At 66.3% G+C, this 56,391-nt stretch carries 52 protein-coding genes (1 of these 52 only partly in view); 26 read left to right on the top strand and 26 right to left on the bottom strand.

Features of this window, described 5'->3' with window-relative positions; all coding sequences use genetic code 11:
• From lnt to miaB, 5 genes are all read right to left on the bottom strand, one after another.
• Window positions 1-61, bottom strand: partial view of an apolipoprotein N-acyltransferase gene (gene lnt, locus J0A90_RS18150; protein ID WP_207034650.1) — the beginning only. 1,424 nt of this gene lie to the left of the window's left edge; 61 of the gene's 1,485 nt are visible here — the first part of the coding sequence; it begins with the start codon at window positions 59-61; its stop codon lies off the left edge, out of view.
• 73 nt (window positions 62-134) lie between these two features.
• Window positions 135-1,028 carry an HlyC/CorC family transporter gene (locus J0A90_RS18145; protein WP_207034649.1) on the bottom strand — a complete coding sequence of 298 codons (894 nt, stop codon included), beginning with the start codon at window positions 1,026-1,028 and terminating at the stop codon, window positions 135-137.
• A gap of 323 nt (window positions 1,029-1,351) precedes the next feature.
• Window positions 1,352-1,843 (bottom strand): rRNA maturation RNase YbeY, encoded by a 492-nt coding sequence (ybeY, locus tag J0A90_RS18140; RefSeq protein WP_207034647.1) that lies wholly within the window; start codon window positions 1,841-1,843, stop codon window positions 1,352-1,354.
• Window positions 1,840-2,844 carry a PhoH family protein gene (locus J0A90_RS18135; protein WP_164673466.1) on the bottom strand — a complete coding sequence of 335 codons (1,005 nt, stop codon included), beginning with the start codon at window positions 2,842-2,844 and terminating at the stop codon, window positions 1,840-1,842. Before J0A90_RS18135 ends, ybeY begins: the two co-directional genes overlap by 4 nt.
• Before the next feature lie 251 nt (window positions 2,845-3,095).
• Window positions 3,096-4,445 carry a tRNA (N6-isopentenyl adenosine(37)-C2)-methylthiotransferase MiaB gene (gene miaB / locus J0A90_RS18130; protein ID WP_035469691.1) on the bottom strand — a complete coding sequence of 450 codons (1,350 nt, stop codon included), beginning with the start codon at window positions 4,443-4,445 and terminating at the stop codon, window positions 3,096-3,098.
• Between the two features lie 250 nt (window positions 4,446-4,695).
• On the opposite strand from miaB, the gene J0A90_RS18125 reads away from it, so the two are divergent.
• The 3 genes from J0A90_RS18125 to J0A90_RS18115 all read left to right on the top strand — a co-directional run bounded on the left by J0A90_RS18125 (window position 4,696) and on the right by J0A90_RS18115 (window position 6,670).
• Entirely contained in the window at window positions 4,696-5,025 is a 330-nt protein-coding gene (locus J0A90_RS18125) for a DUF1820 family protein (RefSeq protein ID WP_035469689.1), read from the top strand.
• 300 nt (window positions 5,026-5,325) lie between these two features.
• Complete coding sequence (locus J0A90_RS18120; protein WP_207034645.1) at window positions 5,326-5,937, top strand: TIGR04211 family SH3 domain-containing protein; 612 nt, start codon at window positions 5,326-5,328, stop codon at window positions 5,935-5,937.
• A 97-nt stretch (window positions 5,938-6,034) separates the two neighbouring features.
• A complete protein-coding gene (locus J0A90_RS18115) occupies window positions 6,035-6,670 on the top strand; it encodes a thiopurine S-methyltransferase (RefSeq protein ID WP_207034643.1) in 636 nt (211 codons plus the stop codon).
• A 103-nt stretch (window positions 6,671-6,773) separates the two neighbouring features.
• Here J0A90_RS18115 and J0A90_RS18110 read toward each other — a convergent pair whose 3' ends face one another.
• From J0A90_RS18110 to ggt, 7 genes are all read right to left on the bottom strand, one after another.
• The gene (locus tag J0A90_RS18110; RefSeq protein WP_035469684.1) at window positions 6,774-7,367 is read right to left on the bottom strand and encodes a YajG family lipoprotein; all 594 of its coding nucleotides are present in this window, start codon (window positions 7,365-7,367) and stop codon (window positions 6,774-6,776) included.
• A gap of 70 nt (window positions 7,368-7,437) precedes the next feature.
• Window positions 7,438-8,520: a sulfate/molybdate ABC transporter ATP-binding protein gene (locus J0A90_RS18105; protein ID WP_207034641.1), complete on the bottom strand. Its 1,083-nt coding sequence runs from the start codon at window positions 8,518-8,520 to the stop codon at window positions 7,438-7,440.
• Window positions 8,517-9,344: a sulfate ABC transporter permease subunit CysW gene (cysW, locus tag J0A90_RS18100; protein ID WP_233076917.1), complete on the bottom strand. Its 828-nt coding sequence runs from the start codon at window positions 9,342-9,344 to the stop codon at window positions 8,517-8,519. Before cysW ends, J0A90_RS18105 begins: the two co-directional genes overlap by 4 nt.
• The gene (gene cysT, locus J0A90_RS18095; protein WP_207034639.1) at window positions 9,344-10,198 is read right to left on the bottom strand and encodes a sulfate/thiosulfate ABC transporter permease CysT; all 855 of its coding nucleotides are present in this window, start codon (window positions 10,196-10,198) and stop codon (window positions 9,344-9,346) included. Before cysT ends, cysW begins: the two co-directional genes overlap by 1 nt.
• Window positions 10,195-11,220 (bottom strand): thiosulfate ABC transporter substrate-binding protein CysP, encoded by a 1,026-nt coding sequence (cysP, locus tag J0A90_RS18090; protein ID WP_207034637.1) that lies wholly within the window; start codon window positions 11,218-11,220, stop codon window positions 10,195-10,197. The genes cysT and cysP overlap by 4 nt, the downstream gene beginning before the upstream one ends.
• A 255-nt stretch (window positions 11,221-11,475) precedes the next feature.
• Window positions 11,476-12,630 carry an MFS transporter gene (locus J0A90_RS18085; RefSeq protein ID WP_207034635.1) on the bottom strand — a complete coding sequence of 385 codons (1,155 nt, stop codon included), beginning with the start codon at window positions 12,628-12,630 and terminating at the stop codon, window positions 11,476-11,478.
• A 35-nt stretch (window positions 12,631-12,665) separates the two neighbouring features.
• On the bottom strand, window positions 12,666-14,408 hold the full coding sequence (ggt, locus tag J0A90_RS18080) for a gamma-glutamyltransferase (RefSeq protein ID WP_207034633.1): 1,743 nt from the start codon (window positions 14,406-14,408) through the stop codon (window positions 12,666-12,668).
• Window positions 14,409-14,635: 227 nt separating this feature from the next.
• On the opposite strand from ggt, the gene rpe reads away from it, so the two are divergent.
• From rpe to J0A90_RS18065, 3 genes are read left to right on the top strand one after another with little or no spacing between them, the layout of a single operon-like run.
• On the top strand, window positions 14,636-15,325 hold the full coding sequence (rpe, locus tag J0A90_RS18075; protein WP_035469669.1) for a ribulose-phosphate 3-epimerase: 690 nt from the start codon (window positions 14,636-14,638) through the stop codon (window positions 15,323-15,325).
• Between the two features lie 10 nt (window positions 15,326-15,335).
• Window positions 15,336-15,671 (top strand): GIY-YIG nuclease family protein, encoded by a 336-nt coding sequence (locus J0A90_RS18070; protein ID WP_233076916.1) that lies wholly within the window; start codon window positions 15,336-15,338, stop codon window positions 15,669-15,671.
• A 45-nt stretch (window positions 15,672-15,716) separates the two neighbouring features.
• A complete protein-coding gene (locus J0A90_RS18065; RefSeq protein WP_233076915.1) occupies window positions 15,717-16,454 on the top strand; it encodes a ParA family protein in 738 nt (245 codons plus the stop codon).
• Window positions 16,455-16,799: 345 nt separating this feature from the next.
• Here J0A90_RS18065 and J0A90_RS18060 read toward each other — a convergent pair whose 3' ends face one another.
• Window positions 16,800-18,443 carry a dihydroxyacetone kinase subunit DhaK gene (locus tag J0A90_RS18060; RefSeq protein ID WP_207034630.1) on the bottom strand — a complete coding sequence of 548 codons (1,644 nt, stop codon included), beginning with the start codon at window positions 18,441-18,443 and terminating at the stop codon, window positions 16,800-16,802.
• A 243-nt stretch (window positions 18,444-18,686) separates the two neighbouring features.
• Here J0A90_RS18060 and J0A90_RS18055 point away from each other — a divergent pair, with 243 nt between their 5' ends.
• Window positions 18,687-20,447: a VRR-NUC domain-containing protein gene (locus J0A90_RS18055; RefSeq protein WP_207034628.1), complete on the top strand. Its 1,761-nt coding sequence runs from the start codon at window positions 18,687-18,689 to the stop codon at window positions 20,445-20,447.
• A complete protein-coding gene (locus tag J0A90_RS18050; RefSeq protein WP_207034626.1) occupies window positions 20,444-22,801 on the top strand; it encodes an ATP-dependent DNA helicase in 2,358 nt (785 codons plus the stop codon). The genes J0A90_RS18055 and J0A90_RS18050 overlap by 4 nt, the downstream gene beginning before the upstream one ends.
• A 28-nt stretch (window positions 22,802-22,829) precedes the next feature.
• Here J0A90_RS18050 and J0A90_RS18045 read toward each other — a convergent pair whose 3' ends face one another.
• A complete protein-coding gene (locus J0A90_RS18045; RefSeq protein ID WP_207034624.1) occupies window positions 22,830-24,128 on the bottom strand; it encodes an NAD(P)/FAD-dependent oxidoreductase in 1,299 nt (432 codons plus the stop codon).
• 286 nt (window positions 24,129-24,414) lie between these two features.
• Between J0A90_RS18045 and J0A90_RS18040 the strand changes: the two genes are divergently transcribed.
• The 3 genes from J0A90_RS18040 to J0A90_RS18030 all read left to right on the top strand — a co-directional run bounded on the left by J0A90_RS18040 (window position 24,415) and on the right by J0A90_RS18030 (window position 27,642).
• A complete protein-coding gene (locus J0A90_RS18040; protein ID WP_207034622.1) occupies window positions 24,415-25,080 on the top strand; it encodes a phosphoglycolate phosphatase in 666 nt (221 codons plus the stop codon).
• 220 nt (window positions 25,081-25,300) lie between these two features.
• Window positions 25,301-26,797, top strand: a complete 1,497-nt coding sequence (gene trpE, locus J0A90_RS18035; RefSeq protein ID WP_207034703.1) for an anthranilate synthase component I — start codon at window positions 25,301-25,303, stop codon at window positions 26,795-26,797.
• Window positions 26,798-26,970: 173 nt separating this feature from the next.
• Entirely contained in the window at window positions 26,971-27,642 is a 672-nt protein-coding gene (locus tag J0A90_RS18030) for a VTT domain-containing protein (RefSeq protein WP_207034620.1), read from the top strand.
• 121 nt (window positions 27,643-27,763) lie between these two features.
• On the opposite strand, the gene argF is transcribed toward J0A90_RS18030, so the two are convergent.
• On the bottom strand, window positions 27,764-28,681 hold the full coding sequence (gene argF / locus J0A90_RS18025) for an ornithine carbamoyltransferase (protein ID WP_207034618.1): 918 nt from the start codon (window positions 28,679-28,681) through the stop codon (window positions 27,764-27,766).
• 434 nt (window positions 28,682-29,115) lie between these two features.
• Between argF and grxD the strand changes: the two genes are divergently transcribed.
• The gene (grxD, locus tag J0A90_RS18020) at window positions 29,116-29,460 is read left to right on the top strand and encodes a Grx4 family monothiol glutaredoxin (protein WP_035471998.1); all 345 of its coding nucleotides are present in this window, start codon (window positions 29,116-29,118) and stop codon (window positions 29,458-29,460) included.
• Between the two features lie 141 nt (window positions 29,461-29,601).
• Here grxD and rnt read toward each other — a convergent pair whose 3' ends face one another.
• A complete protein-coding gene (rnt, locus tag J0A90_RS18015) occupies window positions 29,602-30,267 on the bottom strand; it encodes a ribonuclease T (protein WP_207034616.1) in 666 nt (221 codons plus the stop codon).
• A gap of 317 nt (window positions 30,268-30,584) precedes the next feature.
• On the opposite strand from rnt, the gene J0A90_RS18010 reads away from it, so the two are divergent.
• From J0A90_RS18010 to J0A90_RS17990, 5 genes are all read left to right on the top strand, one after another.
• Window positions 30,585-31,805 carry an argininosuccinate synthase gene (locus J0A90_RS18010; RefSeq protein ID WP_207034614.1) on the top strand — a complete coding sequence of 407 codons (1,221 nt, stop codon included), beginning with the start codon at window positions 30,585-30,587 and terminating at the stop codon, window positions 31,803-31,805.
• A gap of 51 nt (window positions 31,806-31,856) precedes the next feature.
• Window positions 31,857-32,162 carry an HlyU family transcriptional regulator gene (locus J0A90_RS18005; protein ID WP_207034612.1) on the top strand — a complete coding sequence of 102 codons (306 nt, stop codon included), beginning with the start codon at window positions 31,857-31,859 and terminating at the stop codon, window positions 32,160-32,162.
• Between the two features lie 251 nt (window positions 32,163-32,413).
• Window positions 32,414-33,466, top strand: a complete 1,053-nt coding sequence (locus tag J0A90_RS18000) for a DUF3524 domain-containing protein (RefSeq protein WP_207034610.1) — start codon at window positions 32,414-32,416, stop codon at window positions 33,464-33,466.
• 93 nt (window positions 33,467-33,559) lie between these two features.
• Complete coding sequence (locus tag J0A90_RS17995) at window positions 33,560-34,222, top strand: glutathione S-transferase family protein (RefSeq protein WP_207034608.1); 663 nt, start codon at window positions 33,560-33,562, stop codon at window positions 34,220-34,222.
• A 103-nt stretch (window positions 34,223-34,325) separates the two neighbouring features.
• Window positions 34,326-34,985, top strand: a complete 660-nt coding sequence (locus tag J0A90_RS17990; protein ID WP_207034607.1) for a DUF1161 domain-containing protein — start codon at window positions 34,326-34,328, stop codon at window positions 34,983-34,985.
• Between the two features lie 33 nt (window positions 34,986-35,018).
• On the opposite strand, the gene nth is transcribed toward J0A90_RS17990, so the two are convergent.
• The 3 genes from nth to metG all read right to left on the bottom strand — a co-directional run bounded on the left by nth (window position 35,019) and on the right by metG (window position 38,905).
• Window positions 35,019-35,657 (bottom strand): endonuclease III, encoded by a 639-nt coding sequence (gene nth / locus J0A90_RS17985; RefSeq protein ID WP_207034605.1) that lies wholly within the window; start codon window positions 35,655-35,657, stop codon window positions 35,019-35,021.
• A gap of 47 nt (window positions 35,658-35,704) precedes the next feature.
• A complete protein-coding gene (locus J0A90_RS17980; RefSeq protein WP_207034603.1) occupies window positions 35,705-36,679 on the bottom strand; it encodes an RnfABCDGE type electron transport complex subunit B in 975 nt (324 codons plus the stop codon).
• A gap of 150 nt (window positions 36,680-36,829) precedes the next feature.
• A complete protein-coding gene (gene metG, locus J0A90_RS17975) occupies window positions 36,830-38,905 on the bottom strand; it encodes a methionine--tRNA ligase (protein ID WP_207034601.1) in 2,076 nt (691 codons plus the stop codon).
• A 215-nt stretch (window positions 38,906-39,120) separates the two neighbouring features.
• On the opposite strand from metG, the gene J0A90_RS17970 reads away from it, so the two are divergent.
• The 9 genes from J0A90_RS17970 to dcd all read left to right on the top strand — a co-directional run bounded on the left by J0A90_RS17970 (window position 39,121) and on the right by dcd (window position 47,614).
• Window positions 39,121-39,549 (top strand): DoxX family protein, encoded by a 429-nt coding sequence (locus tag J0A90_RS17970; RefSeq protein ID WP_233076914.1) that lies wholly within the window; start codon window positions 39,121-39,123, stop codon window positions 39,547-39,549.
• Between the two features lie 157 nt (window positions 39,550-39,706).
• Window positions 39,707-40,765, top strand: a complete 1,059-nt coding sequence (locus J0A90_RS17965; RefSeq protein WP_207034599.1) for a glycosyltransferase family 2 protein — start codon at window positions 39,707-39,709, stop codon at window positions 40,763-40,765.
• An 80-nt stretch (window positions 40,766-40,845) separates the two neighbouring features.
• Window positions 40,846-41,775, top strand: coding sequence for an AEC family transporter (locus J0A90_RS17960; protein WP_207034597.1), 930 nt, complete (start codon window positions 40,846-40,848; stop codon window positions 41,773-41,775).
• A gap of 13 nt (window positions 41,776-41,788) precedes the next feature.
• Entirely contained in the window at window positions 41,789-44,173 is a 2,385-nt protein-coding gene (locus J0A90_RS17955; RefSeq protein WP_207034595.1) for a DNA polymerase II, read from the top strand.
• 162 nt (window positions 44,174-44,335) lie between these two features.
• Window positions 44,336-44,605: a hypothetical protein gene (locus tag J0A90_RS17950; protein WP_207034593.1), complete on the top strand. Its 270-nt coding sequence runs from the start codon at window positions 44,336-44,338 to the stop codon at window positions 44,603-44,605.
• A 97-nt stretch (window positions 44,606-44,702) separates the two neighbouring features.
• Window positions 44,703-45,218 (top strand): S-ribosylhomocysteine lyase, encoded by a 516-nt coding sequence (gene luxS, locus J0A90_RS17945; RefSeq protein WP_035472035.1) that lies wholly within the window; start codon window positions 44,703-44,705, stop codon window positions 45,216-45,218.
• Between the two features lie 255 nt (window positions 45,219-45,473).
• The gene (locus J0A90_RS17940; RefSeq protein WP_207034591.1) at window positions 45,474-45,926 is read left to right on the top strand and encodes a TerB family tellurite resistance protein; all 453 of its coding nucleotides are present in this window, start codon (window positions 45,474-45,476) and stop codon (window positions 45,924-45,926) included.
• Between the two features lie 148 nt (window positions 45,927-46,074).
• Window positions 46,075-46,878 carry an iron-sulfur cluster carrier protein ApbC gene (gene apbC / locus J0A90_RS17935; protein ID WP_207034589.1) on the top strand — a complete coding sequence of 268 codons (804 nt, stop codon included), beginning with the start codon at window positions 46,075-46,077 and terminating at the stop codon, window positions 46,876-46,878.
• Window positions 46,879-47,047: 169 nt separating this feature from the next.
• Window positions 47,048-47,614, top strand: coding sequence for a dCTP deaminase (dcd, locus tag J0A90_RS17930; RefSeq protein WP_207034587.1), 567 nt, complete (start codon window positions 47,048-47,050; stop codon window positions 47,612-47,614).
• Window positions 47,615-47,874: 260 nt separating this feature from the next.
• Here dcd and J0A90_RS17925 read toward each other — a convergent pair whose 3' ends face one another.
• The 7 genes from J0A90_RS17925 to J0A90_RS17895 all read right to left on the bottom strand — a co-directional run.
• Window positions 47,875-48,450: a TetR/AcrR family transcriptional regulator gene (locus tag J0A90_RS17925; protein WP_233076913.1), complete on the bottom strand. Its 576-nt coding sequence runs from the start codon at window positions 48,448-48,450 to the stop codon at window positions 47,875-47,877.
• Window positions 48,451-48,624: 174 nt separating this feature from the next.
• On the bottom strand, window positions 48,625-49,422 hold the full coding sequence (locus tag J0A90_RS17920) for an SDR family NAD(P)-dependent oxidoreductase (RefSeq protein WP_207034584.1): 798 nt from the start codon (window positions 49,420-49,422) through the stop codon (window positions 48,625-48,627).
• A 45-nt stretch (window positions 49,423-49,467) separates the two neighbouring features.
• Window positions 49,468-50,232, bottom strand: coding sequence for an SDR family NAD(P)-dependent oxidoreductase (locus J0A90_RS17915; protein ID WP_207034581.1), 765 nt, complete (start codon window positions 50,230-50,232; stop codon window positions 49,468-49,470).
• A 117-nt stretch (window positions 50,233-50,349) separates the two neighbouring features.
• The gene (locus J0A90_RS17910) at window positions 50,350-51,141 is read right to left on the bottom strand and encodes a MoaF C-terminal domain-containing protein (protein WP_207034580.1); all 792 of its coding nucleotides are present in this window, start codon (window positions 51,139-51,141) and stop codon (window positions 50,350-50,352) included.
• A 421-nt stretch (window positions 51,142-51,562) separates the two neighbouring features.
• Window positions 51,563-52,660, bottom strand: coding sequence for an aldo/keto reductase (locus J0A90_RS17905; protein WP_233076912.1), 1,098 nt, complete (start codon window positions 52,658-52,660; stop codon window positions 51,563-51,565).
• 173 nt (window positions 52,661-52,833) lie between these two features.
• On the bottom strand, window positions 52,834-54,318 hold the full coding sequence (locus tag J0A90_RS17900) for a TolC family protein (RefSeq protein WP_207034578.1): 1,485 nt from the start codon (window positions 54,316-54,318) through the stop codon (window positions 52,834-52,836).
• Between the two features lie 51 nt (window positions 54,319-54,369).
• Window positions 54,370-56,391, bottom strand: a 2,022-nt coding sequence (locus J0A90_RS17895) for an Ig-like domain-containing protein (RefSeq protein WP_233076910.1), incomplete at its 5' end; no start/stop codon positions are given.

Here is a 56,391-nt window from a genome sequence, read left to right as displayed (position 1 = left end):
GCGCGGCGAGATAGGCCGGCCATGGGCGGCGGGCGGAGATCAGGGGCAGGGCAGCGGGCATGGGGGCACTCCTTTGCGCAAAGTGCCCCTTATATCAGAGTCGCTCGACGGCGTCGCGGCGGTCGCCGTAGGCTTCAGCCCTCGACGTGGCGTGCGCGCTCCTGTTCCAGCGCCGCGGGTACCGGACGCGCCTGCAGCAGGCGGATGCGCCGGTTGTCGGCGTTGAGCACGGTGAAGCGCCACTGGCCGAGATCGGTGTGCTCGTTGCGACGCGGCAGGTGGCCGAAGCGCTGCATGATCAGACCGCCGACGGTGTCGAACTCCTCGTCGGAGAACTCGGTACCGAACTGCTCGTTGAAATCCTCGATCGGGGTGAGCGCACGCACCGCGAAGGTGCCGTCGCCGAGATCGCGGATGTCCTCTTCTTCGTCGGTGTCGTGCTCGTCCTCGATATCACCGACGATCTGCTCGAGGATATCCTCGATGGTGACGATACCGGCAGTACCGCCGTACTCGTCGACCACGACCGCCATATGGTTATGGGTATCGCGGAACTCCTTGAGCAGGCTGTTGAGGCGCTTGGACTCGGGCACGAACATTGCCGGACGCAGCACGTCACGCAGCGAGAACGCCTCGCGCTCTTGGCTGTTGCGCTTGAGCAGCGGCAGCAGATCCTTGACCAGCAGGATGCCGAGCACGTCATCCAGGTTGTCGTCGATCACCGGGTAGCGCGAGTGGGCGGTCTCCAGAATGATCGGCAGGCAGTCTTCCGGGCGCTGGTCGACGCACACCGCGGTGACCTGCGAGCGCGGAATCATCACCTCGCGCACCTGCTGGTCGCTGATCTGGAAGGCGCCCTCGATGATGGTCAGAGCGTCCTGGTCGAGGTTGAGCTTGGGCCCCGCTTCACGCAGGAAGGTGAGCAGCTCCTCGCGGGAGCTGGGCTCGTCGAAATCGCTCGAGAAGGTACTGATCAGCTTTTCCAGCCAGGATCGACTGTTCTGGCTACTCGATCGGTCTTCGCTCATGAGTGGGAGTCTCTTGTCCTCGGATGCCGTTGGGGCTGGGTACGAAAACGACACGCGCCCGCGGGCCAAGGCTGGCCCGAGAGCGCGTGTCGGTAATGGGGTCTCGCCGCCGGGGCGGCAAAGGAGTCCGGGCCGTGTCCCTGCCGCCGGGCACCGCGTGGCGGAGGCTCGTCGACAGGATCGTCCATCTGGGACGGGCTGGCGTCGGTACGCTCCCGGCAGGGAGCGGCGTGCGTCGATGTCGGCATGGCGTCGATTGGGTTGCCTGGACGGTCGCTTCGGTAGTCAGTCAAGTGCGTCGGTCGTTCGAGTCAGTCGGGGCATCAGGCGTCCGATGCGTCTTCCGACCGCTCCTCCCGATAGGGGTCGGCAATGCCGAACCCGGCCAGCAGAGTGCGCTCCAGCGCTTCCATCTCTTCGGCCTCTGCCTCATCTATATGGTCATAGCCGAGCAAATGCAAGCAACCATGTATTACCAGATGGGCGTAGTGATCGTGGCAGGACTTGCCCTGTTCGGCGGCTTCGGCGGCCACCACGGCGTGGCAGATCACCAGATCGCCGAGCAGGCCCAGGTCGATGCCCGGCGGCGCCTCGAAGGGAAACGAGAGCACGTTGGTGGGCTTGTCCTTGCCGCGGTAGTCGCGATTGAGCTGGCGGCTTTCGTCGCGTTCGACGAAGCGCACGGTGAGTTCGCGGCGCGGCTCCTCGACGTGGTCGAGAACCCGCGCGACCCAGGCCTCGAGGTCGGCGAGGCCGGGCAGCTCGGCGACGGCCGCGTCGGTCACCGCGACCTGGCGATCGATCTCGAGGGTCACGAGTCACCACCGTCACGCGCGGCGCTGGCTTCCAGACGCGCCTGACGCCGCTCTTCGCGACGCTTGCGATCGGCGGCCTCCTCGCTCGCTTCGTGGAGGTCGTAGGCCTCGATGATGCGCTGCACCAGCGGATGGCGTACCACGTCCTTGGGGGCGAACTGGGTAATGCCGATGCCCGCGGTGTCGCGCAGCACTTCGAGCACATGGATCAGGCCGGAACTCGACCCGCGCGGCAGGTCGACCTGGCTGGCGTCGCCGGTGATCACCGCGGTGGAGCCGAAGCCGATACGCGTCAGGAACATCTTCATCTGCTCGCGCGTGGTGTTCTGGCTCTCGTCGAGGATGATGAAAGCGTTGTTGAGCGTGCGCCCGCGCATGTAGGCGAGCGGGGCGATCTCGATGATCTGGCGCTCGATCAACTTGTTGACCTGTTCGAAGCCGAGCATCTCGTAGAGCGCATCGTAGAGCGGGCGCAGATAGGGGTCGATCTTCTGCGCCAGGTCGCCGGGCAGGAAGCCGAGCTTCTCGCCCGCCTCGACCGCCGGGCGCACCAGCAGGATGCGGCGCACCTCCTGGCGATTGAGCGCCTCGACCGCCGCGGCCACCGCCAGGTAGGTCTTGCCGGTGCCCGCCGGGCCGATGCCGAAGTTGATATCGTGGCGGCGGATGCTGGCGACATAGCCCTGCTGATTGAAGCCGCGGGGCTTGATCAGCGCCCGCGGCGTGCGGATCAGAATACCGCCTTCCTCGAGATCGCCGGTCTCCTCCTCGAGCGCTTCGATCCCGGATTCCTGCAGATAGAGGTGGACGGTGTCGGGGAGCAGCTCCTCGGCCTCGGTCTCACGGTAGAGGTGTTCGAGCACGTTGGCAGCAGCCTTGACGCTGGCCTCGGGGCCGGCGAGCTGGAAGGTGTTGCCGCGGTTGCGCAGCGTCACGCCGAGGCGCGTTTCGATCAGCTTGAGGTGTTCGTCGCGCTGCCCGCACAGGCTGGCGAGGCGCATGGGATCGTTGGGTTCGAGCGTCAGTGACACGACGCGCTGGGCGGACTGTTGGTCTTGAGTCAACGCAGAAGGATCCGTCGATAATGTGAAGTGGAAGCCGTCAGCTTACTGCGACGCTTCCCGCGGGGGCAATGCTCCAGGATAACCAATCTCCCGCGGGCGCGGGCCGGCGATGCGCCGGTGACCGGCCGAGCGGGACGCGGCGCGGGGTGCGCCGCGAACGGCCGCGGGCCGGTATCACGGGGGCGGCATCAATAGCGGGCGTCGGAGACCAGCTCGCCGCGCAGCGAGTTCGGCAGTGCCTCGGTGATCGAGACGTCGACGAAATGGCCGATCAGGCGGGTCGGGTCGTCGGCGCGGAAGTTGACCACGCGGTTGTTCTCGGTGCGCCCGGAGAGCTGGCCCGGGTCCTTGGGCGAGAAGCCGGTGACCAGGATGCGCTCGACGTTGCCGACCATGCGCCGGCTGATCTGCTGGGTCTGCTGATTGAGGCGTGTCTGCAGCAGTGCCAGGCGCTGCTTCTTGGTCTCCTCCGGCGTGTCGTCGGGCAGTGAGGAGGCCGGGGTGCCCGGACGCTTGGAGTAGATGAAGCTGAACGAGGCGTCGAAGCCGATGCGCTGGATCAGATCCATCGTCTGGGCGAAATCCTCGTCGGTCTCGCCGGGGAAGCCGATGATAAAGTCCGAGGAGAAGCTGATGTCCGGACGCAGGGCGCGGATACGCTCGAGCTTGTCGATGTACATGTCGCGACCGTGGCCGCGTTTCATCGCCGCCAGGATGCGATCGGAGCCTGACTGCACCGGTAAATGCAGATGGCTGACCAGCTCGGGGATCTCGGCGTAGGCCTCGATCAGGCTGTCGGAGAACTCCACCGGGTGCGAGGTGGTGAAGCGGATACGGTCGATGCCCTCGACGGCGGCCACGCAGGCGATCAGCTCGGCCAGGTCGATCTCGTCGCCCTCGGCGTCGCGGCCGCGGTAGGCGTTGACGTTCTGCCCCAGCAGGTTGATCTCACGCACGCCCTGGTCGGCCAGATGTACCACCTCTTCCATCACCGACTCGAACGGCCGCGAGACCTCTTCGCCACGGGTATAGGGCACCACACAGAAGGTGCAGTACTTCGAACACCCCTCCATCACCGAGACGAAGGCGGTGGCGCCATCGGACTTGGGCTTGGGCAGGTGGTCGAACTTCTCGATCTCGGGGAAGGTGACGTCCACCGTCTGGATCGGCGTCGCGCTCTTGCTGCGCGCATCGAGCATGGTCGGCAGTCGGTGCAGGGTCTGCGGACCGAACACCATGTCGACGTGCGGTGCGCGCTTGCGGATGTTCTCGCCTTCCTGGCTGGCCACGCAGCCGCCCACGCCGATCACCAGGTCGGGCTTGGCGGCCTTCAGCTTCTTCCAGCGGCCGAGCTGATGGAACACCTTCTCCTGCGCCTTCTCGCGGATCGAGCAGGTATTCAGCAGGATGACGTCCGCTTCACGCTCGTCGTCGGTCATCTCGAGGCGGTGGGACTCACCGAGCAAATCCGCCATGCGGGCGGAGTCGTACTCGTTCATCTGGCAGCCGTGCGTCTTGATGAAGAGCTTCTTCGTCATGGGTTGCGTTGCGGCCATGCGCGCGTCACCGGTACTCGTGGGGAAAGAGGAAAAGAGCGTTTCGCGCGGTGGAGTGTCGCCGTCGAGCGAGGTCGCCATCGTCGCGAACGCGGCATTATACGGCCGCCGGCGGCTGGCGGCCAACCCGTGGCGCTCGCAAGCCCATCCGGCTGTGATACCCTTGCGCCTATTTGCGACCCGGACTGCGCTGGTGCTGCCGGGCGCGGTGATGTCGGAGAGTCTTGCGTCTATGTCGTCCAAGCCGGTCTATCGGGTGGTCTTCCACAATCAGGGGGAAGTGTGGGAACTCTACGCCCGCGAGATCTTTCAGAGTGACCTGTGGGGATTCATCGAAGTGGAGGCGTTCGTCTTCGAGGATCAGTCGAAGGTCGTCGTCGATCCCAGCGCCGAGAAGCTGCGCCGCACCTTCGATGGCGTCAGCCGCAGCTACATCCCCTACAGCGCGATCGTGCGTATCGACGAGGTCGAGCGCGGCGGGGTGGCCAAGGCGGTCAAAGCCGAGGGCAATGTCGCCGAATTCCCGCGCCCGATGGCGTGGCCGCCGCGCGAGGATAGCTGAGCTCGAGTCTGGCGCAGACGTCGACGTTGATCAGAAATTCACCAATCTGTCGCCAGCGCCGGGATGACCGGAGTGTGACGACGACATGAAACCAGTTGTCCCAAACGTTATCCACAGAAAGTGTGGATGTCTCCCCGAGAGAGGTTGGGGATGGCCAGCGAGCAACCGGATAACCGCCGCGGACGCCCGTCGTCCACGGCCCAACGACGCCTTTGCAGGACGCGGAGGCCGCTCATCGTCGCGTGGAACGAAGCCGAACCGTTATCCATTAGCCACTAAGATCACGACGACATGTTGAAAATGCGAAATGTTGCGATGGGCTGCGCCGTGGGCGCGGCGCTTTTGTTCTCCGCCGGCGTCTCGGCGCAGAGCGACCACTGGGTCAGCGACAAGCTGCCCACCTTTGTGCGCAGTGGCCCCACCGATGGCTACCGCATCGTCGGCACCCTCGACAGCGGTGACCCGGTCACGGTGTTGCAGACCCAGGGCGACTACACCCAGGTGCGCGGCCCCGACGGCGACGAAGTCTGGATCCAGTCGCGCTTCGTGCAGGACACGCCGAGCGCCCAGCAGCAGCTGCCGGCCCTGCGTGACAAGGTCGCCAGCCTGACCCAGCGCCTCGACGGCATCGACGACGAGTGGAACCAGCGCGTGGCGGACCTGCGCAGCGAACTCGCCAGCCGTCAGCAGCAGGTCGACAAGCTGCAGGCGAGCAACAACCAGCTCAGCCAGGCCTACTCCCAGGCGGAGTCCAAGATGCGCAACATGCAGGCGCGTCTGGATACCCAGGAGGAGGACCTGCTGATGCGCTACTTCATGTACGGCGGCGGGGTCGCCGGCGCGGGTCTGATCCTGGGGTTGATCGTCCCGCACCTGCCGCGTCGCCGGCGCAAGCGCGACCGCTGGTTCTGAGATCGCCGGGTGACGGCGCCGAGATCTCGGGCCAGAGTGGTACTGACGCTTCGGGCCAACCGATGATGCGGGCGTCGAGTAAAGAGGGCAGGGGCGGATGCAGATCGACTGGCTGAGACGCTGGCGCGAGGGGCGCATCGGGTTTCATCGCGACGCGCCGCATGCCGCGCTGGTGAATCACTGGCGGCAGCTGGGACTGGCCCCCGGTGCCAAGGTGCTGGTGCCGCTGTGCGGCAAGAGCCACGACATGCGCTGGCTGGCGGCGCAGGCGCATCCGGTGCTGGGTGTGGAGCTGTCGCCGCTGGCGGTGGATCAGTTCATCGGCGAGGGGGCACTGCCGGCCCTGCGCTATGCCCAGGCCGGTTTCTCCTGCGTGCGCCAGGGGCGGATCGAGCTGTGGTGCGGTGACTTCTTCCGCTTCCACGTCGAGCAGGCCGCCGAACTCGCGGCCTTCTACGACCGCGCCGCGCTGATCGCGCTGCCGCCAGCCACGCGGCAGCGTTACGCCCACCATCTGGCCCAGCTGTTCCTGCCGGGTACTCAGGGGCTGCTGGTCACCCTGACCCACGCCGACGGCGAGCAGGGGCCGCCCTACAGCGTCGACGCTGCGGAGGTCGAGCGGCTGCTGGGCCCCAATTTCGCTCTGCAGCGCCTGGATGGCCCGGGTGAACCAGACGCCAAGGGGACCCGCGAGACGGTGTGGCATCTGCTGCGACGTGGGCCGTGCCGCTGAAGTACGACCCTTCCGACTACTCTGCTAAAGACGACGCCCGCGGCCTTTCGGCTGCGGGCGTCGTCGTCTGGTACGCCTTGGGGTACTGCCTGCTATCGGATGTTCAGCGTGCCAGCAGATTGGCCAGCTGCTGGTCGCGGAAGGTGCGATCCAGGGCGCTGCTGAGCAGCTCGCTGACCATGCGGTTGTTGGTGTCCCAGTCGGGCTTGAAGGCGTAGCTCTGCTTGCGCTTGGCGGTGTAGCGACCGGTGTAGGTGTTGCTGCCGTTTTCCACCTTGGCGGCGATGATCGCCTGCAGCTGGGAGGCGCCGAGCAGCGGCTCGTCGGCATTGCCGCGAGCGTAGTCGAGCTCGGCCAGGGTCAGGGTCAGCGAGGGGCCGCCGGTGTCCTGGGTCGTGGGGTTGAAGCCCATGCTGCGCAGTGCGTTCTCGGCCTGAGCCTGCAGCTTGGGAATCACGTCATGGGCTTCGACGGTGATGGTCGAGGTGGCCGAGGCGGTGCCGGAGCGGGTGCCGATGACGTTGTCGTCGCGTCCGTCGACCACGTTCAGGGTGACCGTCTGGCCGCTGCCGGTGTGCGGAAAGCCGCCGCTCACCTTCGGCTGTACGGAAAGGATCTGGGGGCTCTGGGCGCAGGCGGCGAGCAGGCCGAGCACCCCAAGAACCGCCACGCACTTGAGCGCAAACCACTGACGCATAACGTACCTCTCGAATTGACGGGGGAAGACCCGCCCAGTATAGACGCCCCGGGCGCGCGCTCGTAGCGCCTCAGCCGACCGGCAGCGCGACATTCTGCGCACCCGCGGCATCGAAGCCGTGCAGCCGGCTGGGCAGGGCGAACAGCCGCCGCCCGCGGGTGATGCCCAGGCGTTCGAACTCGGCGTGGCTGACGCTGGCCAGCCACGGCTCCTCGAGCCAGTCGGCCTCGAGTTCGAGGCGCACTTCGGCGCCCACCGGCACGATCGACGCCACGGTGACCGGCAGGTGCGCCGCGGGGATGGCACGCTCGGCCAGATGCACTTCGTGGGGGCGCAGCAGCAGCTCGCGGCGGCCCGGCTCGACCCCCGGTACGCTGACGCTGGCATTGCCGCAGGTCAGCCGGCCCTCGATGACGTCGCCCTCGAGGCGGTTGACGTCACCCAGGAACTCGAACACGAAGCGATTGGCCGGCTCGCGATAGAGGGTGTCCGGGGTGGCGATCTGCTCGACCTGGCCGTTACTCATCACCACCACGCGGTCGGAGAGTTCCAGCGCTTCCTCCTGGTCGTGGGTGACGAACAGGCTGGTGAAACCGAGCTCCTCGTGGAGATGGCGTAGCCAGCGGCGCAGCTCCTGGCGCACCTTGGCATCGAGCGCGCCGAACGGCTCGTCGAGCAGCAGCACATCGGGTTTGAGCGCCAGCGCCCGGGCCAGCGCCACGCGCTGCTGCTGGCCGCCGGAGAGCTGAGCCGGGAAGCGCTCGGCGAAGGCCGCGAGCCGTACCATCTCCAGAAGCTGCATGACCCGCGTGCGGATCTCGCCGTTCGACGGGCGCTGGCGCCGTGGCAGCGCGCGCAGGCCGAAGGCGACGTTCTCGAACACGCTCATATGGCGGAACAGGGCGTAGTGCTGGAACACGAAGCCGATCCGGCGTTCGCGCACGTGCACCTGGGTGACCTCGCGCTCGCCGAAGTGGATGCTGCCGCCATCGGCCTGCTCGAGGCCGGCGACGATGCGCAAGAGCGTGGTCTTGCCCGACCCCGAGGGGCCGAGCAGGCCGATCAGCTCGCCATCGCGGATATCGAGGTCGATCGGCGCCAGCGCGCGGGTGGTACCGTAGGTCTTGTCGATCTGCGAGATACGGATGCTCATGCGAGGCTCTCCCGGCGCGCCGCGCGCCATTCGAGTGCCGCCTTGGCGGCCAGGGTCAGCAGCGCCAGCAGCGCCAGCAGCGAGGCGCTGGTGAAGGCACCGACGGTATTATAGTCCTGATACAGCTGCTCCACCTGCAGCGGCAGGGTGTTGGTCTGTCCGCGGATCGCCCCGGCGACCACCGAGACCGCGCCGAACTCGCCCACCGCGCGGGCGTTGGTCAGGATCACGCCGTAGAGCAGGGCATGACGGATCTTGGGCAGGGTGACGCGGCGGAAGATTGTCCAGCCGGAGGCGCCCAGGGTCACCGCGGCTTCCTCCTCGCGGGCGCCCTGGGCCTGCATCAGCGGGATCAGCTCGCGGGCGACGAAGGGGCAGGTGACGAAGATCGTTACCAGCACGATGCCCGGCCAGGCGAACATGATCTGGATGTCGTAGCCGTCGAGCCAGCCGCCGAGCCAGCCATTGCGGCCGTAGAGCAGCAGGTAGACCAGCCCGGCGACCACTGGCGAAACCGCGAAGGGGATATCGATCAGGGTCTGCAGCAGACGCCGCCCGGGGAAACTGAAACGGATCACCAGCCACGCCAGGAAGATCCCGAACACCAGGTTGATCGGCACCGTCAGCAGCGTCACCAGCAGGGTCAGGCCGATCGCCGCCAGGGTGTAGCGGTCGCTCAGGTTCTGCCAGTAGAGGTCGATGCCGCCCATCAGCGCCTGGGCGAAGATCGCCACAAGCGGCAGCAGCAGGAACAGCGCGGTCAGCACCAGCGCCACCCCGATCAGCAGCCGGCGCACGCCGGGGGCATCACCGATACGGATCATCAGGCTTCCCCCCCATGCAGGCGGCGAATGAAGCGCCCCTGCCACAGATTGATCACCAGCAGCAGGACCAGCGAGGTCGCCAGCACGATCGAGGCCACCGCGGCGGCGCCGGCGTAGTCGTACTCCTGCAGCTTGACGAAGATCATCAGCGAGGTGATCTCGGTCTCGAACGGCTTGCCGCCGGCGATGAAGATCACCGCACCGAACTCGCCCAGCGAGCGCACGAAGGCAAGCCCGGTGCCGGTCACCAGGGCCGGCCACAGATGGGGCAGGATCACCCGGCGGAAGGCGTGGCCGTCACGCGCGCCCAGGGTCACCGCGGCCTCGTCGACCTCGCTCGGTAGATCCTCGAGGATCGGCTGTACCGTGCGCACCACGAACGGGATGCTGGTGAAGGCCATGGCCAGGGCGATGCCGACCCAGGTGTAGGCGATCGGCAGGCCCAGTGTCTCGAGCCAGCGCCCGACCCAGCCCTGGCTCGAGTAGAGCGTTGCCAGGGTGACCCCGGCGACGGCGGTGGGCAGGGCGAAGGGCAGATCCATCAGCGCGTCCACCAGACGCTTGCCGGGGAACTCGTAGCGCACCAGCACCCACGCCATCAGCAGCCCGAAGGCGGCGTTGAACAGCGCCGCCACCGCCGCGGCGAGCAAGGTCACCCGGTAGCTGGCGAGGATGCGCGGGTCGCTGATCAGAAACCAGTACTGCGACAGGCTCAGCTGCGACAGCTGCCCCACCAGACTGGTCAGCGGCAGCAGCAGGATCAGCGAGACGAACGTCAGCGTCACCCCCAGCGAGAGCCCGAAGCCCGGCAGGACGCGGCGGCTGGCCTGCCGGCGCAGAGTCGCGGCGATCATCGGCGCTGCAGCTGGTCCAGCTCGCCGCCGCTGGCGAAGTGAGTCTTCATCGCCTCGGGCCAGCTACCGAAGACGTCCTCGACGCGCAGCAGCTCGGTCTGCGGGAAGCGATCGCTGAATTCGGCCGCCACCGCCTCGTCGTTGACCCGGTAGTTGAAGCTGGCGAGCAGGCGCTGGGCCTCATCGGTGTAGAGGTAGTCCAGGTAGCCCTTGGCCAGATCCAGGTTGCCGTTGCGCTCGGCGTACTCCTCGACCACCGCCACCGGGAACTCGGCCAGGATGCTTACCGGCGGCACCACCACCTCGTAGTCATCCGCACCGTATTCGTTGCGAATGTTGTTGACCTCGGACTCGAAGGTGATCAGCACGTCGCCGATGCCACGCTCGACGAAGGTGGTGGTGGCGCCGCGACCCCCGGTGTCGAACACCTCGACGTTGCCCAGGAAGCGCTTCATGTAGGCTTCGATCTTGGCCTTATCGCCGTCGAAGGCCTGGTCGGCGTAGGCCCAGGCGGCCAGATAGGTGTAGCGGCCGTTGCCCGAGGTCTTGGGGTTGGGGAACACCAGCTCGACGTCTTTGCGCGCCAGGTCGTCCCAGTTCTTGATCTGCTTGGGGTTGCCCTTGCGCACCAGGAAGGCGGTGGTCGAGTAGTAGGGCGAGGCGTGATTGGGATACTGCGCCTGCCAATCCTTGGCCACCAGCCCGGCGTCGGCGAGCACGTTGACGTCGGTGACCTGGTTGAAGGTCACCACGTCGGCGCGCAGGCCCTGCATGATCGAACGCGCCTGGGTCGAGGAGCCGCCGTGGGACTGCTTCACGCTCACCTTTTCGTCGTGCTGCTGCTGCCACCAGTCGATGAACTTGGGATTGACTGCGGCGAACAGTTCACGGGCGATATCGTAGGAGGCGTTGAGCAGCTCGCGGGGCTGGTCGGCCTGGGCCGGGGCGACGCTACCCAGAGCGAGGGTCAGCCCCAGGGTGGAGGCGGCGAGCCAGCGGCGAGACGAAGCGAGTCGGAGCATGTGGGTTCCCTGAATGGTGATGGCTTGTCGCGCGCGGACGCGCGGCGCTCTTGTCTTATGAGTCTGTCTTGTCGTTCCGTCGTACGGACCTGTCGAGTCTAGACACGCAGGCTAAATAAACCCATATGGAATTACAATATGTCTATGTATGCCATTTGGATATAACGATCCGCGGCCCTTCTATAAGCGCCGCGGATCGCGCGCGTGGACGCCAACGCCAGCATTTCTGAGCGCTGCGGCGGCGACCCAGGTCGCTCAATGGCCTCGGCCCAGCGCCAGCAGGCCGAGCAGAGGACCGGGCAGCAGCAGCCAGGCCAGCGACTGCCCGAGCAGGGGCAACCACGGCAGCAGCAGGCCCAGCGAGAGCGCCGAGATGGCGAAGCCGATGGCGTTCTGCAGGGTCAGCGCGCTGCCCACCAGCGCGGCGGGGCAGGCACGCGCCGAGAGCGCCGAGAAGTGCGGCGAGTCGATCACCGCCAGCAGGCTCCAGGCGCCGAGCAGCACGATCAGCGCCGCCGTAGGCAGGGTGTCGGCGGTGAGTGCGTAGAGCGTGGCGCACAGCGCCGAGCCGGCCAGCCCCCAGCGCGCCACTGCCCGGCTGCCGTGGCGCTGGCTCAGCCAGCCGCCTAACCAGCAGCCGGGCGCGCCCACCGCGATCAGGGCGAAGCTCGCGAGTGCCGCGCCGCTCGTGGAGAGCCCGGGCAGGGCGTGCAGAAGCCATAGCGGCAGCAGCGCCCACAGCGTATAGAGTTCCCACATATGACCGAAGTAGGCGCCGGCGGCGCGGCGAAACTCAGGCAGGCGAAAGGCTGCCAGCCCGCCCAGGCGTGGCCGTGATGGGCATGGCTCCGGAGGCGGCGCTTCCCCCAGCCAGGCCACGCCGGCGCCACCGGTCACTGCCAGCAACGAGGCCAGCCACAGCGTCAGTTGCCAGCCGCCGCCGAGGTCCAGCGCCGCCAGCAGGTGCGGCATCGCGGTGCCGAGCACCAGCATGCCGACCAGCCACGCCAGCGCCGCGCCGGTGCGCTCGGGGGCCCAGCCCACCATCAGCTTCATCCCCACCGGGTAGATGCCGGCCAGCGCCATGCCGGTGATCAGGCGCAGTGCCACTGCCGGGCCCAGCCCGCCGGCATGCACGAGAGCCGCATTGCTGGCGGCACCGATCACGCAGCACACGGCGAACACCCGACTGGCGTCGCGGCGGTCGGCAAGCCCGCTGAGCCCGATCCCCAGGGTGCCGAGCAGAAAGCCCACCTGCACCGCGCCGGTGAGCCAGGCCAGGTCATCGGCATCCAGCGCCCAGGCCAGACGCAGCTCGGCGAGTAGGGCGTTGGGCGTGAACCAGAGCGAGGTGCCGAACCACTCGGCGAGGGCGATCACCAGGATCGCCAACGGCGGCCGGCGTGACATCACCGCCGGCCGCTCGTGTCACGCCGGGCGTGCACTCACAGCCCCATGGCGGAGGAGGTCGAGCGGCGCGGGTCGGCGCCGCCGGTGAAGGTGCCGTCGGGTTCGATCAGGATCGACTGCGCGGCGCCCATCGCCTCCTGCTGGCTGAGGGTATGGCCCATCGCCTCGAGCAGCGTCTGAGTGTCGGGGCTGATGCCATCCTCGATGCGGATCTCGTCGGGCAGCCACTGATGGTGGATACGCGGCGCGCTCACCGCGCTCTGGATGTTCATGCCGTGATCGATCACGTTCATCACCACCTGCAGCGTCGTGGTGATGATGCGCGAGCCGCCGGGGCTGCCGGTGATCAGGAAGTTCTTGCCATCCTTCTTGACGATGGTCGGCGTCATCGACGACAGCATGCGCTTGCGCGGCTCGATCTTGTTGGCTTCGCCGCCGATCAGACCATAGGCGTTGGGCGCGCCCGGCTTGGCCGAGAAGTCATCCATTTCGTTGTTGAGCAGAAAGCCGGCGCCATCGACCACGATGCCCGAGCCGTAGCTGAAGTTGATGGTATAGGTGTTGGAGACCGCCAGGCCGCTGTCGTCGGCGATCGAGAAGTGCGTGGTCTCGTTGGACTCGTAGGGCAGCGGGTTGCCGGCGGCGATCTCGGCGCTCGGGGTGGCGTGGTCGAGGGGAATCTCGCCGCGCAGCTCGGCGGCATAGGCCGGCGAGGTCAGCCCGGCCAGCGGTACGTCGACGAAGTCGGGGTCGCCCAGGTATTCGGCGCGATCGGCGTAGGCGCGCTGCATCGCCTCGGCCATCAGGTGAATGGTGCGCGCCGAGTTGAAGCCCATGGCGTGGATGTCATAGCCCTCGAGGATGTTCAGCATCTGCACGATGTGCGCGCCGCCGGAGGAGGGCGGGCTCATGGCGTAGACATCGTAGCCGCGATAGTTGCCGTGCACGGGTTTGCGAATCGTGGGCTGATAGTCGGCCAGATCCTGGGCGGTCATCAGGCCGCCGTGGCGCTGCATCTCGGCGCTGATCAGGCGCGCCGTCTCGCCCTCGTAGAACTCGCGCGGGCCCTGAGCGGCGATGCGCTTGAGCGTGGCGGCGAGATCGGGCTGGCGGAACAGCTCGCCGGCCTGGTAGTTCGAACCGTCGGGCTTGTAGAAGACCTTGCGCGTGGCGTCCCACTGCTCGAGGCGATCCTTGGCCTGGGCCAGCCCTTCGGCGAAGCGCGGTGGCACCTCGAAGCCCTCTTCGGCCAGCTTGATTGCCGGGGCCAGCGCCTCGGCCAGGCTCAGGGTGCCGTACTTGTCCAGCGCCAGCGCCAGGCCGGCCACCGTGCCGGGTACGCCGGCAGCGTTGTGGGTGAAGCGCGAGAGCTTGGGCACCGCCTCGCCCTGATCGTTCTGGAACATGGTCGTGTAGGCTGCCGCGGGCGCCTTTTCGCGGTAGTCGATGGCGATCACCTCGTCGCGCTGCTCATCGGAGATCAGCATGAAGCCGCCACCGCCGATATTGCCCGAGCGCGGCTGGGTCACCGCCAGCGCAAAGCCGGCGGTGACCGCGGCATCCACCGCATTGCCGCCCTTGGCGAGCACGTCGTGGGCGATCTGCGAGGCCAGGTAGTGGCTGGTCGCGACCATGCCGTGCTCCCCCACCTGCGGATGAAAACGCTCGCCCTCGAGGATCGCCGAATCGGCCTGCGCCAGTGGCGCGATGCCCAGATAGAGCGTGGAGAGCGTGATCGACAGCCAGCACCGGGCGCGCGGGCGAAAGAGTGAGGACATGGCGTAGGCTCCTTGAACTGATCCCGTCATGGGTCTTTATCTGGGTTTTGGTCCTGTTTGGCGCGGGGCCCGGGACGCTAGGCGCCGGCGGCGTTCTCCCGCTACCCGCTGGCCGAGCATAGCCCGTGGGCGCACGATCGGCTAACCGCAGCGGCGCCGAGGGCTGCTAGAATGCAGGCATACTCGGACTTATGCCCACGCCCATCACTGCCAGGACGCTGCGTCATATGCGTGATTTCAAGATTGCCCCCTCGATTCTCTCCGCCAACTTCGCCTGCCTGGGGCAGGAGGTGGACGATGTGCTGGCCTCCGGCGCCGACATGATCCACTTCGATGTGATGGACAATCACTACGTGCCCAATCTGACCATCGGCCCCATGGTGTGCGAGGCATTGCGCAAGCACGGCGTCACCGCGCCGATCGACTGCCACCTGATGGTCAAGCCGGTGGATCAGCTGATCGGCGACTTCATCGACGCCGGGGCCAGCTACGTCACCTTCCACCCGGAAGCCTCAGAGCATATCGATCGTTCGCTGCAGCTGATCAAGAGCCGTGGCTGCAAGGCCGGGCTGGTATTCAACCCGGCCACGCCGCTCTCCTATCTCGATTACGTGATGGACAAGCTCGACATGATCCTGCTGATGAGCGTCAACCCCGGCTTCGGTGGCCAGTCGTTCATTCCTGCCGCGCTCGACAAGCTGCAAGAGGCACGGCGCCGGATCGACGCCAGCGGGCTGCCGATCCGGCTGGAGATCGATGGCGGGGTGTCGCCGCAGAACATCGCCGAGATCGCGCGTGCCGGCGCCGATACCTTCGTCTCCGGCTCGGCGATCTTCAAGGCGCGCAGCCTCGACGACCCGCATCGCTACGATGGCGTGATCGGCGAGATGCGTAGCGCCCTGGCGGCACTGGACTGAGGCGACGAAGGTGAGCGAATGCCCGGGCGACGACGCACCAGCGGTCGCCGCGCGCCCCTGGTATCTCTATCTGATTGAGACCGCCGCCGGGGCGCTCTATACCGGTATCACCACCGACGTCGCGCGGCGCTTCGCCGAGCACAGTCGCGGCAAGGGGGCACGCGCGTTGCGCGGGCGTGGGCCGCTGACGCTGCGTCATGTCGAGCAGGTGGGGAGCCAGAGCGAGGCGCTCAAGCGCGAGGCGGCGATCAAGCGCCTGGGCGCGGTCCAGAAACGGCGCTGGTTGGCACAGCGCGAGGGCGATTGTCATCGAACTGTCATTATCTCCGAGACGTCCAATCCGTAGACTGTAACTTTCTGTTAACGTCGGGTGGTCGAGAGCATGAAGGTCGTGGCGCTGCACAATTTGAAGGGCGGAGTGGGCAAGACCTCGGCGGCGGTCAATCTGGCCCGGGAGGCCAATCGCGACCGGGTGCCGGTGCTGTTGTGGGATCTCGACGCCCAGGGGGCCTCGACCTGGGTGCTGGGCGGCGAGAGCGGGCTGAGCAAGAAGGTATCCAAGCTGCTCGCCGGCAAGTCGCCGCTCGGCGAGCAGGTGCAGCACACCCCGTGGGAGCGCTTCGACCTGCTGCCGGCGGATATCCGCCTGCGCGAGCTGGACCGCCTGCTCGACGCCAGCGCCGAGGGTGACAAGCATCTCAAGCGGCTGATCGAGCCGTTCGGCGAGGAGTACGGGCTGATGATCCTCGACTGCCCGCCGGGACTATCGACGCTGGCGGAGCAGCTGATCCGTGCTGCCGACCGCATCCTGGTACCGACCATCCCCAGCCCGCTGTCGGTGCAGGCGTTCTCGCGCATGCTCGACCATCTCGATCTCAAGAAGCGCCAGCGCGAGCGGCTCTCGCCGTTCTTCAATCTGGTCGACCGGCGGCGCACCCTGCACCGCGACTGGCTCGATTCACCGCCGGCGGCACTCGGCCGGCCCATGCGCAGCTGGATCCCCTATGCTAGCGACGTCGAACGCATGAGTCTCGAATGCCAGCCATTGGCCGACCTGGCGCCGCGCAGCCGCGCGACCCTGGCCTACCGTCAGCTGTGGCAAGAACTCAAGGCCGAGCTCGACGCCTGAGGCGCAGTTTCGGGCGCCTTAGAGGCCATTTCCACCCCCTCTGATGATGGGCGCCGGGGGTAGGGCAAAGCGAGGGTCCTTTGCCAGGGATGGCAAAGGTAGCGCCCAGGGAGGGGTTCACAGCGCCCTCGCGACGCCCTGCCTCCGGATAAGCCCACATCGTCCAGCGGTTGTGAAAGGCGCTCTTAGACAGGACGCGGTACTGGGCGCCATAAATAGCCAGGGCGCGGTATCGGGCGCCATAGGTAGACAGGGCGCGGTATCGGGCGCCATAGGTAGACAGGGCGCGGTACTGGGCGCCATAAATAGCCACGGCATCGGGCGCCAGATCAAAAGCCCGCGCGCTCAGGCCTCGGCCAGCGCCTGCAGCACCCGCGCCACCGCCTCGGCGCCGGGGTCGGTCACCCCCTGCAGGGCGCTCTCCGGCAGATAGGCGGAGCGCCCGGCGCGGGCTTGCGCCATCGTCGCCGTGGCCTCGGCACCTTCCCGTGCACGTTCGGCCGCCCTGGCCAGATCGCCGCCTTCTCGCAGTGCCTCCACCGCCGGTATCAGCGCATCGAGCAGGGTGCGGTCGCCCTGTGCCGCGCCGCCGTAGCGCTGCATGCGCTCGATGCCCACTGCCAGCGCGGCGGCGAGATTGTCGCCCTCGGCCAGCTCGGCCCCCGCCGCGGTGAACAGGATCGACAGCAGCACGCCGCTGGAGCCGCCCATGTCACGGGCGAGGCAGGCACCGATGCCAGCGAACAGCGCCGCGGGTCGAGCGCTCTCCAACTGACCGGCATCGAGACGCCGGGCGACGGCCTCGGCTCCGCTGGCCAGGCTGGTACCGGCATCGCCGTCGCCGCTGCGGGCATCCAGGTCGTCGAGGGCCTGGCGCGACTCCGTCAGTACCGCGATCGCCGCGCGCACCAGGGTCTCCACCGTGGCGTCGCGCTCGACATGCTCGGGCACCGGCGTCTCGCTGACCTGGGGCGTGAAGCGGGCCGGCGCGCGCGGCGTGCGCAGCCCCGGCCAGGCGGGCGCGCCGGTCGGCGCGGCGAGAGCGCTGAAGAGATCGTCTTCGGCCGCCACCAGGGTGATCGAGAAGCCCTGCATGTCGAGCGAGGTCATCAGTGCCGCCGGCCCGATCACCCCGGAGAGCGCGAGTCCGCGGCGGTTGACCAGCAGGCTGGCGGCGAGCACCTGCATCTCCTGTTCGGCGGCGCCGCCCAGATTGTTGAGCAGGGCCACGTAGGGCGCTGCGTAGCCGCGCGCGGCGAGGGTCTCGGTGAGCGGTGCCAACAGGGTCTCCACCGCCTCGCTGGCGCTCTCCGGATCGACCCGGCGCACGCCGCTCTCGTTGTGGATGCCCAGGCCCAGCTCGGGGGCGCAGGGGGCTTTCGCCTCGCCCGGGCGGGCGGCGTGGGAGAGCGCCAGCCCCAGCGAGGCGATCCGCGGCAGGGCGGCCTCGACGCACTCGCTCAAGCTCTCCAGCGGTATCTGCTGCGCCGCCAGCCAGCCGGCCAGCTTGTGCACGATCAGCGTGCCGGCGATGCCGCGCGGCTGGGGGGAGTCGGGCAGGGCGATATCGTCGCCTACGATCACCATCGACACCGCCAGGCCCTCCTGGCGCGCCTGCTCGGCGGCGAGGCCGAAATTGAGCCGGTCGCCGGTGTAGTTCTTGACGATCAGCAGACAGCCGGCGGCGCCGCACACCTCGCGAATCGCGGCGAGCACCGCATCCACGCTGGGCGAGGCGAACAGCCCGCCGACCACTGCGCCGGTCAGCATGCCCTCGCCGATGAAGCCGGCGTGGGCCGGCTCGTGGCCGCCGCCACCGCCGGAGAGCAGGGCGACCTGGTCACGCCCGTGGTGCTCGCGATCCCAGTCGGCGCGGACCAGAATACGCAGATGCTGGCTGGGTTCGGCGATGCGCACGTCCGTCAGTGCACTGACGCCGGCGAGGACGTCATCGATCAGGGTGTCGGCGGCGTTGTAGAAATGCTGCATGAGGCACTCCGGCGGTGGCTGGCCCGGGGGCGATGGCCGAGATGGAAATCGCGATGGCGTGGTGGCGGGATAGCCCGCTCAGACCCCGAGGTTAGCCCAGAAGGCCATGCGCTTCGAGCATCCGCCGTCCAATAGGCATGCGCCGGGGTGACTTCGATGGCGAGGCCGAAACCTGTATGCTTAGCCAGTTCGCTCGCTATTCTTCACTCGCCACTGGTCACCCTCATTACGCGATACTTCTCTATGGCGTTGCCCACGCTCGACGACCCGTTCTACTACCTGGCCAATTTCCACACCGTGCTCGACTGGCTCGGGTCGCGTTACGCTGATCTGCTGTCGGCCGAGGAGCGCGACTTCATCGCCGCCTTCGAAGCGCTGCCGCGCGCATCGCGGGCGCTGCTGGTGCGTATGGTGATGCGCAAGGGCGTCGACTTTCGTGCCAGCCGGCTGCGCTACGCCGAGATCGGCGATACCCGGGCGGCGGCGGCACCGCTGATCGCCGCCGGCTGGATCGAGACCGATGCCGAGCTGGAGCTGGCGGCACTCTTTGCCTTGACGACCAAGAGCGAGCTTGCCACCGACCTGGCGCCGTGGCTGGCCGAGCTGGGGCTTTCGCGCAGCGCGGGCAAGGCCGTCTGGTGCACGGCGCTGGCGGCCGAGTCGCCGCCGCCGCGAGCGCTGCCGGCGTGGTTGCCGAGCCTCGACGACACGCACTATCGCCTGACCGTCGACGCCCTCGGCGAGCGTTTCCGGCTGATGTTCTTCGGTAACCTGCGCCAGCAGTGGTCGGAGTTCGTGCTCGCCGATCTGGGGGTCTACCGCTTCGAGTCCGTCCCCCTGGCGGCAGCGTCGCGGGCCTTCTCTCGGCGCGACGAGCTGGAGGCCTATCATCATCTGCATCGCTGCCGCGAGCGCTTCGACGCCGACGAGCCGCTGGCTGACCTGCTCGCCGAGATCCCGCGTGAGCCCTTCGACAACCCCTGGCTGGAGCGGCGCCGTGGCCGGCTGCTCTACAAGCTCGCCTATCGCAGCGAGCGCCAGGGCGAGCTGCGCCAGGCGCTGGCGCTCTACCATGACAGCGCCGCGCCGGAAGCGCGCCTGCGCCGCATTCGGGTGCTCGAACGCCTGGCACGCTTCGACGAGGCCTGGGCGCTGGCCCGGTGCGCCGGGAACGCCCCGGTGAGTGCCGCCGAGTCCCAGGCGCTAGGGCGCATCGTGCCGCGTCTGCGGCGCAAGCTGGGGCTGCCGCGGGGCGACGCCGTGGCGCCGGCCGAGCCCGAGCGCATCACGCTGACGCTGCCGCGCAGCGGCTGGGTCGAGGGCGCGGTGGCGGCACACCTGAGTCGTGACCAGGCGCCGGTGATCTATGTCGAGAACACTCTGATCAACGCGCTCTTCGGGCTGCTCTGCTGGGAGGCGATCTTCGCGCCGCTGCCGGGGGCCTTCTTCCACCCGTTCCACAGCGGGCCGGCGGATCTCTTCGACAAGGATTTCCACGTCCGGCGCCAGGCGCTGTTCACGGCCTGCCTGGCGGCGCTGGAGCGTGGCGACTATGGCGACATCGTGCGCCAGCGTTTTCGCGACAAGTACGGCATTCAGTCGCCGTTCGTCGCCTGGGGCGCGCTCGACGAGCGCACCCTGACGCTGGCGCTGACGTGCATCCCCGCGCGTCACCTGCGGCTGTGGTTCGAGCGTCTGCTCGGCGACATTCGTGCCAATCGTGCCGGTATGCCGGATCTGATCCAGTTCTGGCCGGACGAGGCGCGCTACCGCATGATCGAGGTGAAGGGACCCGGGGATCGCCTGCAGGACAACCAGAAGCGCTGGCTCGCCTTCTGCGCCGAGCATGCCATGCCGGTCAGCGTCTGCTACGTCAGTTGGGGCGAGGGCGGAGATGAGCGGGAGCGCCAGGACGCGCAGGGCGACGAGGGGCAACCGCAGAGAGCGGTGATAGAGGATGCCGGAGCGCCGCCGAATAGCGCGGCGGGCGGGAACCCGGCGTGAGCTACCGGATCGCGGTGCGCGCACTGTGCGAGTTCTCGGCCAAGGCGGGCGATCTCGATCTGCGCTTCACGCCATCGCCCTCGGCCCAGGAGGGCATCGCCGGCCACCGGGTGGTGAGCGAACGCCGCGGCGAGCGCTACGAGCGCGAAGTAGCGCTCGCCGGGCACTATGCGCATCTGGAGGTGCGCGGGCGCGCCGACGGCTATGACCCCGACGCCAACCGGCTCGAAGAGATCAAGACCCACCGCGGCGATCTGGCGCGCCAGCCGGCCAACCAGCGCGCCCTGCACTGGGCCCAGGCGCAGGTCTACGGCCATCTGCTGTGTCTGGCACGGGGGCTCGAGCAGCTCACCGTGACCCTGGTCTATTTCGATATCGCCAGCCAGCGCGAGACGCCGCTCAGCCAGCAATGCAGCGCGTGCGAGCTGCGCGAGGTGTTCGAGACCCACTGTCAGCGCTTTCTGGCCTGGGCCCAGCAGGAGCTGGCGCATCGGCGGCGGCGAGACGCGGCGCTGGTGGCGCTGAACTTCCCGTTCGCCGACTTCCGCGCCGGCCAGCGCGAGCTGGCGGAGGCGGTCTACAAGGCCACTCATACCCGGCGCTGGCTGCTGCTGCAGGCGCCCACCGGCATCGGCAAGACGCTGGGGACGCTGTTCCCGATGCTCAAGGCGATGCCCGGCGAGCCCCTCGACCGGGTGTTCTTTCTCACCGCGCGCAATACCGGCCAGCAGCTGGCGCTGGAAGCCCTCGAGCAGCTCGGCGCGCGCCCGCTTGCCGCATTCGCCGCTGACACCCATGCGTTGGCTCAGGTCCCCGCCGAACCGGTCTCGGGTGAGGCGACACCGGTGCTGCCTCTGCGGGTGCTCACGCTGACCGCGCGGGAAAAAGCCTGCGAGCATCTCGACAAGGCGTGCCACGGTGAGGCGTGTCCGCTCGCCGCGGGCTTCTACGATCGCCTGCCGGCGGCACGCTCGGCGGCCGCCGAGCGCGGCTGGCTCGACCGCGCCGGTCTGCGCACGGTGGCCCTCGAGCATCAGGTCTGCCCCTACTACCTGGGCCAGGAGATGTCGCGCTGGGCCGATGTGGTGGTCGCCGACGTCAATTACTACTTCGATCTGCACGCCCAGCTCTACGCGCTGACCCTGCAGCAGCAGTGGCAGGTGGGCATTCTGGTGGACGAAGCGCACAACCTGGTCGAGCGCGGTCGCGGCATGTATACCGCGACGCTCGATCACGCCGCCTTCCGGCGCCTGGTGCCGCAGCTGCCGGCGCCGCTGAAGCGCCCGCTGGCGCGGGTCGCCTCGGCCTGGCAGGATCTGGCGGAGCAGTTGGACGATGCCCACGGCGAGCGCGATTATCGCGTGCTCGAGCAGCTGCCGGGCAAGCTGATCGCGGCGCTGCAGCAGGCGGTGTCGCGGATCGTCGAGTATCAGAGCGAGCAGCCGATCGCGCTGGACGGCGAGCTGCAGCGCTTCTCCTTCGAGGCCCAGCATCTGTGCCGGGTGGCCGAGACGTTCGCTAGCCACTCGCTGTGCGACCTGACCCGGCAGCCGGCGCGCGGACGCCAGCGCCGCGCCGGGGCGACGCTGACCCTGCGCAACGTGGTGCCGGCGCCGTTTCTGGCCGCGCGCTTCGCCGCCGCCCATGGCGGCACGCTGTTCTCCGCTACGCTCTCGCCCCAGGGCTATTTTCGCGATCTGCTCGGGGTGCCCGACAGCGCACCCTGGCTGGCGCTGGGTTCGCCGTTCGCTGCCGGCCAGCTCGAGGTCAGCATCGCCATCCGGCTATCGACCCGCTACGCCCATCGTGAGGCGTCGCTCGATCCGCTGGTGGCGCGTATCGCCGCGCGTTTCCATCAGCGGCGCGGCAACTATCTCGCCTTCTTCTCGAGCTTCGCCTATCTGGAGCAGGTCGCCGAGCGCCTGGCCGAGCGTCACCCGGAGGTGGTGCAGTGGCGCCAGGCGGCGCGCATGGACGATGCCGCCCGGGCCAGCTTTCTGGCGCGTTTCGAAAGCGGCGGGGCAGGGGTGGGGTTCGCCGTGCTGGGCGGAATCTTCGGCGAAGGCATAGATCTGCCCGGCGAACGGCTGATCGGGGCCTTCGTCGCGACGCTGGGGTTGCCCCAGGTCAATCCGGTCAACGAGCAGATGCGCGAACGGCTGCAGGCGCTGCTCGGCAACGGCTACGACTACGCCTACTTCTATCCCGGCATGCAGAAGGTGGTGCAGGCCGCCGGGCGGGTGATCCGCACCGCCAGCGACCGGGGCGTCATCGAGCTGCTCGACGACCGTTTCGCCCAGCCGCGGGCGCGTGCACTGCTGCCGGCCTGGTGGCCCGAGCCCCGGCTCGACTGAGCGCGCGCGGGGCACGGCCGCCACCCTCTCAGTGCAGCTTCATCTTGGGCCGCAGGTAGCGGTTGAGCCCATCCACCACCACCGTCATGCCGGTCTTGAACAGGCCGTGGATCGCCATCTGGTGCATGCGGTAGAGCGAGGCGTAGAACAGCTTCGCCAGCCGGCCCTCGATGAACAGGCTGCGCGCCGAGGTGCCGCGCATCAGACTGCCGACCGCTTCGAAGTGGGCCAGCGAGATCAGCGAGCCGCGATCGTGGTAGACGAACGGTTTGAGCGGCTTGCCGGCCATCGCCGCGCGCAGGTTGTGATAGCAGTGGGTCGCCTGCTGATGAGCCGCCTGGGCCCTCGGCGGCACCCGCTTGTCGTCGGCCTGGGGGCAGGCGGCGCAGTCGCCGAAGGCGAAGATGCGCTCGTCGTCGAGACTCTGCAGCGTCTGGTGCACCTTGAGCTGGTGATTGCGCTCGGTGGCGAGGCCCAGCTCGGAGAGGAAGGCCGGGGCGCGGATACCCGCGGCCCACACGCTCAGGTCGGTCGCCAGCGGTTCGCCATCGGCGGTGATGAAGCCGTGCTCGTTGGCCTCGGTGACCCGGGTGTCGACGTGGATCTTCACCCCCAGGCGCTCGAGTTCGCCGTGCACCGCGCGGCTGATGCGCTCGGGCAGCGCCGGCAGCACCCGCGGTGCGGCCTCGATCAGGTGCACCTCGAGCTTGCCGCTGTCGAGGGCGGTGAAGCCGTAGCTGTGAAGCATCTTCGAGGCGCCGAACAGCTCCGCCGCGAGTTCGACCCCGGTGGCCCCGGCGCCGACCAGACCGACGGTCAGCTTGGGATGGGTGCGTCGCTCCGGATCGCTGTAGCGCAGGAAGGTGTTGAGCATGTGGCGGCGGAAGTTCTCCGCCTGCTGCGGGCTGTCGATGAAGTGGCAATGCTCGGCCACGCCGGGGGTGCCGAAGTCGTTGGAGACGCTGCCCACCGCCAGCACCAGGTAGTCGTAGGTGAGCTTGCGTGCCGGCAGCACCACGACGTCGTCGGCATCATGAATCGGTTCGAGGGTGATGGTGCGGGCGTCGCGGTCGATGCCGCTCAGGGTGCCGCGCTGAAAGCGGTAGCCGTTGTGCTTCGAGTGGCCCTGATAGGAGACCTCGTCGAGACCCGAGTCGAGGGTGCCGGTGGCGACCTCGTGCAGCAGCGGTTTCCAGATATGGGTGGGGTTGCGGTCGACGAGCACGATGTCGGCGCGCTGGCGTTTGCCCAGCTTGCGGCCCAGACGGGTCGCGAGCTCCAGGCCGCCGGCACCGCCACCGACCACCACGATACGCGGTGTGGTCATGACAGAAGACTCCTTGCGGATACGATGAAAACGAAGGGAAAAAGCTCTGCGCTGGCGTCGAGCGACCTCGCTGCCGGGCGGCCGGGGCCGAGACGGTGTGCGAGCGCGGGGTGAAGCAGGATGACGCGATCCGTGATGGATGAGATGACGCGAAGGGTTGCAGCAGGGATCACAGTCACGAAAAGGCCGGTCGACTCGACGAAAGTATAGCCGGTAGGATACGCCCATCGCTGCCGCTTGGCACCCGCGAAAGGTGCTCCGGCATTGCCACTGGAGACTGCGCACGATGCTGCCCTTGCTCGACGATATCCGCCTCATCGCCTTCGATCTCGACGGTACCCTGATCGACTCCGTGCCCGATCTCGCCGCGGCGGTGGACGCGATGCTGGAAGACATGGCGTGCCCACCCGCGGGCGAGGCAAAGGTGCGCGACTGGGTCGGCAACGGTTCGCACTTGCTGGTGGCGCGGGCGCTGGCCGACGCCCGCGGCGGTGAACCTGACGCGCAGACGCTTGCGCGCGCCCACACGTGCTTCCTCGCGCACTATCGCGCCGCGCCCTGCGCGCGCACCCGGGTCTTCCCCGGCGTGCGCGAGGCGCTGGCAGGGCTCTCCGCCCGCGGCCTGGTGCTGGCGCTGATCACCAACAAGCCGGCGGCCTTCATCGACCCGATCCTCGAGGCGCTGGCGCTGCGCGACTATTTCCAGCTCACCCTGGGCGGCGACTCGCTGTCCGAGAAGAAGCCGCACCCGGCGCCGCTGTTGCATCTGGCCGCGCACTTCGACATCGCCCCGCAGCACTGCCTGATGGTCGGCGACTCGCGTCACGACATCGAAGCGGGCAAGCGCGCCGGCTTTCGTACCCTGGCGGTACCCTACGGCTACAACCACGGCGAGCCGGTGGCGACGAGCGCCCCCGACGGTCTGGTTGAATCGCTTCAGGAACTCGTTTAGGGTTTTTGGACCGGCGCCGCGCCCTGGCTGGCGCCGGCTGCGAGCCGTCATTTCACGCCCCTTTTCTCTGGACCGAGCCCCACATGCAACCGGATAGCCGACGCCCCGTGTGTTCCAGCGCCCTGATGCGCCACGTCAAGCGTTGGCGATGGTGACCGTCAGCCCGATTGCCTTATCTGCCTGTCGCTGATTTTCACTGTTGGAGCCCGGTCTCATGACGATGACCCCTGAGCGTTTTGCCGAGCTGGCGCAAGCCGGCTACAACCGTATTCCTGTGACCCGCGACGTGCTCGCCGATCTGGATACGCCGTTGTCGACCTATCTCAAGCTGGCCGATGCCCCCTGGACCTTCCTGCTCGAATCAGTACAGGGCGGCGAGAAGTGGGGGCGCTACTCGATCATCGGCCTGCCCAGCCGCGAGCGCATCGAGGTGCGTGGTTTCACCGTGCGCCATTTGATCGACGGCGAGCAGCACGGGGTCGCCGAGGTGGCCGACCCGCTGGCCTGGATCGAGCAGTTCCAGGCGCGTTTCAAGGTGCCGCACCTGGATGATCAGCCGCGCTTCGACGGCGGCCTGGTGGGCTACTTCGGTTACGACACCATCCGCTACATCGAGCCGCGGCTGCGCAGCGAGCGCGCCGCCGAGAAGCCCGACCCGATCGGGGTGCCGGACATTCTGCTGATGGTGTGCGACGACCTGGTGGTGTTCGACAATCTCTCTGGCCGGCTGCAGCTGTGGACCCACGCCGACCCGCAGGAGACGGATGCGCTGGCCTCGGCCTGGGAGCGGCTCGAGGCGCTCGAACTCAAGCTGCGCAGCGCAACCTTCAACACCCTGAGCCCGGGCACCGGGCGCAACGACGTGGCCGAACAGGACTTCCACGCCAGCTTCAGCGAGCAGGGCTACAAGGAGGCGGTGGCACGCATCAAGGAGTACGTGCTGGCCGGCGATCTGATGCAGTGCGTCCCCTCCCAGCGCATGTCGATCCCGTATCAGGCGCCGCCGCTGGATCTCTACCGCGCCCTGCGCAGCCTCAACCCGTCGCCCTACATGTTCTTCCTCAACCTGGACGACCACCACGTGATCGGTGCCTCGCCGGAGATCCTGACCCGGCTGGAGGGCGACGAAGTCACGGTGCGGCCGATCGCCGGCACCCGCCCACGCGGCGCCACGCCGGCCGAGGACAAGGCGCTGGAGGAGGAACTGCTGGCCGATCCCAAGGAGATCGCCGAGCATCTGATGCTGATCGACCTGGGGCGCAACGACATCGGTCGCATCAGCCAGACCGGGACGGTGGAGGTGACCGATCGCATGGCGATCGAGCGCTATTCCCACGTCATGCACATCGTCTCCAACGTCACCGGCAAGCTGCGCGGCGGCATGTCGGCGATGGATGTGCTGCGCGCCACCTTCCCTGCGGGGACGCTCTCCGGGGCCCCCAAGATTCGCGCGCTGGAGGTGATCGACGAGCTCGAACCGGTCAAGCGCGGTATCTACTCCGGCGCGGTGGGCTATCTCTCCTGGCACGGCAACATGGACATGGCGATCGCCATCCGCACCGCCGTGCTCAAGGATGGCGAGCTGCACGTGCAGGCGGGCGGGGGCATCGTCGCCGACTCCGACCCCGACGACGAGTGGCAGGAAACGCTCAACAAACGCCGCGCGCTGTTCCGCGCGGTGGCGATGGCGGAAAAGGGGCTCGACAACCTCGACTGACCCCATCGGCGACTGACCCCGTCGGCGACTGACTCCGTCGGCTGTCATCCTGGTGTCATGCTTGTCGCTTTCCATCGAGAGGCATGACCCGTGCCGATTCCGCTTCCCCCAATGATGCCCGATCCGCTGTCGCCGCCGCGCGGCAGTGGCCCCTGCCACCACGGCGTCACATCATGACACGCGCCTGGCGCTGGTGGCGGTTGGCCCTGGTAGCGGGGCTCGGCGTCACGCTGTGTGTGCTGTTCGCGGCATACGGCGGCGTGCCCCGCAGTTGGCTCGAAGAGCTCCAGCTGCTGCCGTTCACCCTCGCCATGATCGTGCTGCCGGCGCTGGGCATCCCCATGACTCCCTTCTTCATCATCGCCGGGCTGCGCTTCGGCGTGGCCGGCGGTCTCGCCGTGGCCACACTGGCGACGCTGTGCAATCTGCTGCTCTGCTATGCCATCGCCCATAGTCGCTTGCGCCCGCGTCTGCGTCAGCTGCTCCAGCGTCGTTTTCCGGCGCTGGCGGCGCTCGACGTGGATCGCCGCAGCGCCTGGCGAGTGACCTTCCTGATCAAGCTGGTGCCGGGTGTGCCGATGTTCATCAAGCACTACGCCCTCGGGGTGGCCGGCGTGCCGCGCTCGATCTATCTCACGGTGGCACTGCTGACCACGGGCCCTTATGGGGTGGCCTTCGTGGTCCTGGGAGAGTCCGCCCTGAGCGGGGATCTGGGGCAGGCGCTGGGCGCGCTGGTGGCATTGGCGCTGATTGCGGTGTCGCTGTTGGCCTGGCGTCAGGCGCGCCGGCGTCGCCTGGCACAGCGGGCAATCAAGGACGACGCAGGGCGAGTGAAGGGCGGATAGATAGCGAATAGATGAGGCAGCGAGACGACGCCTGGCAGGCTCGCCGCGCCGCCGGCATCGCCGCCCGCGTCAGGGCCGGCGGCGATGGGGGAGCGCATTGCGTTGGCTCGGTCGGCCTGATTCAGTCGACCTGGCCCAGCAGCAGGAACTCGATCAGCGCCTTCTGCGCGTGGAGGCGATTGCCGGCCTCCTGCCACACCACCGCGCGCGGGTCGTCGAGCAGGGTAGTGCTGATCTCTTCGCCGCGATGCGCCGGCAGGCAGTGCAGGAAGATGGCGTCGGCGGCGGCCTGGTCGAGCAGCGCTTCGGTGACCTGGAAGCCGGCGAAGTCGCGTTCACGCTTGGCCTGCTCCTCCTCCTGACCCATCGAGGCCCATACGTCGGTGGTCACCAGATCGGCACCGCGCACGGCCGTCGCGGGGTCGCGTACGATCAGCGCGTGGTCACCGGCGGCGTCGAGAATGTCCTGGCGCGGCTCGTAGCCCTGCGGACAGCAGATGCGCAGCTGGAAGTCGAACTGCCGGGCGGCGTTGATCCAGGAGTGGCACATGTTGTTGCCATCGCCGATCCAGACGGCGGTCTTGCCCGTGACCGCGCCGCGGCACTCGGTCCAGGTCATGACGTCGGCGAGCAGCTGGCACGGGTGGTAGTCATCGGTGAGGGCGTTGATCACCGGCACCGTGCTGCTGGCGGCGAACGTCTCGAGACCGTCGTGGGAGAAGGTACGGATCATCACCGCATCGACCATCTCCGAGAGCACCCGGGCGGTGTCGCCGATCGGCTCGCCGCGGCCGAGCTGGGTATCGCGCGGGGACAGGAACAGCGCATGCCCGCCGAACTGAGCCATCGCAGTCTCGAACGAGACCCGGGTACGGGTCGAGGACTTCTCGAAGATCATCGCCAGGGTACGATTGCTGAAAGGGGTGTAGGTCGGCCCCTGGGTCTTCAGTTCGTGCTTGATCTTGATCGCGCGCTGAATCAGATAGGCGAGCTCGTCGCGGGAGAGATCCAGCAGGGTCAGAAAGTGGCGTGCGCTCATGGGCAGTTCCCGGTCGTTTTGGCCTAATTCTGCGGCAGCGCCCCTCGCGCCGCGCGGCAAACTCAAATATCGGCCGCCGAGTGGCGGCGGCCGGTTCGCTGCAGGGCAGCCTCGACATCACGCGGTCTAGGCCGCGTGGGGAGGGCCTGCAAAGAAAAAAAGCGCCGCGAGCGAAAAGCCGTCGGAACGGTTCGCTGAACGGCGCCGTCACCGGCTTGGCTGCATGCCGGTTCGTGCGAGAGTCGTTCATCCTAACCAGCCCCCCGCAGCCGTGCAATGGCCCGCAGTGGCGACGGCTGGCCAGAGTAGGTTGGCGATCGCCGGGGCAGGGGTGTTTTCGTGCCACGTCATCAGTAGAATGAGCGTCACGGTCAAACTTCATGCAGCCACGCGACGGGCGCCGTGATCGCGCTCGTCCCGTCAAAGGACGTCCCATGAGCGATACCCTCGATACCATCAAGCAGCAGATCGGCGACAACGCGATCCTGCTCTACATGAAAGGCACTCCGCAGCTGCCGCAGTGCGGCTTCTCCGCCCAGGCGGTGCAGGCGCTGATGGCCTGCGGCGAGCGTTTCGCCTTCGTCAACATCCTGGACAACCCGGACATCCGCGCCGAGCTGCCCAAATACGCCAGCTGGCCGACCTTTCCGCAGCTGTGGATCAACGGCGAGCTGGTCGGCGGCTGCGACATCATCGTCGAGATGTACCAGAGCGGTGAGCTCGAGCCGATGGTCAAGGAAGCGGCGGCGAAGTCGGCGGAAGCTTCCAGCGACAGCTGAGCAGACGTTTCCTTTATCGCGGCCACCGGCCGCGAGGCCAGGTACAAACGCCAACGCCGCCCCGAATTCGGGGCGGCGTTGGCGTTTTTAGAGAGGCGTTTTCAGCGGGTCTTGTGCAGACGGGTGCACTCGATGCAGGGCTCAAATATCCTCGAAGCCCTGCTCGCGCATCGCCAGGTGCCAGCCGCCGAGATCCTTGAAGCGGTTGACGATGGCGCAGAACAGCGCGGCGGTGCGTTCGGTGTCGTAGCTGGCCGAGTGCGCCTCGGCGTTGTCGAAATCGATACCGGCGGCCTGACAGGCGCGGGCAAGTACGGTCTGGCCGTAGGCCAGCGCCGACAGGGTGGCGGTATCGAAGCTCGAGAAGGGGTGAAACGGGTTGCGCTTGATGCCGCAGCGCTGGATCGCGGCGTTCAAGAAGCCGTGATCGAAGGCGGCGTTGTGCCCGACCAGAATCGCCCGCGTGCAGCCGTGGGACTTGATCGTCTTGCGGATCGGCTTGAACAGACCGTCCAGCGCCTCTTTCTCGCTCACCGCGATCTGCTGGCGGAAGGGGCTATCGAGATCGATGCCGGTGAAGTCCAGCGCCGACTGTTCGACATTGGCCCCCGCGAACGGCACCACATGGAAGGAGAGCGTCTCCAGTGGCAGCAGGTTGCCCTGTTCGTCCATCGTCAGCGGCACTGCCGCGACCTCGAGCAGGGCATCGGTGGCGGCGTTGAAGCCGCCGGTCTCGATATCGACCACCACCGGGAGATATCCACGAAAACGCTGCGCCATCAGCTCTCTCGTGCTGGCGTCCGACATGCAAGTACTCCCGTTGCCTGGGGTGGCGGCGATGGCACCGCCCGAATCGAAGCAGCGCCGCGTGGCACGTCCTAGCGAGACGGCCGTCGTGGCGCCTGTGTTGAATGGCGAAAAGTCTAGCAGTTTCGGGCCTCGGCGTCCTGCCGCTCGGTATTCGTGCGGGGGCGAGGGCGTTATAATCCGGGATCGATTCGCGCGCACAGCCGCCCGTGCCGCCCGCCGCCGGCGGCTGTGCCACCATCAGCCACGCTCGACGCCAGCCGTTCGAGCGCTCTTGGCCTTCGTGCCTCGAGACGTCACACCCAAGGAGTTGCCGCATGTCCGATATCAAGAAGGTCGTCCTCGCCTATTCTGGCGGCCTTGATACTTCCGTGATCGTGAAGTGGCTGCAGGAGACCTATGCCTGTGAAGTGGTCACCTTCACCGCCGATATCGGCCAGGGCGAAGAGGTCGAGCCCGCGCGCGCCAAGGCACAGGCGCTCGGGGTCAAGGAGATCTACATCGAGGACCTGCGCGAGGAGTTCGTGCGCGACTATGTCTACCCGATGTTCCGCGCCAACACCATCTACGAAGGCGAGTACCTGCTGGGCACCTCCATCGCGCGCCCGCTGATCGCCAAGCGCCTGATCGAGATCGCCAACGAGACCGGCGCCGACGCCATCTCCCACGGTGCCACCGGCAAGGGCAACGACCAGGTGCGCTTCGAGCTGGGCGCCTACGCGCTCAAGCCGGGGGTCAAGGTGATCGCGCCGTGGCGCGAGTGGGATCTGACTTCGCGCGAGAAGCTGATGAACTACTGCGAAGAGCACCAGATTCCGGTGGACTTCTCCAAGAGCAAGAAGAAGTCACCCTACTCGATGGATGCCAACCTGCTGCACATCTCCTACGAGGGCGGCATTCTCGAGGATCCGTGGGCCGAGGCCGAAGAGGACATGTGGCGCTGGAGCGTCTCGCCCGAGGCGGCGCCGGACACCCCGACCTATCTCGAACTCACCTTCGAGAAGGGTGACGTGGTGGCGATCGACGGCGAGCGTCTGAAGCCGCACGAAGTCCTGGCCAAGCTCAACAAGCTGGGTGGCGACAACGGCGTCGGGCGCCTCGATATCGTCGAGAATCGCTATGTCGGCATGAAATCGCGTGGCTGCTACGAGACCCCGGGAGGCACCATTCTGCTGCGTGCCCACCGCGCCATCGAGTCGATCACCCTGGACCGCGAAGCGGCCCATCTGAAAGACGAGCTGATGCCGAAGTATGCCAAGACCATCTACAACGGCTACTGGTGGAGCCCGGAGCGTCGCATGCTGCAGGCGGCGATCGACGAGACCCAGGAATTCGTCAACGGCACGGTGCGGGTCAAGCTCTACAAGGGCAGCGCCACGGTGGTGGGGCGCAAGTCCGAGCAGTCGCTGTTCGACGAGTCGATCGCGACCTTCGAGGACGACGCCGGTGCCTACGACCAGAAGGATGCCGAGGGCTTCATCAAGCTCAACGCCCTGCGCCTGCGCATCGCCGCCGGCAAGGGCCGTTCCGCCAGCTGAGGCCGAAACCGGCGCGGTGCCGCGCCGGTCATCGCACGAGGGGAGTGAACCATGCTCAAGAAACTGTTCTCCGGCCTGCTGGGTGGCGGGCAAGCGGATGCGGCCAAGCCGCAGAAGGAGCGCGAGGCGATCGAGTACAAGGGGTTTCTGATCGTGCCGGCACCGCAGGCGGCCAACGGTCAGTACCGGGTCAGCGGCTGGATTCGCAAGCCCGGCGACGATGGCCAGATGCGCGAGCGGCGCTTCGAGCGCTCCGACGTGGTGCCCGGCGAGGATGCCTGCGTGGCGCTGACGGTGAGCAAGAGCCAGCGCTATATCGATGATATCGGTGAGGCGATGTTCGAGCAGGCGCACTGAGCCCGGCCATTCCCCTGGTCAGACGATGACGGCGCCCCTGGGCGCCGTCGTCTTTTGTGCCCTTCTGTTTTTTGTACCGCCCTCGTTTGTGCTGCGCGTTTCTCCCGCGTCCGCAGATGCTGCTGACTGGAAAAAGCCCTTGCTCGAGACAGCTCTACTCGAGACAGCTCTACTCGAAATAGCGCTACTCGAGATAGCCCATGCGACATAGCCCATGTGAGCATGCGACATAGCCCGTGTGAGATAGCCCCATGAAAGCGCTACTGCTGTCCGCCTACGCCGCGGTGAGCCATCGGGTCTGGGCCGAAGGCCTGGTGGCTGCCTTCCCCGAGATCGCCTGGACGCGCCTGGAACTGCCGCCGCGCCACTTCGCCTGGTCGATCCGCGCCAACCCACTGATCTGGCAGGTCAGCCAGGAGGCGGCGCTGGCGCAGAACTACGACCTGGTGGTGGCAACCTCGATGGTGGATCTGGCCACCCTGGTCGGGCTCTGCCCGGCGCTGGGTCGGGCGCACAAGGTGGTCTACTTCCACGAGAACCAGTTCGCCTTCCCCGCCTCTGCTCAGCAGACCCCGCGCCCCGAACCGATGATGGTCAATCTCTACGCCGCTATGGCGGCGGATAGCGTGGTGTTCAACAGCCGCTACAACCGCGACAGCTTCTGCGACGGCGTGCGTGACTTTCTCGGCCGCATGCCGGGCCGGCCGCGTCCTCAGGTCTGGCTCGAGCGCCTGGCCGAGCGCGCCCGGGTACTGCTGGTGCCGCTGCCCGAGTCGCCGCCGCGTCAGGCCAACGGCGGCCACCGGATCGTATGGAACCACCGCTGGGAGTATGACAAGAATCCGGAGGCGTTCTTCGCCGCCCTGGCGCAGCTGATCGAAGAGGAGGTGGCGTTCGAGGTCGCCGTCATGGGCCAGCAGTTCCGCGCCCGCCCGGCGATCTTCGATCAGGCCCGCGCCTGGCTGGGCGAGCGCGTGGTTTGCTGGGGCGAGCAGCCCGGTGAGGTCTATCATCAGATGCTCGACTCGGGCGCCATCGTGGTCTCCACCACCGATCACGAGTTCCAGGGGTTGGCGATCATGGAGGCGGTGACCCGGGGCTGTGTGCCGCTGGTGCCCGACCGGCTCTGCTTCCCTGACTACTACGACGACGTCTACCGTTATCGCGGTGGCGCCGAGGCGCTGGCCGCGCGCCTGGGGCAGTGGCTGCGTCATCCCGAGCAGCGCCCGGCGCTACCCGACGCCCACGCCTGGCAGTGGCCACGCTGGCGCGACGCCTACGCCGCCGTGCTGGGCCTTGATTAGCGCGCTCGAACGACGGCGCTCGGGGCTGGCGGCGACACCGATAACCCCCTATCGTTAAGCCAAGTTCGATCTCTATCCAAGGATGCTCCGTTCATGATCGTCGTCCATCATCTGGAAAATTCCCGCTCCCAGCGGATCGTCTGGCTGCTCGAGGAGCTGGGGCTCGATTACGAGATCGAGATCTACCGCCGTGACCCCAAGACCATGCTGGCGCCCGAGGCGCTGAAGCGGGTCCACCCGCTGGGCAAGTCGCCGGTGATTACCGATGGTGAGCACACCGTGGCCGAGTCAGGGGCGATCATCGAGTATCTGATTGCCCGTCATGACGGTGGCTGGTTGGTGCCGGAGGTGGGCTCCCCCGAATGGGTGCGCTATCTGCACTGGCTGCACTACGCCGAAGGGTCGGCGATGCCGCTGTTGCTGATGCGTCTTCTGATGAGCCGGCTCGGTCACAAGCCGGTACCGGCGCTGATCCGACCCATCGGCAAGGCGCTGGGGCAGGGGGTGCGCAAGCAGTTCCTCGACCCCCAGCTGGCGCGCCATTACGCCTACTGGGAGAGCGAGCTGAGCCAGTACGAGTGGTTCACCGGTAGTGAGTTCACCGCGGCGGATATCCAGATGAGCTTCGTGCTGCTGGCGGCCAACCGCAGCGGTGACCTCGACGGCTATCCGGCGGTCGCTAGGGCGCTGGCACGCATGCGGGAACGCCCGGCCTATCAGCGCGCGGTGGCGCGCGGCGGTGAGTTCGCGCTGTAGTATCGGTGTGCGGTGGTCAGAGATGAAAGTTGGACGATTCGAGCAGGTGGCGGCCGTCGCCGGCACCAGGGAGAGGTAGGGGAAAGGAGTCACTATGCGTGTCTTGAAAGGAACACTCATCGGTATCACCGGCGGGCTTTGCCTGATCTCGGCCACGGCCTGGGCCCAGGCGCAGCAGGGCGATTCGCCGTTCGATCAGCAGCCTGAGACTCGCCTGGCCTGCAGCAAGCTGCAGACCCAGATCGAGCAGACGATACGTGCCAACGGGGCGCGCCATTTCCTGCTGGAGATCGTCGACAACGCCCAGATCGAGGACGGCGTGGTGCGAGCTGGCGAGCCGCATGCCGGCGCCGAGGTGGTCGGCAGCTGCGATGGCGGGACGCGCAAGATCGTCTACAGCCGCCACGGTGCGACCGAGAGCAGCGCGCCTGCTGCCGCCTCGACGCCGGAAGCCCCGGATGCCGCGGGCTCTGGCGCGGCCGGCGCCGAGCCATCCCAGGCCGAGCCTTCTGCCGCGACCACGGGCGACACGGCCGGCGCGACCTCTACCGCCGAATCGTCCCCTAGCGCCGACTCCCAGCCCGAGGCGCCGACAGACGAGATGGGCAATGCGTCGAATAGCGCGACGTCGGACAGTGCTCAGTCAGAAGGCGCTACGTCGGATAGCGCGGCAGCGGCGGAAAATCGGCCGACCGACGACCTGGGCCGCCAGGGGGAAGACGGGCGCGTGCGCGATACGCTGAAGCCGGCCACCTCACCTTGAATCCGGCGCGGTGATGCGCCGGCATCACCGCGCTCAGGCGATCTCGACCTTGTCGGGATACTCGCACAGATCCTCGATCACGCAGCTGCCACAGCGGGGCTTGCGCGCCAGACAGGTGTAGCGGCCGTGCAGGATCAGCCAATGGTGCGCATCCTTGAGATACCCCTTGGGAACATGGCGCAGCAGCTTCTGCTCGACCTCCAGTACGTTCTTGCCCTTGGCGATGCGGGTGCGGTTGGCGACGCGAAAGATATGCGTGTCGACCGCCATCGTCAGTTCGCCGAAGGCGGTGTTCAGAATCACGTTGGCGGTCTTGCGCCCCACGCCGGGCAGCGCTTCCAGTTCGGCGCGGGTGCGCGGGATGTCTCCCGCGTAGTGCTCGACCAGGATATGGCAGGTCTTCATCAGGTTCTCGGCCTTGGTGTTGTAGAGGCCGATGGTCTTGATATGCGCCTTCAGCCCGTCGAGTCCGAGATCGATGATCGCCTGCGGGGTGTTGGCCACCGGGAACAGCCGGGCAGTGGCCTTGTTGACGCCGACATCGGTGGCCTGGGCCGAGAGCAGGACCGCTGCCAGTAGCTCGAACGGCGTGCTCCAGTTCAACTCGGTGGTCGGGTTGGGGTTGTGCGCCTTCAGACGGGCGAAGATCTGTTCACGCTTGCTCGCGTTCATGCGGCTATCTCGCTGTGGCTGTCTCGGACTGGACTCGTATCGCTCGGTCAGGGTGAAGTGCCCGCTTCGCCTGGCGTCGACGCCGCCTCGCGTGCCCGGCGCAGATGGTTTTCGGCTTCGATGACGTGCTCACGGGCCCGCGAGGCCTCGGCGTGCTTGCCCTCGCGCTCGAGCCGGGCCGCGGTCTGTTGCGCCTTGCGCAGCGCCTGCTCGGCGGCGGCTACCGCGATGTGCGGCACAACCGGTGCGGTGGATGCCGGCGGGGCGCCTTCCAGCTGACGCTCTATCACTGCCTGCTGGGTCTCCAGCGTTGCCAGGCGCTGTTCGAGGGCGGCGCGCGCCTCGCCACTGGCCTGATCGCGCTGGCGCGTGAGACGTCTGGCCTTGGCGCTGAGGGTAGCGCGCTGGGCCTTGAGCGCGGTGGTGTCCACACTGGCGCTGGGAGCCGTCGTCTCGGCTGGGACGTGGCTGGCCGCCAGGCGACGTTCACGCTTGCGCCGCTTCTCCTCGGCCTTGTGCGCCAGGCGGCGATTGCGCGCCTCGAAGCGCCGGCGCCCGTTGGCGGCGCGCCGGTCTAGATAGCGCTGACGTTCGGTCGTATCGGCGGCACTTTGCCACTGCGGATGCGTGACGAGATCGATGCAGTCCACCGGGCAGGGCGCCACGCACAGCTCGCAGCCGGTGCACTCGGATTCGATCACGCTGTGCATCTGCTTGGCCGCACCGAGGATCGCATCCACCGGGCAGGCCTGGATGCACTTGGTGCAGCCGATACACTCGGCCTCGCGGATCACCGCCAGCAGAGGTGTCTGGGCGGGTTCGATCAGCGCCAGCGCGGGCCGCCCGGTGAGCGCTGCCAGACGATCGCGGGTCGCCTCGCCGCCGGGCGGGCAGCGGTTGACGGCTTCCCCGGCGACGATCGCCTCGGCATAGGGGCGGCAGCCCGGGTGGCCACACTTGCCGCACTGGGTCTGGGGCAGTTCGGCGTCGATACGTTCGACGCTGATCTCGGCAAGGGGCAAGCGCAGGCTCCGGGGTCGTAATGGCGTGGGGAAAGCGCTCCATTATAGCCCCTTGCCGCTAGCGCTTCGAGGCGCACCGGGCGCCGGCCCGCAACGAAAGCGCGGCCATGAGGCCGCGCGAGGGGGAGCGGTGCGCTGGCAGGGCGAGGCTCAGGTCACACGCTGCCCCGGTTTGGCGCCGCTATCCGGTGACAGCAGATAGATGCCGGCGTCTTTCTGGTCAGGGGCATCGCCCGCCGCCAGTACCATCCCTTCGGAAACGCCGAAGCGCATCTTGCGCGGCGCCAGGTTGGCGACCATCACCGTCAACCGGCCTTCGAGCGCCTCGGGGGCGTAGACCTTGCGAATGCCCGAGAAGACCGTGCGCGTCTCGCCGCCCAGGTCGAGGGTCAGCTTGAGCAGCTTGTTGGAGCCCTCGACATATTCGGCGCGCTGGATTTCGGCGACCCGCAGATCGACCTTGATGAAGTCATCGAAGGCGATCTCGTCGGCGATCGGTGTCTCCGCGAGCGGCGAAGGTCCTGCCGGACGCGCATCGCCGCCGTCGGTGAGCTTCTTCTCCTCGGCGAGCACCTCTTTGGAAGCTTCGATCATCGCCGCGATCTTGTCGCTTTCGACCCGGGTCATCAGCGGCTTGAACTTGCCGATGGAGTGATCCTCGAGCACCTGCTGGCGGCTGGCCCAGTCGAGCGAGTCGAGCTGCAGGAAGTGACGCGCCTGCTCGGCCATCGCCGGTACCACCGGCTGCAGGTAGACCATCAGCGTGCGGAACAGATTGATGCCCACCGAGCAGATGTCGATCACCTCCTGCTCGCGTCCTCCCTCCTTGGCCAGCACCCAGGGCGCCTTGTCGGCGATGTAGGTGTTGGCTTCGTCGGCGAGCTCCATGATCCGACGCATGGCGCGGCCGAACTCGCGGGCCTCGAAGTCGGCGGCGATCTCGTCACCCGCGGCGATGAAGCGGGCCACGAGTTCCGGTTCGGCGCAGTGGGCGGAGAGCTGGCCGCCGGCGAGCTTGTTGATGAAGCCGGCGCAGCGGCTGGCGATGTTGACCACTTTGCCCACCAGGTCGGCGTTGACGCGGGCGGCGAAGTCCTCGAGGTTGAGATCGAGATCGTCGACGCGGGAGCTCAGCTTGGCCGCGAAGTAGTAGCGCAGGTACTCCGGATTGAGGTGCTCGGCGTAGGTCTGCGCCTTGATGAAGGTGCCCCGGGACTTGGACATCTTGGCGCCGTTGACGGTCACGAAACCGTGGCAGTTGATACCGCTCGGCGTGCGCATGCCGGCACCTTCGAGCATCGCCGGCCAGAACAGGGCGTGGAAGTAGACGATGTCCTTGCCGATGAAGTGGTAGACCTCGGCCTCGGAGTCGGCCTTCCAGTAGCTGTCGAAATCGAGGCCTTCACGCTCGCACAGGTTCTGGAAGCTGGCCAGATAGCCGATCGGCGCATCGAGCCAGACGTAGAAGTACTTGCCCGGGGCATCGGGGATCTCGAAGCCGAAGTAGGGCGCATCGCGGGAGATGTCCCACTCGTTGAGCCCGGCGTCGAACCACTCCTGCAGCTTGTTGGCGATCTGCGGCTGGACCCGGCCGGAGCGTGTCCAGCGCTTCAGGAAGTCTTCGAAATCCGGCAGCTTGAAGAAGTAGTGGGTCGAGGTGCGCACTTCCGGGGTGGCGCCGCTGATCGCCGACACCGGGTTGATCAGCTCCGCCGGCGTGTAGGTGGCGCCGCAGGCTTCGCAGTTGTCACCGTACTGGTCCGCGGTGCCGCACTTGGGGCAGGTGCCCTTGATGAAGCGGTCGGCCAGGAACATGCCCTTGACCGGGTCGTACATCTGCTCGATGTCGCGGGTGCTGATGTGGCCGGCGTCGCGCAGGGCGCGGTAGATACGCTCGCTGTGGGCGCGGTTCTCTTCCGAGTGGGTCGAGTGGTAGTTGTCGAAGGCGACCCCGAAGCGGGCGAAGTCCGCCTGGTGCTCGTCGCTCACCTTCTGGATCAGCTGCTCCGGGGTGAGGCCCTCCTGCTCGGCGCGCAGCATGATCGCAGTGCCGTGGGCGTCGTCGGCGCAGACATAGTGGCATTCGTGGCCGCGGCTCTTCTGGAAGCGCACCCAGATATCGGTCTGGATGTACTCGAGCAGGTGGCCCAGGTGGATCGAGCCGTTGGCGTAGGGCAGGGCACTGGTGACCAGAATCTGGCGCGAGAGCGAAGCGTTGTTCGACATGGTGACTAGACGATTCCCGTGACGAAATCCCCGCGGGGCCGGCTGACGACGCCGCGGGGATGAATAGGCTGTAGACTTGGGCGACGATTGTAGCATCGCTGGCGACGATGCGCGCTGCCCATGCCACGGGCGGCGAGGCCCGGCGATCTGGCATCATGCGAATGCGTAGAGATTGCGCTGAAGTGCCTGCCATCGAAACCAGAGGAGATCCCTGCATGCAGACAGAGGCGAGCCGCCGCGCGGCACGTTCAGCGATGCCGTGGTGGCGCCGGATGTGCCTGGGCTTCGTGCTGCTGTGGTTCACCCTCGGCGGTATCGCGCACTTCCTCTATGCCGATGCCATGGTCACGATCATTCCGCCGGGGCTGCCGTGGCCGCGCTTGGCGGTGTGGGTCAGCGGTGTCTTCGAACTGCTCGGCGTGGTGGGGCTGTTGCTGCCGCGCTGGCGCCGTCTGGCCGGGTGGGGGCTGGTGCTGCTGACGCTGTGCGTGACCCCGGCCAACGTCTATATGTGGCTGCATGCCGATGCCTTCCCCGCGGTGCCGGGGTGGCTGCTGCTGTGGCGTCTGCCGTTCCAGATCTGGATTCTGTTCGCCATCGTCGTCGGGGCAGGGTTGTGGCCTCGTCGCGATCGTCAGGGGTGAATGGGGAGATGGCAGGGATAGGCGTCAAGGCGCGGCGGGTCAGAACCTCTGCTATCGCGAGTGTGACGTAAACCATCTTGAGCCAGTGCAGGGGCTACCCCATCCTCCATGCTTAGTGGCAGGCAAGCGCGCTTCACCAATCGTCGAGGATGGGTCATTGAACAAACCGCGTATACGGCTATGTGCCGTGGCCAAGGATGAAGGGCCTTATCTGGCCGAGTGGGTCTTTCATCATCTGCACGTGGGGTTCGATCAGATCCACGTCTTGCTCAATCGCACCTCGGACACCTCGGCGGCGGTGCTCGAGCGTATCGGGCAGGCGTATCCCCAGGTCACCTTCGAGTTCATCGACTGGGTCGATCTTTGCGATCCCAGCGTGGGGCGCAAGCTGCAGACCATCGCTTACGCCAAGGCGCTGGCGGATGCTCGCGCGGCGGGTGTCGACTGGCTGATGTTCCTGGATATCGACGAGTTCTGGACGGCACAGGACCTCACCACCCGGGTGGATCAACTGATCGCGCGACTTTGCGGCGACACACCGCGCCCGATCAGCTTTCTGTGGCACTGCGAGCTGGGCCAGGCGCAGGCGTTCTGCTCGCTGCAGAACGGCGCCGGCTACGAACTCTCGTCGCACCTGAAGACGCTGTTCCCGATTCAGGGCATCGAGATCCAGCACGTGCGCGTGCACCATCCGATCTTCGGCCGCGATGTGGTGCCGCTCGACGCCGACGGCAATCCGATGGTCTACAGCGAGACCCAGCCGGAGCTGGCCGATAGCACGGCGATCGCCCCGCGTCAGGCGTACGTGATTCACCGCATGTACCGCTCCGAGGAGGAGTACCTGGCGCTGCTGCTGCGTGGGCGCCCCTCGGGCAAGCAGCAGCTCAAGACCAACCGTCCGGGCTACCGCTCGCATCGCAACGTCAAGGTGGGGCGGCGGATGGTGTGGCCGGGGGAGGTCTTCGCCGCCTATGACAGCGCCAAGCGTGACTTCATGCAGCGGCTGGAGATCAGTGCGCTGATCGAGCGCGATCGTCAGGCGATCCGCCAGCGCGCCGCGCGGGCGGTATCCATGCTGCTGGCGCTGGTCGAGCAGGGCGACCCGGATGGCGCCACCCGCTTTCTGCGCGGCACCCGCCACGAAGCGGCGCTGGCGGCACGGCTCGCCGCCCACGGCGGTACGGAGGAACTCGGGCGCAGCGCGGCCTCGGGCTGAGCAGGGCGCGCGACGGCGCAGGGCGGATGTTACAGTTAGCGGCCGAAGTGTCTCGCCGCTGACTGTCTGGAACGCCCTTGATGCCCGATGTCGATCTTTCTCAATCGCTGTGGATGCTGCTGGCCTTCGTCGGCCTGGGCTGGGTGGCGGCGCGGCGCCTGCAGCTCGATCCACGGCCCATCGCCACGCTGCTGATCTATCTGATCTCGCCGCTGACCTTCTTCAACGCCCTGACCCAGGGGCAACCCAGCGTCGACAAGCTGGCGCTCACCTTCAGCGTGGTGCTGCTCTCGTCGATTTTGTGTCTCGCGGTCAACGCCGTGGCGGGGCGCTTCTACGCCGAGCAGGAGCGGGCGCTGCTGGCCTTCTCCGCGGGCACCGGCAACACTGGCTACTTCGGCTTCCCCATCGCGCTGGTGCTGCTGCCGCCGGAGGGCGTGACCCAGTACCTGTTCTGCATGCTGGGTATCTCGCTCTACGAGTTCACGGTCGGTTTCTATATCAGCGCGCGGGGTCAGTTCTCGGTGCGCGAGAGTCTCTCGCGATTGGCTCGGCTGCCGCTGATCTACGCCTTTGCCGGCGGCATGCTGATCAGTGCCCTGGGCTGGCAGGTGCCGCAGCCGGTCAGTGAAGGGCTGGGCTACTTCAAGTACTGCTTTACCGTGCTCGGCATGATGATCATCGGCATGACGCTGGGCCGCATCAGCTGGCGTGCGGTGGACGGCGCCTTCGTCGTCGGCTGCGTGGTGACCCGCTTCGTGGTCTGGCCGCTGGCGACACTGGCACTGGCGGTAGGGCTGCGTTTGCTGGGCGACGCCTCCGACTCGCTGGTGCTGGCATTCCTGCTGGTGGGTGCGGTGCCGATGGCCGCCAACGTGGTGGTGATCGCGATGGAGCTGAACATCCGCCCCGAAAAGGGCGCCATCGCCGTGCTGCTGACCACGCTGGCGGCGCCGCTGCTGATTCCGCTCTACCTGGGGCTGGTATTGCCCTGGGTGCTCGGGCTGTAGGGGCGGGCGCGGCATGACGACAGCACCGCGCCGGGCGACCGAGGGCTTCGTACTGACCCGCCACTGGCAGGACTCACCAGCGGGGACGCGGGTCTGGCTATGGCTGGCGACGGATGCCGGACCCTGCCGGGTCGAGCTGCCGCCGCAGGTGTCGGTGGCCTTCGTGGCGCGAGAGGCGCGGGCCGAGATCGAGCGGCTGCTGCGCGGCGAAGTGGAGGTAACGCTGCGCGAGCTCGACCTGCGCGACTTCGCGCGGCGGCCGCTGCTGGGACTCTACTGCCGCTCGTATCGCCAACTGATGCAGCTCGAGCGCCGCCTGGGCGAGGCGGGCATCGAGCTGTTCGAGGCCGACGTGCGCCCGCCGGAGCGCTATCTGATGGAGCGCTTCATTACCGCACCGGTGCTGGCCAGCGGCGTGGCGGATGAAGCCGGTTCGCTGCAGCAGGCGCAGCTACGCCCGGCGCCGGACTATCGCCCCACGCTTACGCTGTGTTCCCTGGACATCGAGACCAGCGAGCGCGGCGAACTCTACTCGATCGGCCTGCACGGCTGCGGCCAACGGATCGTGTATATGCTCGGGCCAGCGGCGGGGGTGGGCAGTGTGGCTGACCGCGAGCGCGACTTCGAGCTGGTCTACTGCGAGTCGCGGGCCGATCTGCTGCACGCGCTCAACGCCTGGGTCGCGCGTTTCGATCCTGACGCGATCATCGGCTGGAACGTGATCCAGTTCGATCTGCGCCAGCTGCAGCGCCACGCCGAGCGGCTCGACGTGCCGCTGGCCCTGGGCCGCGGCGGTACACCGCTGGAGTGGCGCGCCCATGGGCAGCAGCCCAATCACTACTTCGTGACCATTCCCGGGCGCCTCGTCATCGATGGCATCGAAGCGCTGCGTCAGGCGACCTGGAGCTTTTCCTCGTTCAGCCTGGAGAACGTCGCCCAGACCCTGCTGGGTGAGGGCAAGGCGATCGACAATCCCTACCAGCGCATGGCCGACATCAATCGCATGTTCGCCGAGGACAAGCCGGCGCTGGCGCGCTACAACTTGAAGGATTGCGAGCTGGTCACGCGGATCTTCGCCCACACCCGAATCGTCGACTTCCTGCTCGAGCGAGCCAGCGTGACCGGGCTGGCGGCGGATCGCAGCGGGGGTTCGGTGGCGGCTTTCTCGCATCTCTATTTGCCGCGCATGCACCGGCTGGGGTTCGTGGCGCCCAATCTGGGCAGCCGTGCGGGCGAGGACAGCCCCGGCGGCTACGTGATGGATTCGCGCCCGGGGCTCTACGACTCGGTGCTGGTGCTAGACTTCAAGAGTCTGTATCCGTCGATCATCCGCTCCTTCCTGATCGACCCGGTGGGGCTGGTCGAGGGTCTCGCCGATCCCGAGCAGGCCGTGCCCGGCTTTGTGGGCGCGCACTTCTCGCGCACCCGACATGCGCTGCCGGCGATCGTGGCGCAGGTGTGGGAAGGGCGCGAGGCGGCCAAGCGCGAGGGCAACGCGCCGCTCGCCCAGGCGCTCAAGATCATCATGAACGCCTTCTACGGTGTGCTCGGCTCGCGTGGCTGCCGTTTCTTCGACCCGCGGCTGGCCTCTTCGATCACCATGCGCGGCCACGCGATCATGCACCGTACCCGCGAACTGATCGAGGCCGAGGGCTATACGGTCATCTACGGTGATACCGACTCCACCTTCGTCTGGCTGGGTGACGCACATGCTGAGGAGGCCGCAGCGGCGATCGGCCAGCAACTGGTCGCCCGGGTCAACGCCTGGTGGCGCGAGCACCTGCGTGAGCGCTACGCCCTCGACAGTGCGCTGGAGCTGCAGTACGAGACCCACTACCGACGTTTTCTGATGCCCACCATTCGCGGCGCCGAAGAGGGCAGCAAGAAGCGCTATGCCGGCCTGGTGGCCGATGCCGAGGGTGGCGAGCACCTTGTGTTCAAGGGGCTGGAGTCGGTGCGCGCCGACTGGTCGCCGCTGGCGCAGCAGTTCCAGCGCGAGCTCTATCGGCGCATCTTCGTCGGTGAGGGCTATCGTGACTATGTTCGGCGGCTGGTGCGCGAGACCCTGGCGGGCGAGCATGACGACGACCTGGTCTATCGCAAGCGGCTGCGGCGCCGGCTCGATGATTACCAGCGCAATGTCCCGCCGCATGTGCGCGCCGCGCGTCTGGCCGACGAGTTCAACCGCCAGTTGAAGCGCCCGCTGCAGTACCAGAACGGCGGCTGGATCCGCTACGTGATCACCGTCAACGGACCCGAGCCGCTGGAAGCGCGGCGCTCGCCGATCGACTATCAGCACTATGTGAGCCGTCAGCTACAGCCGGTGGCCGACGCCATCCTGCCGTTCGTCGATGACGACTTCACGCGCTTGATCGACCAGCAGTTGGGGCTGTTCTGAGGTGCTGTTCTGAAGGGCTGTTCGGGCGTGGTCAGGGCCAGATCCGACGGGCTACGAGTGGTCGTTGACAGCATCATGAGGCAGTGCTAAATACGCGCTGCCGGCAATCGTGCCGGTGTTGCGTCGCGGCCCGCGCCGCGCGCTTTCCGAGGAATCATCGACATGGCATTGCGCCACATCCTGTTCGCCGCCGTGACGGCCCTGGCCGTTGGCGGGTGTGCCTCCAACACCTTCGCGCCCAACTATCAGTCCAACAATACCGACGTGCTGCGGATCGGCGGCGAGCGCCCGGAGGCGGCGGCACCGGCGGTCGAGAATCTCGGCTCGTTCTGCGTCCAGACCACTCAGCAGTGGAACGACCAGGGCAAGACGCCGGATGGTCAGCGTCTGTGGGTCAAGAGTACGCTGCGTCAGGCGGTGGCCTGCCGCTGAGCGAGTGGGCCGGCAGGCGTAAGGCCACGTCTTTCTGACACGCGCGGCCAGCGTGCTACAGTAGAGACACTCCCGACTCACGGACAAGGAGGCAACGATGCCCTTACTCGATAGCTTCATGGTCGACCACACCAAGATGAACGCCCCGGCGGTACGTGTGGCCAAGCAGATGCGCACGCCCCACGGCGACGACATCACGGTCTACGATCTGCGCTTCTGCGTGCCCAACGAGGAGATCCTCTCCGAGCGTGGCATTCATACGCTGGAGCATCTGTTTGCGGGCTTCATGCGCCAGCACCTCAACGGTGATGGGGTCGAGATCATCGATATCTCGCCGATGGGCTGCCGCACCGGCTTCTATATGAGCCTGATCGGTCAGGTCGACGAAGCCACCGTGGGCGCGGCCTGGGAAGCCTCGATGCGCGACGTGCTGGCGCTCGAGGATCAGAAGGCGATCCCCGAGCTCAACATCTACCAGTGCGGCACCGCCGAGATGCACTCGCTCGACGAGGCCCAGCAGATCGCGCGCAATGTCACGACCCGCGGTATCGGCGTCAACTCCAACAGCGAGCTGAAGCTGACCGAGGAGTTCCTGGCCGCGCACGGCGCCTGAGGCGTAAGACGCGCGACCACGAGGCCCGCGGCACCGTTGCCGCGGGCCTCGTCGTTTCTGGGGCCGTCGTGCGCGATACTGTCGTATCTGGAGCTGCCTTTTTTGGCCTGGCTGCTACAGACCTGGGCGGCGTGCGGTGGCGAACCTTCAGCGCCTGCGTTGTCAAAACGGTAGTGGCGTCGGGCGTTATTATCCCATTGTCATCGGCGCTCGACCCGGCCCGTCACTCATCGTCTTTTCATCAGGACACCCCTCATGCTCGATACGGTTCAGCAGTTCTTCCAGCGGGTGCTCGCACCCGCGCATGATCATCACGATGCGGTCACCCCGCAGCTGGCGGTGGCGGCGCTGCTCAGCGAGGTGCTGCGCGCCGACTACGAGGTCGATCCGCAGGAGCTAGCGACCCTGCGCGAGATGCTGGTGCGGCAGTTCTCGCTGAGCGGCGAGCAGGCCGATGCGCTGATCGCGGAGGCCGAAGCGCAGGTCGAGCATGCGGTCGACCACTTCCAGTACGTGTCGCTGCTCAACGAGCGTTTCAGCTACGCCCAGCGGGTCGAGCTGGTCGCCGCCATGTGGCGTCTGGCCTACGCCGACGACGAACTCGCCGCCCTCGAGGAGCATCGCATCCGCCGTCTGGCCGATCTGCTCTACGTCAGTCATAGCGATTTCATTCGCACCAAGCTCGCCGTGCTCGAAGCGCGCGGCTGAGCAGCGGTGCCATGACCACCGCCGGCGCTCGCCGACGGCGCGGAATTTCCGACCTTAGCCCTAGGGTATCCCCCTGCGTGACCGTTATACTGCCGCCAAAGCGCGGCCCAGGTGGTCGTGGCCGTCGACAGTGAGTCAAGGAGGGAGCGTGACCGAGGGCATCAAGCACATCGTGGCCGTGGCGTCGGGCAAGGGCGGCGTCGGCAAATCCACCGTGACTGCCAATCTGGCGCTGGCCATGGCCGCCGAAGGCTATCGGGTAGGGCTGCTGGATGCGGATATCTACGGGCCGAGCCAGGCGCGCATGCTGGGGCTGCCGGAGAATACCCGCCCCGAGGTGGTCGACGAGAAGAACATGAAGCCGGTCGTCGCCCACGGGATCCAGGCGATGTCGATGGCGTTCATGGTGGATATCAATCAGCCCATGGTCTGGCGCGGGCCGATGGTCTCCGGCGCATTCCAGCAGTTGCTCAATCAGACGCTGTGGGACGACCTGGACTTTCTGTTCATCGACATGCCGCCGGGTACCGGTGACATCCAACTGACGCTGGCGCAGAAGGTTTCGGTGGATGGTGCGGTGATCGTCACCACGCCCCAGGACATCGCACTGCTGGATGCGCGCAAGGGCATCGAGATGTTCCGCAAGGTGAGCGTGCCGGTACTGGGCGTGGTCGAGAACATGAGCCTGCACGTCTGCTCCCAGTGCGGTCACAGCGAGCCGATCTTCGGCAGCGGCGGCGGTGAGCGCATCGCCGAGCAGTACGCGACCCAGCTGCTGGGCCAGCTGCCGCTGACGCTCTCCATCCGCGAGCAGGCCGATGGCGGCCAGCCCAGCGTGGTTGCCGAGCCCGATGGCGAGGTGGCACAGACCTTCCGGCACATCGCCCGCGCGGTGGCCAGCGGTGTCGCCGAGAGCGGCGGTACCGGGCCGAGTATTTCGTTCAGCGACTAGGCGACTAGACGCCACGGCGCATGACCAGGCGCGGCCTCGCTGGCGGCGCCTGGCGTTCCCTTCGTGTGGGCGGGCCGCTATGATGGCGAGCCGATTCAGCCTTATCCATTTCTCGACCCGGCGCGGGGGGAGCACAGACTCTCCGTGACGCCGCTCCAAGGACACCTGCATGAGCATCAAATCCGACAAGTGGATTCGCCGGATGGCGGAGCAGGAGGGCATGATCGAGCCCTTCGAGGCGGACCAGGTTCGCTACGCCAACGACCAGCGCGTGATCTCCTACGGTACCTCCAGCTACGGCTATGACGTGCGCTGTGCCGACGAATTCAAGGTGTTCACCAATATCCACTCGGCGGTGGTCGATCCCAAGGCGTTCGATGACAAGAGCTTCGTCGACGTCAAGGGCGATGTCTGCGTGATCCCGCCCAACTCCTTCGCCCTGGCGCGCACCGTGGAGTATTTCCGCATCCCGCGCAGCGTGCTGACGATCTGCCTGGGCAAATCCACCTATGCGCGCTGCGGCATCATCGTCAACGTCACGCCGCTGGAGCCCGAGTGGGAAGGTCATGTGACGCTGGAGTTCTCCAATACCACCAACCTGCCGGCGCGCATCTACGCCAACGAGGGTGTGGCGCAGATGCTGTTCCTTGAATCCGATGAGGTCTGCGCGACCTCGTACAAGGATCGCGGTGGCAAGTACATGGGGCAGCGCGGGGTGACCCTGCCGCGCACCTGATCACGCAGGCTATGGCCCCAGGGCCGGTCGCGTGACGAAAGACGGGGCGCCTCCGCCAGGGAGGCGCCCCGTCTTTGTATATGACGCGAGCCGTTTTGGGCTCGGCTTGGGCCGCATCTATTCAGGTATCCGCCGCGCTATGGGTTCCTGTTACCGTGGCTCTTTGTCCGCGCCAAAATCCTGCCTAGATAGGCGAAGCTCCTTGCCTAGATAGGCGAAGCTCCTACATCGCACGCCAGCCACGAACCCTCACAAGCCACTCACCCAGATGACGGCGGCAGGGCGCGAACCAGGTTGCCTATGTGGATCAACGCCGCGCGGATCCTGGTTGCATCCGTGATGGTGAGAAACTGGAGCATCAAGCCATCCAGAGCGGCGAAGATCGCCATGGCTATCTCGTTTGCGGTATCGAGCCCTCTCGCTCTAAGGGCTTGCTCGACCGTGGTCATGTAGTCCGCGTAGAGTCTTTCGACCAAACTCCGTAGCTGGGGATTGCGTCGCGACTCGAGCAGCATCTCGAACTGAAACAGCTGAAGTTCCGGCTCGCTCATCACTGACGCGATCAGCGCATCGGCGAAGGCCTCATCGAAATCGGTTATCCGTTCCAGTCCCGACTCCCGGATCGATCTTTCGACGGCCCACTCCATCGTTGCCGCCAACAGTCCCTGGATAGAGCCGAAATGATGCGTTACCAGCGTATGATTGACTCGAGCACGTCCAGCGACTGCCCGGTAAGTCACCCCACGTAATCCTTTTTCCGCAACGATATCGATGGTCGCGGCCATCAACGCTTCCCGACCTTCGCCGTAAGGTAAACGAACCGATCGCTGTGTCATCTATACATCCATTGGCCACTCGTTTGTATTCCTCGATGACCCAGGCGGTGCCGCCAAGCCGGAAATCGGGTGACCAATGTTCTCACAAAGCACGAGAGCGCGGTAAGCGTTCCCTCGACTCAAAACGGCCACATCGGTCTTTGGGCCATGTGGCACGTGGAGGATATTCTCAGATCACTGGAAACTGATGCGGGGATCGAATGCGATAGCGCCAGGGTCTGTCGCGATCATACCACCGTCGACGGGCAGCACAGCTGCGCTGACGTAGCGCGCTTTGTCGGAAAGCAGCCAAGCGATGACATCCGCGACTTCTTCGGCAGTGGCTGGACGACGCGCCGGGACGAGGGCAGTGGCACGGGCGTAGGCCTGTTCGCGGTCCAGCCCCAGAGACTCGCCGTACTCCTGCATCTCCATGTCTGCCATTTCCGTTCTTACCCACCCCGGGCAGACCGTATTGGCTCTGACGCCTCGTGGACCGTAATCGACCGCGACGGATTGCAATAGCATGTTGAGTCCGGCCTTGGTTGCGTTATAGCCTGGAATCTCGTTAGTGGCCCTCAAGGCGGCCGCTGAGGCGACGCCGACAACGGCTCCTCGTGCAGCGATCAGATGGGGAAGGGCGGCACGCAGTAGTTTGAATGGGCCGCTCAGATTGATGTCGACCATGGCTTGCCAATCATCGTCTGATAGCTCTCCTACCGAGCCTGGGCGCACGACTCCCGCATTCAATACCACGCCATCCAGTCTGCCGAACGTCTCGGTCGTCGTCGTCACCAATCGCTGGATATCCTTCTCACAGGAGGCATCTGCGACGATAGGTAGGGCGCCTGTGCATTCGGCAATCTTCTGCAGTGGCTCCATTCTCCGGCCGCAGATCACGACATTCCAGTCGGCGGATGCCAGCGTCTGCGCCGTCGCCGCGCCGATCCCTGTACCACCACCCGTCACTATTGCAACTGGTCGACTACTCATGGGGTTTCTCATCCGTAGGTTTGGTGAATAGCGCCCGTGTGCAGGTTAGCTAAAGGCAAGTTCTGGCAAGGCGGAACGCGCCAGATAACCGAAGTCGGCTACCAGGCTCGTGCCGTTGATTGGCGCGCTGACGGGCGAAGCCAGGAAAACGGCATGGCGCGCTATTTGATGAGCTTGCATCACAGGTAGCTCACTGCCTGAAAAGCCGTTGGGGCACCCCAGATCGCGACGGGACATGGGGGTATCCACGACGCCGGGGCACACACAGTTGAACCTGATTTGGGGATGGTCGACCGAGAGACTCTTGGTGAGCATCAGGACTGCGCCTTTCGATGTGCAGTAGGGCGTCATTCCTTCGAAGGCCACCAAGGCCGCGTCAGAGGCCAAAAAGACGACGCTAGCGACGTTACTCTCTTCTAGCAGCTTGACAGCGTGTTTGGCCACGATGAACTGGCCTTTCACGTTCACGGCCATCACCTGGTCCCAGTCGGTCAGGCTGATGTCCGTCGACTTCTGGCCCACCGGGCCTGAGATGCCTGCGCAGCCGAGGATGATGTCCAGACCGTTGAACCTATCTCGTGCATAGGCCATGACCTCCTGGACCTGAGTTTCCGAGGTCACGTCGGCCTGCACGAAGGCAACGGTGTGTCCAGCTTCTGTGAAGTCTCTGGCAACGTCTGCACCTGCTGGATTACGGTCGACTATCAATACGCTTGCGCCTTCAGCCAACAGCGCTTCAACGCAGGCGAGACCAATGCCAGATGCACCACCAGTGACCAGAGCGATTCGCTTATGCAGCTGTAGATCCATAGCGTTCTCCGGGACCTCTCGTTGACGAGGACGGACACCGTCATTCAGCCCTGTGCCTCGTGATGATGATATGGCCAAAGAGGCCGAAGCGTCTTTGGCCGGCCGCGCTGAAACAGATCAGCCTTTGGCAACATCCTCGGGATAGATCGTCGTGTTGAGAACGCTGAGGCGAGAGTTGAAAGGTAGTACTAACGTGGTATTTAACTTGGAGTCCCAGCCGAACATTCGCCCAATGGAGCGTTGTTCCTTCAAGTCTACAAGCAATACCGCTTCTACGGTCATTACCTTTTCAGTCCAGAAAAAGATGTAGAGATCTTCGGCAACTTTAAAGGTCTTGCACTGTTCGGTATCGGCGAGACCTGCCTCACCGCCGCGCAGGCAGTGCCAGGTGAATGTACCTAAATTCAGGTAGATGTGCTCGTAAGTCTCTATGTCGCTATAGCGATAGAAAATGCGCTTACCGACCATTTCGTCGGAACGCTCATGTTTGACTTCGCCACCCGCGATATTGGCGTGATTGAACTCTGTGACTGCACGAACTTTGCCCGATATATCGACAAGGCGCGACACGCTGTCAGTAACGGCGCCAGTGTTTCGGTCCAGGATGACCGTGACGTTTTCTGCATCGAGCCCTTCACCGCGGACGAAGTCGATGATGAAAATGTCCGGGCGGGCCTCGATGGCCTTGTAGGTGGCTGAGCCTTCACCGCCTTGGGCTTTCCACGTCAGCGAATTTTCATCGTGGAAGCGATATTCCACGGTTGCTCCTGAGGCCAAAGGCACAGCAAGAGAGGTGCCAGCGAGTGCCGATGAAGGGGGGAGTGTTTGCTGACCAAATCCGTCTAGCATGACGGAAACCGAGGGCCACTGATCTTCTGGGACGAAGTCTTGATTGGAAGTGATAGCCATGATGGGTCGCCTTGTTGTTATGAGGGACTGGCCAGGCAATGACGAGCGTTACGGCTACCTCGCATGGCTTGGCCGCTAGTAGAACCGCACTTACGTGTCAAAACTCTACGTGCGTTTAGTTTTAGCGTCAACACGCTTTGGAGGCCACTAGACCTTTGGACGTGGGGCCTGGATCGACTCGAGTTTGAAGCGCTTTGGCTCTTGCCCTGTATCCGCTCCACGGACGTCATCCACGCCGGCCTGCGTCAGGTCGGCAGTGGTCTTCCATTGCCATGAAGGCGGTCCGCCGCGGTCGTCTTCTTCGCTGAGAGCATTGGGGTGACTGTCCAGTGGGCCTCTTCATTGAAGACGCATGTCGGACGCTCTCAATAGACGTGGAGATAGAGCGAGCCGCCGTGGGCTCGCATCAGTTTGGGCCTATTCAGACATCCGCCGCGCGATCGTCGCTGCGGTGTTTGATGGTCTCGGCGTAGCCATCGAGGAAGGGCTTTTCCGCCGGGTCGAGGCGATCCATGCCGGCCACGACCCGGTGCCAGTAGGGGTAGAGCGGGGCGGGGCGCGTCAGTTGCTCCAGTTGGCGCTGTTCGGCCTCGCTCAGCGTCAACTCGGCGGCGGCGAGGTTATCCTGCAGATGCGCTTCACTGCGCGCGCCGACGATCAGCGAGGTGACGCCCGGACGATCCTTGAGCCACGCTAGGCACACGCGCGCCGGCGAGCAGTCGTGGGCTTCGCCGATGGCGATCAGCGTCTCGATAATATCGTAGGCGCGCTCCATATCGTGCACATAGGGCTCGGGCCAGCCGTTGCCCTGGCGGGTATCCGGCGGGGTCGGCTGGCCGCGGCGCACCTTGCCGGTCAAGAAGCCTTCGCCCAGCGGCCCCCAGATCAGCGAGCCGAGGTTCTGGTCCAGCGCCAGCGGCATCAGCTCGTATTCCGCTTCACGCGACTCCGGGGTGTAGTAGATCTGCTGGCTGATCGGCTTGGTCAGGCCGTGGAGCTCCGCCTTGCCCAGGGTCTTCATCATCTGCCAGCCGGTGTAGTTGGAGGTGCCCCAGTAGCGCACCTTGCCGCTGGTGACCAGATGATGCAGCGCCTCCAGCGTCTCTTCGACCGGGGTGACGCCGTCCCAGTTGTGGATCTGATAGAGATCGATGTGGTCGGTGCCCAGGCGCTTGAGGCTGGCTTCCACCGCGCGGATCAGGTGGTAGCGCGACGCGCCGCTGGCATTGGGATCGTCGCCCAGAGGGCTACGGCCCTTGGTAGCAAGGATGATGTCCTGACGTTTGTCGCCCAGCGCTTTGGCGGTGATCTCCTCGGCCTGGCCGTGGGAGTAGAGATCGGCGGTGTCGACCAGATTGACACCGGCCTCGAAGGCGATATCGAGCAGGCGCCGAGCGCCCTTGACGTCGACGCTCGCTGCCTTCTCGAAACCGTGGCTACCGCCGAACGGCACCGTGCCCAAGGTCAGGCTCGAGACCATCAGCCCCGAGTTGCCCAGCGGACGATATTGCATACTCATATGGCCTCCTTGCCTGGCTGAATCGAGCCCCGCCGCGAGGCGGGCGGGGCTCTGTCAGTCTGGCAAAGATCGGCTCGGGAGCAAGTCTCAGAGCCTGGACAAATACCTGGAGAAGTGTCTGGAGAAGCGCCCCCCTGGGCGGCGCTGGTGGCCAACGCATGCCGCGGTATGGGTTACAGCTGGCCCGACTGCCACTGCGCCTCGCGGCTGGCGAGCGCGTCGGCAATGCCGTCGATGCTGTTGGAGGCAAGGCTCTCGGGCAGCGGATCGAAGCCGACGCTGGCGGCGAGCTGACCATAGCTGCTGCGTAGATCGGCGTAAGCCAGGTCGCGGCGCAAATCCGCCTGCAGCGTATTCAGCTCGCCCTGGATCAGCTCCAGTTCGCCGATGCTCTGTACCTGATAGCGATTGCGCAGCTGTTCGACGATCTGGCTATCCAGGCTGACCAACTCTTGACTGGTCGCGAACTGACGCTGCGCTTCACGGAAGTTGGCATTGGCGACATGCAGTTGCGCCAGGATCGCCATCGACATGGCCTGGCGGCGCGCTTCCACGACTGCCTGGCCGGCCTTGGCCGCGTCGATGGCGGCCGGTCCGGAGAGCACGTTGAACAGGTTCCAGGTGACCTTCACGCCGTAATCGGCCCAGCTCTGATTGACCAGGAAGGAGTTGCTGTCGTAGTGGGCGCCAGCGGAGAACTCCAGGCCGGGCAGCAGGCGCAGCATGGCCTTGCGGGTCTCGGCAGCGCTGATGCGGGTTTCGTAGTCCTGTTCGCGCAGTTCGGGGCGCTGGGTCAAGGCCACCTGTTCGAGCTGGTCGAGACCGATCGTGAGCTGAGGCACCTGATAGCCCGTCTCGGGCGCCAGCTCGATCTCGGTGCCCAGGGGCAGATTGATCAGCGTCGCGAGCTCGGTCTTGGCCAGCGACAGCGCGCGGCGCTGCTCCTCGAGCTGACGCGTGGCCTCGATCAGGGCGCGCTGGTAGCTCAGCGTCTGGATGATGTCGCCGATACGCTGATCGCTGAGGCGGCGGCTGTTCTCACTCGCCTGATCGACTCGTGCCATCAGACGGTCGATCTGCCCCAGCAGGCGGTCGGCCGCTACGGCCCGCCAATAGGCCGAACGCACGTCTTGAATGATAGTGTGGACCACCTTGCGTCGGCGCTCCTGCACGATCAGGCGGCGATCGCTCTGCTGCTTGGCATTGACGTAACCGACGCCGAAGTCGAGTACGTTCCACACCGTGGTCAGGTCAGCGACACGGCGGTCGCGATCCAGTGAGGTCGAAGGCTCGAGCGACTGTGTGCCGGTACGAATGCTCTCACTGCTGGAAGCGCTGACGTTGCTGCGCCCGGCGTAGCCGGCGGACAGCGCCATGCGCGGCAGCATGTCGAAGGTGGCCAGATCGACCTGGCGCTGGGCCATGGCCTCTTCCATGATCTTCAAGCGCCCCTCGAGGTTGTACTTCACCGCGCGCGCCATGGCTTCATGCAGCGTGAGTGGGCCGCTGAGCGGCTCCTGGTCCTTGAACATCGCACGCAAATCCTGCTGCGCGCGCTGTTCGCTGACGCTGTGATCGATGGGCTGGCTGGTGACGGCGCAGCCACTGATGGCCAGCGCCAACAGGCTGACTGCGAAAACTTGCTTTTGACGACTCATCCTCGAACTTCCCCTTGGTACGGCATCTATCGATTATTGTTCGGCCTTTTGCTAGACCTTGGATGTCGGCTCGGCCATCTGCTCGAATGCCAGGCTCAGCCTGCTGACCTGGCGCCATTCGTCTTCGTGTAGTGCTTGTAACTGCTGGGCCAGGGTGAGGGCTCCCTGCGGTGCGTTCTGGCCCGAGTCACCCACGGTCAGCCCCGGGCGGAGCTGAATGTCGCTCTGGGCGGGCGGTGCGATACCGTCGAACAGTGCCGAGAAACTGGTGCTGCCGAAGGTGTTCTCGCTACTGCCGATGGCGCTCGCTTCAGTCGCCGCGCCGATATCCAGATTCGCAGCGCTGCTGGCGAAGACCTGGGCGATATAGCTGGGGGCCAGGGCGCCATTGCGCATGAAGATATTGCCCACTGGCGGTATGCCGCTGCCCAGGTTGGGTACCTCGAATAGCGGGGTTGGTCGTAGGGGCGAGGTAAACAGAGAGGGCGGCGCCGATGTTTGTGGCGGCTCGACTGTCGCGCCTACGCCGGGCTGTGTCAGCGGGGTCGAGGGGGTGATGCGGAACTCAGGATCACCCTGGATCTGGGACTGGGTGTAGGGCTGGCCGACCAGGCCACCCGTCAGCGCATTGCCGGCGGCGTCGTTGATGCCGGTAGCGGTGTCGTTGAGTGCCAGTGCCAGGCTGCCGCTGCCGGCGACATTGCCAATGGTGATCTGGTAGGTGCGTGCATCGATCTGCACCAGGCTGGTCAGATTACCCTGGGCGCTGCCCGTGCTGATCAGCGTGAAGTCCGACAGATCGACACCGCTTACGTCCTCGCTGAAGGTCAGCGTGTAGCGTACGTTGCCGTCGGCGCTGGCGGTGGTGTCCAGCACGATGGTCGCGCTAGGCACGGTGGTATCGATGCGCACGCCGGACGTCTCTCCGACATTGTTCAGAGTCAAGTTCATGGCATTGCCGGTCGCATCGCGCACGCTGCCATCATTGGTCTTCAGGCCCGATACGGTGATGCCGTCCGCATCGTTGAGACCGGGTTGCAGGCTGTACTGGAAGACCAGCGTCGTGGTGCCAGAGCCTGCCACGTAGTCGGCGAAGACCGTGCTGCCGCCGATATCCAATGCCAGCCTTGGCGTGCCATTGACCACAACGGCTTCACTGGCGTTGACCACGAAGGTCAGGGTATCGCCCGCGTTGTACTGTACGCCGGCTGGCACGTCGACGCTGGCGATGGTCGGAACCACAGTATCGACGGCATAGTTGGCCGATAGGGTGCCGCCAATACCGGTATTACCGGCTGCGTCCTGAACGCCTGGATTGTTCAGGGTAATCAGGTTGCTGCTCTCGGTGACGTTGGCGTCAGGTGTCAGGGTAGCTGTCCAGGTGATGCCTCCATCGCTGGAGTTGAGGGCGCTGAGGGTGCCATTGGTTGCGCTGAGGTCGGCCAGGCTCAGACCGTTCACGGCTTCGCTGAAGGTAATGGTCACTGTGGCGGTTTCACCGGCAGCCAGTGCGCTATCGCTCACCTGGATGGTGGCGCTCGGGCGCTGAGTGTCGATGGCATAGTTGCTGGAACTCGTGGTGCCACTGCCGATGTTGCCGGCGGCATCCTGCACCCCGGCGTTGTTCAGGGTGATGACATTGTTATTGTCGGCGATATTGCTACTGGGCGTCAGGATCGCCGTGAAGGTGATGTTGTCCGTGGTGCTCAGGTTGCTCAGGGTGCCGTTGGCAACGTTGAAGTCTGCCAGGCTCAGCCCGCTTACCGCTTCGTTGAAGGTGATGGTCACGGCGGTGGTTTCACCGATGGCAAGTGCCGTGTCGTTTACCACGATGGTGGCGCTCGGGCGCTGGGTGTCGATGGCGTAGTTGTTGGAGTCGGTGATGCCGGTGCCGGTATTGCCGGCGGCATCGGTGTAGCCGGTGTTATCCAGGGTAATCAGGTTGGTCGTGTTGGTGACGTTGGCGTTCGGCGTCAGGGTCGCTGTCCAGGTGATACCGCCGTCGCTGGAGCTGAGGTTGCTGAGCGCACCGTTGGCGACGCTGAAGTCTGCTATGCCAAGCCCGGTCACCGC

Origin of the sequence: Salinicola sp. DM10, from assembly GCF_017306975.2 — a bacterium.
Classification (GTDB): Bacteria; Pseudomonadota; Gammaproteobacteria; order Pseudomonadales; family Halomonadaceae; genus Salinicola.
This window is presented reverse-complemented; position numbering and strand designations above follow the sequence as displayed.

Excerpts from the sequence above, each read along its gene's own strand:
- J0A90_RS18030 (WP_207034620.1), top strand. The coding sequence starts at position 26,971 with ATGACACGCGCCTGGCGCTGGTGGCGGTTGGCCCTGGTAGCGGGGCTC.
- J0A90_RS17900 (WP_207034578.1), bottom strand. The coding sequence starts at position 54,318 with ATGAGTCGTCAAAAGCAAGTTTTCGCAGTCAGCCTGTTGGCGCTGGCC.
- J0A90_RS17955 (WP_207034595.1), top strand. The coding sequence starts at position 41,789 with ATGACGACAGCACCGCGCCGGGCGACCGAGGGCTTCGTACTGACCCGC.
- J0A90_RS18010 (WP_207034614.1), top strand. The coding sequence starts at position 30,585 with ATGTCCGATATCAAGAAGGTCGTCCTCGCCTATTCTGGCGGCCTTGAT.
- J0A90_RS18145 (WP_207034649.1), bottom strand. The coding sequence starts at position 1,028 with ATGAGCGAAGACCGATCGAGTAGCCAGAACAGTCGATCCTGGCTGGAA.
- argF (WP_207034618.1), bottom strand. The coding sequence starts at position 28,681 with ATGAGCGCACGCCACTTTCTGACCCTGCTGGATCTCTCCCGCGACGAG.
- J0A90_RS18000 (WP_207034610.1), top strand. The coding sequence starts at position 32,414 with ATGAAAGCGCTACTGCTGTCCGCCTACGCCGCGGTGAGCCATCGGGTC.
- dcd (WP_207034587.1), top strand. The coding sequence starts at position 47,048 with ATGAGCATCAAATCCGACAAGTGGATTCGCCGGATGGCGGAGCAGGAG.
- J0A90_RS17960 (WP_207034597.1), top strand. The coding sequence starts at position 40,846 with ATGCCCGATGTCGATCTTTCTCAATCGCTGTGGATGCTGCTGGCCTTC.
- J0A90_RS17905 (WP_233076912.1), bottom strand. The coding sequence starts at position 52,660 with ATGAGTATGCAATATCGTCCGCTGGGCAACTCGGGGCTGATGGTCTCG.
- J0A90_RS18040 (WP_207034622.1), top strand. The coding sequence starts at position 24,415 with ATGCTGCCCTTGCTCGACGATATCCGCCTCATCGCCTTCGATCTCGAC.
- trpE (WP_207034703.1), top strand. The coding sequence starts at position 25,301 with ATGACCCCTGAGCGTTTTGCCGAGCTGGCGCAAGCCGGCTACAACCGT.
- J0A90_RS17920 (WP_207034584.1), bottom strand. The coding sequence starts at position 49,422 with ATGAGTAGTCGACCAGTTGCAATAGTGACGGGTGGTGGTACAGGGATC.
- nth (WP_207034605.1), bottom strand. The coding sequence starts at position 35,657 with ATGAACGCGAGCAAGCGTGAACAGATCTTCGCCCGTCTGAAGGCGCAC.
- J0A90_RS18105 (WP_207034641.1), bottom strand. The coding sequence starts at position 8,520 with ATGAGCATCCGTATCTCGCAGATCGACAAGACCTACGGTACCACCCGC.
- J0A90_RS18085 (WP_207034635.1), bottom strand. The coding sequence starts at position 12,630 with ATGTCACGCCGGCCGCCGTTGGCGATCCTGGTGATCGCCCTCGCCGAG.
- miaB (WP_035469691.1), bottom strand. The coding sequence starts at position 4,445 with ATGACGAAGAAGCTCTTCATCAAGACGCACGGCTGCCAGATGAACGAG.
- J0A90_RS17940 (WP_207034591.1), top strand. The coding sequence starts at position 45,474 with ATGCTCGATACGGTTCAGCAGTTCTTCCAGCGGGTGCTCGCACCCGCG.
- J0A90_RS17950 (WP_207034593.1), top strand. The coding sequence starts at position 44,336 with ATGGCATTGCGCCACATCCTGTTCGCCGCCGTGACGGCCCTGGCCGTT.
- J0A90_RS18125 (WP_035469689.1), top strand. The coding sequence starts at position 4,696 with ATGTCGTCCAAGCCGGTCTATCGGGTGGTCTTCCACAATCAGGGGGAA.
- J0A90_RS18115 (WP_207034643.1), top strand. The coding sequence starts at position 6,035 with ATGCAGATCGACTGGCTGAGACGCTGGCGCGAGGGGCGCATCGGGTTT.
- J0A90_RS17915 (WP_207034581.1), bottom strand. The coding sequence starts at position 50,232 with ATGGATCTACAGCTGCATAAGCGAATCGCTCTGGTCACTGGTGGTGCA.
- J0A90_RS18110 (WP_035469684.1), bottom strand. The coding sequence starts at position 7,367 with ATGCGTCAGTGGTTTGCGCTCAAGTGCGTGGCGGTTCTTGGGGTGCTC.
- J0A90_RS18135 (WP_164673466.1), bottom strand. The coding sequence starts at position 2,844 with ATGCGCCTCGCCAGCCTGTGCGGGCAGCGCGACGAACACCTCAAGCTG.
- J0A90_RS17995 (WP_207034608.1), top strand. The coding sequence starts at position 33,560 with ATGATCGTCGTCCATCATCTGGAAAATTCCCGCTCCCAGCGGATCGTC.
- J0A90_RS18060 (WP_207034630.1), bottom strand. The coding sequence starts at position 18,443 with ATGCAGCATTTCTACAACGCCGCCGACACCCTGATCGATGACGTCCTC.
- J0A90_RS17970 (WP_233076914.1), top strand. The coding sequence starts at position 39,121 with ATGCAGACAGAGGCGAGCCGCCGCGCGGCACGTTCAGCGATGCCGTGG.
- grxD (WP_035471998.1), top strand. The coding sequence starts at position 29,116 with ATGAGCGATACCCTCGATACCATCAAGCAGCAGATCGGCGACAACGCG.
- ggt (WP_207034633.1), bottom strand. The coding sequence starts at position 14,408 with ATGTCCTCACTCTTTCGCCCGCGCGCCCGGTGCTGGCTGTCGATCACG.
- J0A90_RS17925 (WP_233076913.1), bottom strand. The coding sequence starts at position 48,450 with ATGACACAGCGATCGGTTCGTTTACCTTACGGCGAAGGTCGGGAAGCG.
- J0A90_RS17910 (WP_207034580.1), bottom strand. The coding sequence starts at position 51,141 with ATGGCTATCACTTCCAATCAAGACTTCGTCCCAGAAGATCAGTGGCCC.
- cysT (WP_207034639.1), bottom strand. The coding sequence starts at position 10,198 with ATGATCGCCGCGACTCTGCGCCGGCAGGCCAGCCGCCGCGTCCTGCCG.
- J0A90_RS18045 (WP_207034624.1), bottom strand. The coding sequence starts at position 24,128 with ATGACCACACCGCGTATCGTGGTGGTCGGTGGCGGTGCCGGCGGCCTG.
- cysP (WP_207034637.1), bottom strand. The coding sequence starts at position 11,220 with ATGCTCCGACTCGCTTCGTCTCGCCGCTGGCTCGCCGCCTCCACCCTG.
- J0A90_RS18120 (WP_207034645.1), top strand. The coding sequence starts at position 5,326 with ATGCGAAATGTTGCGATGGGCTGCGCCGTGGGCGCGGCGCTTTTGTTC.
- rpe (WP_035469669.1), top strand. The coding sequence starts at position 14,636 with ATGCGTGATTTCAAGATTGCCCCCTCGATTCTCTCCGCCAACTTCGCC.
- J0A90_RS18055 (WP_207034628.1), top strand. The coding sequence starts at position 18,687 with ATGGCGTTGCCCACGCTCGACGACCCGTTCTACTACCTGGCCAATTTC.
- cysW (WP_233076917.1), bottom strand. The coding sequence starts at position 9,344 with ATGATCCGTATCGGTGATGCCCCCGGCGTGCGCCGGCTGCTGATCGGG.
- J0A90_RS18005 (WP_207034612.1), top strand. The coding sequence starts at position 31,857 with ATGCTCAAGAAACTGTTCTCCGGCCTGCTGGGTGGCGGGCAAGCGGAT.
- rnt (WP_207034616.1), bottom strand. The coding sequence starts at position 30,267 with ATGTCGGACGCCAGCACGAGAGAGCTGATGGCGCAGCGTTTTCGTGGA.
- luxS (WP_035472035.1), top strand. The coding sequence starts at position 44,703 with ATGCCCTTACTCGATAGCTTCATGGTCGACCACACCAAGATGAACGCC.
- metG (WP_207034601.1), bottom strand. The coding sequence starts at position 38,905 with ATGTCGAACAACGCTTCGCTCTCGCGCCAGATTCTGGTCACCAGTGCC.